This is a genomic window from Pedobacter sp. 01N310 (assembly GCF_056399805.1).
Genome location: NZ_JBFTSB010000002.1, coordinates 517,854 through 575,524 on the forward strand (window position 1 = coordinate 517,854; position 57,671 = coordinate 575,524).

The 57,671-nt window shown below is 37.1% G+C and carries 56 protein-coding genes (1 of these 56 only partly in view); 21 read left to right on the forward strand and 35 right to left on the reverse strand.

All coding sequences use genetic code 11. The features are described from left to right. Positions 1-44: 44 nt before the first annotated feature. On the reverse strand, positions 45-404 hold the full coding sequence (locus tag AC1DNH_RS07755; protein WP_477579152.1) for a DUF1304 domain-containing protein: 360 nt from the start codon (positions 402-404) through the stop codon (positions 45-47). 404 nt (positions 405-808) lie between these two features. Between AC1DNH_RS07755 and dnaK the strand changes: the two genes are divergently transcribed. Further along, positions 809-2,719, forward strand: coding sequence for a molecular chaperone DnaK (gene dnaK / locus AC1DNH_RS07760; RefSeq protein WP_477579153.1), 1,911 nt, complete (start codon positions 809-811; stop codon positions 2,717-2,719). A gap of 478 nt (positions 2,720-3,197) precedes the next feature. Here dnaK and AC1DNH_RS07765 read toward each other — a convergent pair whose 3' ends face one another. The 9 genes from AC1DNH_RS07765 to AC1DNH_RS07805 all read right to left on the reverse strand — a co-directional run bounded on the left by AC1DNH_RS07765 (position 3,198) and on the right by AC1DNH_RS07805 (position 13,018). Then, a complete protein-coding gene (locus tag AC1DNH_RS07765; RefSeq protein ID WP_477625289.1) occupies positions 3,198-3,890 on the reverse strand; it encodes a TMEM175 family protein in 693 nt (230 codons plus the stop codon). 5 nt (positions 3,891-3,895) lie between these two features. Continuing rightward, positions 3,896-4,972, reverse strand: a complete 1,077-nt coding sequence (locus AC1DNH_RS07770; protein WP_477579156.1) for a phosphotransferase enzyme family protein — start codon at positions 4,970-4,972, stop codon at positions 3,896-3,898. Then, the gene (locus AC1DNH_RS07775; RefSeq protein WP_477579158.1) at positions 4,963-5,862 is read right to left on the reverse strand and encodes a nucleotidyltransferase family protein; all 900 of its coding nucleotides are present in this window, start codon (positions 5,860-5,862) and stop codon (positions 4,963-4,965) included. Before AC1DNH_RS07775 ends, AC1DNH_RS07770 begins: the two co-directional genes overlap by 10 nt. Before the next feature lie 120 nt (positions 5,863-5,982). Beyond that, positions 5,983-6,645 (reverse strand): hypothetical protein, encoded by a 663-nt coding sequence (locus AC1DNH_RS07780; protein ID WP_477579160.1) that lies wholly within the window; start codon positions 6,643-6,645, stop codon positions 5,983-5,985. A 10-nt stretch (positions 6,646-6,655) separates the two neighbouring features. Further along, the gene (locus tag AC1DNH_RS07785) at positions 6,656-8,230 is read right to left on the reverse strand and encodes a helicase HerA-like domain-containing protein (protein WP_477579162.1); all 1,575 of its coding nucleotides are present in this window, start codon (positions 8,228-8,230) and stop codon (positions 6,656-6,658) included. 94 nt (positions 8,231-8,324) lie between these two features. After that, positions 8,325-8,630 carry a chaperone modulator CbpM gene (locus AC1DNH_RS07790; RefSeq protein WP_477579163.1) on the reverse strand — a complete coding sequence of 102 codons (306 nt, stop codon included), beginning with the start codon at positions 8,628-8,630 and terminating at the stop codon, positions 8,325-8,327. Positions 8,631-8,635: 5 nt separating this feature from the next. Further along, positions 8,636-9,532, reverse strand: a complete 897-nt coding sequence (locus AC1DNH_RS07795; protein ID WP_477579165.1) for a DnaJ C-terminal domain-containing protein — start codon at positions 9,530-9,532, stop codon at positions 8,636-8,638. 298 nt (positions 9,533-9,830) lie between these two features. After that, positions 9,831-12,248, reverse strand: a complete 2,418-nt coding sequence (locus tag AC1DNH_RS07800) for an alpha/beta hydrolase family protein (RefSeq protein WP_477579166.1) — start codon at positions 12,246-12,248, stop codon at positions 9,831-9,833. A 353-nt stretch (positions 12,249-12,601) separates the two neighbouring features. After that, complete coding sequence (locus AC1DNH_RS07805; protein WP_477609034.1) at positions 12,602-13,018, reverse strand: DUF1801 domain-containing protein; 417 nt, start codon at positions 13,016-13,018, stop codon at positions 12,602-12,604. Between the two features lie 273 nt (positions 13,019-13,291). Between AC1DNH_RS07805 and AC1DNH_RS07810 the strand changes: the two genes are divergently transcribed. The 7 genes from AC1DNH_RS07810 to xth all read left to right on the forward strand — a co-directional run bounded on the left by AC1DNH_RS07810 (position 13,292) and on the right by xth (position 19,315). Then, positions 13,292-13,717, forward strand: a complete 426-nt coding sequence (locus tag AC1DNH_RS07810) for a helix-turn-helix domain-containing protein (protein WP_477584034.1) — start codon at positions 13,292-13,294, stop codon at positions 13,715-13,717. 180 nt (positions 13,718-13,897) lie between these two features. Beyond that, positions 13,898-15,013 carry a Gfo/Idh/MocA family protein gene (locus AC1DNH_RS07815; RefSeq protein ID WP_477584032.1) on the forward strand — a complete coding sequence of 372 codons (1,116 nt, stop codon included), beginning with the start codon at positions 13,898-13,900 and terminating at the stop codon, positions 15,011-15,013. 351 nt (positions 15,014-15,364) lie between these two features. After that, positions 15,365-16,441 carry a PAS domain-containing sensor histidine kinase gene (locus AC1DNH_RS07820; RefSeq protein WP_477609032.1) on the forward strand — a complete coding sequence of 359 codons (1,077 nt, stop codon included), beginning with the start codon at positions 15,365-15,367 and terminating at the stop codon, positions 16,439-16,441. A 40-nt stretch (positions 16,442-16,481) separates the two neighbouring features. Beyond that, complete coding sequence (locus AC1DNH_RS07825; protein WP_477584030.1) at positions 16,482-17,132, forward strand: response regulator; 651 nt, start codon at positions 16,482-16,484, stop codon at positions 17,130-17,132. A 124-nt stretch (positions 17,133-17,256) separates the two neighbouring features. After that, entirely contained in the window at positions 17,257-17,775 is a 519-nt protein-coding gene (locus AC1DNH_RS07830) for an RNA polymerase sigma factor (protein WP_057932132.1), read from the forward strand. An 80-nt stretch (positions 17,776-17,855) separates the two neighbouring features. Continuing rightward, positions 17,856-18,218, forward strand: a complete 363-nt coding sequence (locus tag AC1DNH_RS07835; protein WP_477609030.1) for a response regulator — start codon at positions 17,856-17,858, stop codon at positions 18,216-18,218. Between the two features lie 320 nt (positions 18,219-18,538). Then, a complete protein-coding gene (xth, locus tag AC1DNH_RS07840) occupies positions 18,539-19,315 on the forward strand; it encodes an exodeoxyribonuclease III (RefSeq protein ID WP_426326033.1) in 777 nt (258 codons plus the stop codon). Positions 19,316-19,320: 5 nt separating this feature from the next. Here the strand turns inward: xth and AC1DNH_RS07845 are convergent, their stop codons facing one another. The 7 genes from AC1DNH_RS07845 to AC1DNH_RS07875 all read right to left on the reverse strand — a co-directional run bounded on the left by AC1DNH_RS07845 (position 19,321) and on the right by AC1DNH_RS07875 (position 25,230). Next, a complete protein-coding gene (locus tag AC1DNH_RS07845) occupies positions 19,321-19,728 on the reverse strand; it encodes a PAS domain-containing protein (protein WP_477609028.1) in 408 nt (135 codons plus the stop codon). Positions 19,729-19,916: 188 nt separating this feature from the next. Further along, entirely contained in the window at positions 19,917-20,183 is a 267-nt protein-coding gene (locus AC1DNH_RS07850; RefSeq protein WP_477586068.1) for a hypothetical protein, read from the reverse strand. Then, positions 20,183-21,298, reverse strand: a complete 1,116-nt coding sequence (locus AC1DNH_RS07855; RefSeq protein WP_057932128.1) for a M42 family metallopeptidase — start codon at positions 21,296-21,298, stop codon at positions 20,183-20,185. The genes AC1DNH_RS07850 and AC1DNH_RS07855 overlap by 1 nt, the downstream gene beginning before the upstream one ends. 106 nt (positions 21,299-21,404) lie before the next feature. Then, positions 21,405-21,812 carry a GNAT family N-acetyltransferase gene (locus AC1DNH_RS07860; protein ID WP_477583938.1) on the reverse strand — a complete coding sequence of 136 codons (408 nt, stop codon included), beginning with the start codon at positions 21,810-21,812 and terminating at the stop codon, positions 21,405-21,407. A 2-nt stretch (positions 21,813-21,814) separates the two neighbouring features. After that, positions 21,815-22,408 (reverse strand): hypothetical protein, encoded by a 594-nt coding sequence (locus AC1DNH_RS07865; protein WP_477583939.1) that lies wholly within the window; start codon positions 22,406-22,408, stop codon positions 21,815-21,817. 18 nt (positions 22,409-22,426) lie between these two features. After that, on the reverse strand, positions 22,427-23,599 hold the full coding sequence (locus AC1DNH_RS07870) for an MFS transporter (RefSeq protein WP_251030049.1): 1,173 nt from the start codon (positions 23,597-23,599) through the stop codon (positions 22,427-22,429). 89 nt (positions 23,600-23,688) lie between these two features. Then, the gene (locus AC1DNH_RS07875; protein ID WP_477583940.1) at positions 23,689-25,230 is read right to left on the reverse strand and encodes an acyl-CoA carboxylase subunit beta; all 1,542 of its coding nucleotides are present in this window, start codon (positions 25,228-25,230) and stop codon (positions 23,689-23,691) included. A gap of 952 nt (positions 25,231-26,182) precedes the next feature. On the opposite strand from AC1DNH_RS07875, the gene AC1DNH_RS07880 reads away from it, so the two are divergent. The 3 genes from AC1DNH_RS07880 (at position 26,183) to can (ending at position 28,824) form a co-directional block, all read left to right on the forward strand. Next, positions 26,183-26,413, forward strand: coding sequence for a hypothetical protein (locus AC1DNH_RS07880; protein ID WP_230146655.1), 231 nt, complete (start codon positions 26,183-26,185; stop codon positions 26,411-26,413). A 145-nt stretch (positions 26,414-26,558) separates the two neighbouring features. After that, positions 26,559-28,166, forward strand: coding sequence for a SulP family inorganic anion transporter (locus AC1DNH_RS07885; RefSeq protein WP_477583942.1), 1,608 nt, complete (start codon positions 26,559-26,561; stop codon positions 28,164-28,166). 1 nt (position 28,167) lies between these two features. Beyond that, positions 28,168-28,824, forward strand: a complete 657-nt coding sequence (can, locus tag AC1DNH_RS07890) for a carbonate dehydratase (protein ID WP_215124766.1) — start codon at positions 28,168-28,170, stop codon at positions 28,822-28,824. Between the two features lie 63 nt (positions 28,825-28,887). On the opposite strand, the gene AC1DNH_RS07895 is transcribed toward can, so the two are convergent. The 3 genes from AC1DNH_RS07895 to pruA form a co-directional block, all read right to left on the reverse strand. Beyond that, on the reverse strand, positions 28,888-29,148 hold the full coding sequence (locus AC1DNH_RS07895) for a hypothetical protein (protein WP_440827097.1): 261 nt from the start codon (positions 29,146-29,148) through the stop codon (positions 28,888-28,890). Between the two features lie 113 nt (positions 29,149-29,261). Then, entirely contained in the window at positions 29,262-30,770 is a 1,509-nt protein-coding gene (locus tag AC1DNH_RS07900; RefSeq protein ID WP_477610138.1) for a sulfatase family protein, read from the reverse strand. 199 nt (positions 30,771-30,969) lie between these two features. Then, complete coding sequence (gene pruA / locus AC1DNH_RS07905) at positions 30,970-32,604, reverse strand: L-glutamate gamma-semialdehyde dehydrogenase (protein WP_477625290.1); 1,635 nt, start codon at positions 32,602-32,604, stop codon at positions 30,970-30,972. 223 nt (positions 32,605-32,827) lie between these two features. On the opposite strand from pruA, the gene AC1DNH_RS07910 reads away from it, so the two are divergent. Then, positions 32,828-33,514, forward strand: coding sequence for a DUF6624 domain-containing protein (locus AC1DNH_RS07910; protein WP_477585026.1), 687 nt, complete (start codon positions 32,828-32,830; stop codon positions 33,512-33,514). A 98-nt stretch (positions 33,515-33,612) separates the two neighbouring features. Here the strand turns inward: AC1DNH_RS07910 and AC1DNH_RS07915 are convergent, their stop codons facing one another. From AC1DNH_RS07915 to AC1DNH_RS07940, 6 genes are all read right to left on the reverse strand, one after another. Beyond that, positions 33,613-34,338, reverse strand: coding sequence for a LytR/AlgR family response regulator transcription factor (locus AC1DNH_RS07915; protein ID WP_477610940.1), 726 nt, complete (start codon positions 34,336-34,338; stop codon positions 33,613-33,615). After that, positions 34,335-35,423: a sensor histidine kinase gene (locus tag AC1DNH_RS07920; protein ID WP_477625291.1), complete on the reverse strand. Its 1,089-nt coding sequence runs from the start codon at positions 35,421-35,423 to the stop codon at positions 34,335-34,337. Before AC1DNH_RS07920 ends, AC1DNH_RS07915 begins: the two co-directional genes overlap by 4 nt. Before the next feature lie 86 nt (positions 35,424-35,509). After that, the gene (locus tag AC1DNH_RS07925; protein ID WP_477578424.1) at positions 35,510-36,565 is read right to left on the reverse strand and encodes a sensor histidine kinase; all 1,056 of its coding nucleotides are present in this window, start codon (positions 36,563-36,565) and stop codon (positions 35,510-35,512) included. Between the two features lie 3 nt (positions 36,566-36,568). Beyond that, positions 36,569-37,966, reverse strand: a complete 1,398-nt coding sequence (locus AC1DNH_RS07930; RefSeq protein ID WP_477578422.1) for a S41 family peptidase — start codon at positions 37,964-37,966, stop codon at positions 36,569-36,571. A gap of 72 nt (positions 37,967-38,038) precedes the next feature. Beyond that, the gene (locus AC1DNH_RS07935; RefSeq protein ID WP_477578420.1) at positions 38,039-38,218 is read right to left on the reverse strand and encodes a hypothetical protein; all 180 of its coding nucleotides are present in this window, start codon (positions 38,216-38,218) and stop codon (positions 38,039-38,041) included. Between the two features lie 132 nt (positions 38,219-38,350). Beyond that, positions 38,351-39,766, reverse strand: coding sequence for a S41 family peptidase (locus AC1DNH_RS07940; RefSeq protein WP_477609527.1), 1,416 nt, complete (start codon positions 39,764-39,766; stop codon positions 38,351-38,353). Between the two features lie 292 nt (positions 39,767-40,058). On the opposite strand from AC1DNH_RS07940, the gene AC1DNH_RS07945 reads away from it, so the two are divergent. The 6 genes from AC1DNH_RS07945 (at position 40,059) to AC1DNH_RS07970 (ending at position 45,922) form a co-directional block, all read left to right on the forward strand. Continuing rightward, on the forward strand, positions 40,059-40,226 hold the full coding sequence (locus AC1DNH_RS07945; protein WP_477578417.1) for a ComC/BlpC family leader-containing pheromone/bacteriocin: 168 nt from the start codon (positions 40,059-40,061) through the stop codon (positions 40,224-40,226). Positions 40,227-40,238: 12 nt separating this feature from the next. Then, complete coding sequence (locus AC1DNH_RS07950; protein ID WP_477609529.1) at positions 40,239-40,430, forward strand: hypothetical protein; 192 nt, start codon at positions 40,239-40,241, stop codon at positions 40,428-40,430. A 601-nt stretch (positions 40,431-41,031) separates the two neighbouring features. After that, on the forward strand, positions 41,032-41,205 hold the full coding sequence (locus AC1DNH_RS07955; protein WP_477578413.1) for a class IIb bacteriocin, lactobin A/cerein 7B family: 174 nt from the start codon (positions 41,032-41,034) through the stop codon (positions 41,203-41,205). A gap of 5 nt (positions 41,206-41,210) precedes the next feature. Continuing rightward, the gene (locus AC1DNH_RS07960; protein ID WP_477578411.1) at positions 41,211-41,333 is read left to right on the forward strand and encodes a hypothetical protein; all 123 of its coding nucleotides are present in this window, start codon (positions 41,211-41,213) and stop codon (positions 41,331-41,333) included. A 1,174-nt stretch (positions 41,334-42,507) separates the two neighbouring features. Continuing rightward, positions 42,508-43,668: an HlyD family secretion protein gene (locus AC1DNH_RS07965; RefSeq protein ID WP_477625292.1), complete on the forward strand. Its 1,161-nt coding sequence runs from the start codon at positions 42,508-42,510 to the stop codon at positions 43,666-43,668. Positions 43,669-43,732: 64 nt separating this feature from the next. Continuing rightward, entirely contained in the window at positions 43,733-45,922 is a 2,190-nt protein-coding gene (locus AC1DNH_RS07970) for a peptidase domain-containing ABC transporter (protein WP_477578408.1), read from the forward strand. Positions 45,923-45,965: 43 nt separating this feature from the next. On the opposite strand, the gene AC1DNH_RS07975 is transcribed toward AC1DNH_RS07970, so the two are convergent. From AC1DNH_RS07975 to AC1DNH_RS08010, 8 genes are all read right to left on the reverse strand, one after another. Beyond that, positions 45,966-46,430 (reverse strand): 4'-phosphopantetheinyl transferase family protein, encoded by a 465-nt coding sequence (locus tag AC1DNH_RS07975; protein WP_477578406.1) that lies wholly within the window; start codon positions 46,428-46,430, stop codon positions 45,966-45,968. Beyond that, positions 46,420-46,680 (reverse strand): acyl carrier protein, encoded by a 261-nt coding sequence (locus AC1DNH_RS07980; protein WP_477578404.1) that lies wholly within the window; start codon positions 46,678-46,680, stop codon positions 46,420-46,422. The genes AC1DNH_RS07975 and AC1DNH_RS07980 overlap by 11 nt, the downstream gene beginning before the upstream one ends. Continuing rightward, on the reverse strand, positions 46,673-47,950 hold the full coding sequence (locus tag AC1DNH_RS07985; RefSeq protein ID WP_477578402.1) for a beta-ketoacyl-[acyl-carrier-protein] synthase family protein: 1,278 nt from the start codon (positions 47,948-47,950) through the stop codon (positions 46,673-46,675). The genes AC1DNH_RS07980 and AC1DNH_RS07985 overlap by 8 nt, the downstream gene beginning before the upstream one ends. Next, on the reverse strand, positions 47,943-48,380 hold the full coding sequence (locus AC1DNH_RS07990; protein ID WP_477578400.1) for a 3-hydroxyacyl-ACP dehydratase FabZ family protein: 438 nt from the start codon (positions 48,378-48,380) through the stop codon (positions 47,943-47,945). The genes AC1DNH_RS07985 and AC1DNH_RS07990 overlap by 8 nt, the downstream gene beginning before the upstream one ends. Positions 48,381-48,398: 18 nt before the next feature. Further along, on the reverse strand, positions 48,399-49,451 hold the full coding sequence (locus AC1DNH_RS07995; RefSeq protein WP_477578398.1) for a type III polyketide synthase: 1,053 nt from the start codon (positions 49,449-49,451) through the stop codon (positions 48,399-48,401). Beyond that, on the reverse strand, positions 49,448-50,161 hold the full coding sequence (locus AC1DNH_RS08000; protein ID WP_477578397.1) for a methyltransferase domain-containing protein: 714 nt from the start codon (positions 50,159-50,161) through the stop codon (positions 49,448-49,450). Before AC1DNH_RS08000 ends, AC1DNH_RS07995 begins: the two co-directional genes overlap by 4 nt. Before the next feature lie 3 nt (positions 50,162-50,164). Then, a complete protein-coding gene (locus tag AC1DNH_RS08005; protein ID WP_477578396.1) occupies positions 50,165-51,292 on the reverse strand; it encodes an NAD(P)/FAD-dependent oxidoreductase in 1,128 nt (375 codons plus the stop codon). Between the two features lie 361 nt (positions 51,293-51,653). Next, positions 51,654-52,793, reverse strand: a complete 1,140-nt coding sequence (locus tag AC1DNH_RS08010) for a sterol desaturase family protein (protein WP_215125443.1) — start codon at positions 52,791-52,793, stop codon at positions 51,654-51,656. A 440-nt stretch (positions 52,794-53,233) separates the two neighbouring features. Between AC1DNH_RS08010 and lpxK the strand changes: the two genes are divergently transcribed. Genes lpxK through AC1DNH_RS08025 form a run of 3 tightly spaced genes read left to right on the forward strand, consistent with a single transcriptional unit; the run spans position 53,234 to position 57,090 of the window. Continuing rightward, positions 53,234-54,295 carry a tetraacyldisaccharide 4'-kinase gene (gene lpxK, locus AC1DNH_RS08015; protein WP_477607662.1) on the forward strand — a complete coding sequence of 354 codons (1,062 nt, stop codon included), beginning with the start codon at positions 53,234-53,236 and terminating at the stop codon, positions 54,293-54,295. Continuing rightward, complete coding sequence (locus AC1DNH_RS08020; RefSeq protein WP_029275454.1) at positions 54,267-55,082, forward strand: purine-nucleoside phosphorylase; 816 nt, start codon at positions 54,267-54,269, stop codon at positions 55,080-55,082. The genes lpxK and AC1DNH_RS08020 overlap by 29 nt, the downstream gene beginning before the upstream one ends. Before the next feature lies 1 nt (position 55,083). Continuing rightward, on the forward strand, positions 55,084-57,090 hold the full coding sequence (locus AC1DNH_RS08025) for a putative porin (protein ID WP_477578393.1): 2,007 nt from the start codon (positions 55,084-55,086) through the stop codon (positions 57,088-57,090). Between the two features lie 66 nt (positions 57,091-57,156). Here the strand turns inward: AC1DNH_RS08025 and AC1DNH_RS08030 are convergent, their stop codons facing one another. Then, a protein-coding gene (locus AC1DNH_RS08030; RefSeq protein ID WP_477578391.1) for an outer membrane beta-barrel protein crosses the window boundary here: on the reverse strand, positions 57,157-57,671 show its 3' portion. The gene runs 226 nt beyond the window's last position; only the last 515 of its 741 coding nucleotides appear in the window; its start codon lies beyond the right edge, outside the window; it ends in the stop codon at positions 57,157-57,159.

The following is a 57,671-nucleotide window of genomic DNA, read 5'->3' on the forward strand; positions in this document are numbered from 1 at the left end:
ACTTACTATGTAGGTTGGTGCGACACCAACCAATAGAATGGAACTTACAGATGCAATAAAATCAGTGCTATTAAAGCTGGAATCGACTGTACGTAAAGAATTTTTTTACTTGCTGTGGCTGCACCATAAATACCAGCGATAATGACACAGGTTAAAAAGAATATGGCCACATAAAATTTCCAGTGATGATCGGTTATGCATAACGACCAAATTAAACCTGCTGCTAAAAAGCCATTGTATAATCCCTGGTTTGCTGCCAGTGTTTTTGTCGGCACAAATAAATCTTTTGGGATGGTTTTAAATACTTTCGGTGCCTTGGTGGTCCAGGCGAACATTTCTAACCAAAGGATATAGATGTGGATGAAGGCCACTAAGCCGATTAGGATTTGTGCTGCTAATTGCATTATAGATTGGATTATACAGATTTAAATGATTGCACCGATTGATTGTAATTTAAAGATATAAAACTTTGAGGGCATTTAGATGATCACTCATTATTTCTGCTTGTGTTTTATCACCGAAGCGCAAAAAATGCTGTTCAATAAACCCGATAATAGCGGGCACGAGTGAAACGAAGTAAAGCGATTAGCGGGACTGCTGCCTCCGAAGTACTGCTGACTTTCATTTTCAAATCATTTTAAGGAATTTGTCTTTCAGCTTATTCTGTCATGCTGTCAGTAAACTATAGTCTCTTTTTTTACATTTTATCAGTCTTTTACCAGTATTATCTGCCAAAACCCAATTGGCACAAGCATTGTTTAATAGGAGTAGAAATTATAATACTTTAAAAAGAGAAAATACAAATACAATGGGAAAAATTATTGGAATAGACTTAGGAACAACAAACTCTTGCGTGAGCGTAATGGAGGGCAACGAGCCTGTAGTTATCGCAAACAGTGAGGGTAAACGTACTACACCGTCTATTGTTGCTTTTGCAGAAAACGGTGAGCGTAAGGTTGGCGAGCCTGCTAAACGTCAGGCTATAACCAACCCAACAAAAACGATATATTCGATTAAACGCTTTATGGGTAACAGCTACGACGAAAGTGCGAAAGAAGCTGGACGTGTACCATATAAAGTAGTTAAAGGTGATAACAATACACCACGTGTTGAAATCGACGACAGAAAATATACTCCACAAGAGATTTCTGCAATGATTTTACAGAAGATGAAAAAAACTGCTGAAGATTTCTTGGGTCAGGAAGTAACTGAAGCGGTAATTACTGTACCAGCTTATTTTAACGATGCACAACGTCAGGCTACTAAAGAAGCAGGCGAGATTGCAGGTTTAACTGTAAAACGTATCATTAACGAACCTACTGCAGCTGCTTTAGCTTATGGTTTGGATAAAGCACACAAAGACATGAAAATTGTTGTTTTTGACTGTGGTGGTGGTACGCATGACGTTTCTGTTTTAGAATTAGGTGATGGTGTTTTCGAAGTAAAATCTACTGATGGTGATACACACTTAGGTGGTGATGACTTTGACCACATTATTATTGATTGGTTAACTAGCGAATTCAAAGCTGAAAACAGCATGGATTTAGCTAAAGACCCAATGGCTTTACAACGTTTAAAAGAAGCTGCTGAGAAAGCTAAAATTGAGTTATCGAGCACAACTTCTACTGAAATTAACTTACCATACATTACTGCTGATGCTAGCGGCCCTAAACACTTAGTACGTACCTTAACCCGTGCTAAATTTGAGCAATTGGCTGATAGTTTGATCAAACGTACTATCGATCCTTGTAAATCTGCTTTGAAAAATGCTGGTTTAAGCACAAGCGATATCGACGAAATTATCCTGGTAGGTGGATCTACACGTATCCCTGCTATTCAGGAAGCGGTTAAAGCTTTCTTCGGTAAAGAGCCAAGTAAAGGTGTTAACCCTGATGAGGTTGTGGCAATCGGTGCTGCTATTCAAGGTGGTGTGTTAACTGGTGATGTTAAAGATGTATTGTTATTAGACGTTACGCCTTTATCATTAGGTATCGAAACTATGGGTGGTGTAATGACTAAATTAATCGAGTCTAACACAACTATCCCAACTAAAAAATCGGAAACTTTCTCAACTGCAGCTGATAACCAACCTTCGGTAGAGATCCACATTTTACAAGGCGAGCGTCCAATGGCTGCTCAGAACCGTACAATTGGCCGTTTCATTTTAGATGGTATTCCACCAGCACCTCGTGGTGTGCCTCAGGTAGAAGTATCGTTTGATATTGATGCCAACGGTATCTTACACGTTAGTGCTAAAGATAAAGCTACCGGCAAAGAGCAAAAAATCCGTATCGAAGCATCTTCAGGTTTAACTGATGCTGAGATCAAAAAAATGAAAGAAGAAGCTGAAGCTAATGCAGCAGACGATGCTAAGCAGAAAGAAGAAGCTGATAAAATCAATGGAGCTGATGCTTTAATCTTCTCAACTGAGAAACAATTAAAAGAGTTTGGTGATAAATTATCTGCTGATAAAAAAGCACCGATCGAAGCTGGTTTAGAGAAATTAAAAGCAGCGCACGGTTCTCGTAACTTTGCAGATATCGATGCAGCACAAGCTGAATTGCAAAATGCATGGAACGCAGCATCTGAGGAAATGTACAAAGCTGGTGAGCAACCTCAGGGTGGCGAACAAGCACAAGCTGATGGTCAGCCTCAAGGTGGTGGCGATAACGTTACCGATGTTGATTTTGAAGAAGTAAAAGAAGACGATAAGAAATAATAGTCTTGAGTCTGAATTCCTGAGGCGTAAGTCTTAGGAGGATAAAATAAAAGCGTTTCTGATTGAGTTCAGGAGCGCTTTTTTGTTTTCTGTCATTCTGAGGAGAACGAAGAATCTGTTTCATAAGTTGCTTGATGCTTTTCAAAATAATGCCTTGTACTTTTTTGAAAACGATCGGTTCAGTGCTTTTCGGAAAAGCAGACCCGCCATTCGCTAATCCGATGCTAATTTAGTGCCGATTTATCGGTAAAGGATCGGAACCGCTGCTGTCGGGTTTAGGAACGGAGTTTAGTACTTTTGGATGGGTTTGAATAGTGATGAGGCTAGCTTATGCGTTCCTTAAATGCCTGGTATGGTTAAATATTGGCATATTGTTTAATTTCTTTTGCTTAACGCAGAAACCATCCTTTCTGTTATAAAACTGTAGAATAAAGAATTTATTCCTAGACCGAGAAAAAATGTTACAACTCCAATTAAATCACTTTCTGTGTCTTGCTTTTGGCTTTTCATGATATTCCAAGTCGTTTGCTTTGCCAAAAAATCTATTCAATAAAGCAATTGCCGGCCAAATTAACATCGGTGTAAATCTGCTTAACATATTCATACTGTTTGTGCTCGGCAAAAGTAGGTCGATTAGGATACCCAACAAAAATATGGCTGGTACAATCAATGTTCTCCAACGAGCCAACTGACGGGTTTTTAAATCGTCAAATCCATCAGAAATACGACCTTTATGCTTAATAATGTAAGTCAACATTCTATAATTGAGAAAGCCAGTTAGCGCTACATTTAAGGAATAAAACCAAAAAGGGAGGCTATATGTGGTATTGTCGCTATAATAAGCTGAACTAAAGGGCATAAGGATAATCGAAAATAGAAAGAAGAAATTCAGCCAGATTAATTTATCATCGTAATCTTTAATAAAAGAAAACATGCGGTGATGAGAGCGCCAGTAAATCGCAACAACAAAAAAGCTGATAATAAATCCAACAAATTTGGGAATTAAATTTAACAACTGATCGACCATTTCAGTAAAAACCATATTTTTGTGGATTTCTGGAGCCTTAATTTCTATAATTAAGAGCGTAATGGCGATTGCAAAAACAGCATCAGTAAAAAGAATCATTCGTTCAATCTGAAATTCTTTCTTTAATTCACCATGTTCTGACATAAAATCTAAATTAAATTCTGTTCAATAATATCCTGTAATTCTTTTTCGTTTGCAGCAATTTCTTGCAATAGTTTAAACTGATTCTTGGTCCGGTCTAAATTTTGTGTGGGGTAACTGATAGGATAGTACTTGTTACCACTCAAATAATCAGTTAAGAAGCGCAGGGCTTGCATATAAATCATGTATTTGCCTGAGAATAAGATGAGTTCTTTTTCTGTTTCTGTCAAAATACTTTTCATTTCGGATAAGTAACCCTTTATTGTGGCCTCAAAGTAAGGTAAGCGTATCTTAATCTTATCTAAATCAGTTTCATTTTCAGAGAAGGCACAAAGATAAGTGCGCATCATATCGCCTAAGTCGGAAATAAACTTGCCAGGCATAATGGTATCTAAATCGATTACGCAAATACCCTCGTAAGTCTTATTATCTAATAAAACATTGCTGATTTTGGTGTCGTGGTGCAATACACGATCAGGGAAATCAGTTCTGTGCGAGTATGAGGTATAATAATCTAAGATATATTTATGTGCTAAAGCATCTTCAATTTGTGCTTTTGCTTCATCTTTTAGCGTTTCTGTTGCCTGACTTAATGCCAAAGTAAACTGTTCATATCTTAAACCTAAATCGTGGAAACCCGGGATAGTAGGCTGAAGTGTTTTTGCATCAAAATCATCTAATAATCTACTCAGTTTGCCAAATTGTTTTGCAGCTTCATATGCTTGCTTAGGATCGGCTAAAACGTCTAACGAGACGGTATTTGGCACGAAAGGAAGCATCCGCCAATATTCATGATGAATGTGCGCCATTTCTTCACTGTTTGTGGTAGAAACAGGCTTAATAAAAAGATATTCAGGGCAAGTGAAGGTGAGGTAATCGGCAATAGACCTCAGGTTGCTGGCAATGGCCTGGGGCGATTTAAAAACCGAAGTGTTTATGTTTTGAAGAATGTATTTCTTCTTTTCGGATAGGGGCGAAAGCAAATAAGTACGGTTAATTAAACCCGTACCTATTTGTGTAATTTGTATATTTTCTTTAGCGTATCCGTAGGCTTTTAAAACTTCGGAATCTAAATTTAGTTCCATAGTTTTTCTGGATATGTTCCGTTTTTAACCAATTGGTCAATACAATCCTGAACATACGGTTTATCTTCTTTATAAGTTACACCAAACCATTTGTTCGAGGTTGGTACAACTTTAAAGCTTGCTATATTACTTTTTACCAGGTTTTCGCCTATTAATGGGATAAAAAACTCAGCTTTTGGTTTATCTTTGTTTGCTTCTGCAAATTCTCTGAACAGATCTTCCGTAATTTTGAAAACCGCTGGTGTAAATCCCCAGAAATTCATTGAAACCGGAGTCTCATAGCTTAATGGAAATTCTTCACCGTTTTCTTCGTAAAAAATATTACCATCTTTAGGGTAAACTTTTGTACGTTCTACAATTTCTTCCAGATCGCCAGCAGCATCTACTTTGCAAACACCTCGCGAAACAGCACCAAATTCTGATAAGGTTTTGCCAACCTCATAACCGATAATAGCATAGTTGCTGTCTGTTACTTCTGTAGTTAAGAAATCGACCATTTTCTTAAAAGCATCAAAACCGTAGTAATCATCAGCGTTAATTACACAAAATGGTTCTTTAATTGCGTTTCTGCCTGAAAGGATTGCATGTGCTGTACCCCAGGGTTTTTCTCTATAAATTTCCTCTTGGATGCCAAATTGTTTTAAATCGAAATTTTGAAAAACATATTCTGTTTCAATTCTTCCCTCAAGTTTAGGTTCGAAAATGGCTTTGAACTCTTTTACAAACTCTTCTTTTATAATAAATACAACTTTGCCAAAGCCAGCGTTAATGGCATCATAAATTGAATAATCAATAATGGTTTCGCCATTTGGGCCAAAGCCATCAATCTGTTTCATACTTCCGTAACGGCTAGCCATTCCTGCAGCCAATATTAATAGGGTGGGTTTCATCTATGTTTATTATTTTTATTTGTAGGAGCCATGATAGTTAAAATAATTATTTAATCATGCCTGCCTCGTATTGCGAAATAGTAATAGGCATATAAATTATATCAAAAATGGCCATGTCTTTTATATTTGGTTTAGGTATTCAAATAGCTTCTTTAAATCGCTATCGTTTTTTAAATCAATTTTTTCTTTTTTCAAATACTCGTTTAATTCTTGCACTTTGGAAGGGAATAAAGCTAAAATTGTTTTCTTCGTGGGTGTAATTTTTGCAAATTTACCATCTTTGAGTATGAAATAGCCATTTGTTGTATTAAAAGTTTTATTGGTAACCGCAGAGCCGTATTGTTTGCTTTCAACAATCCTTTTATTCGTCTTTTTAAATAATGAAGTCGGCCCTGAAAAGATAACTTCAAAATAAGACGCATTATTAAAATGATCTACTGCCGGCAATCCATTAATGTACTTATCTGATATATTTAAATCGGGATTTAAAAGTTCAAATGCTGTAACTGGTTCTGCGAAATACATCAAATTGCCGTTCTCATGTTTGAAAATTAGCTTATCATCCATTACATTATACTTTAAAGGCATATCTGCATAATGTTTCCCCGATTTAGTGGTTACTTTTCCTTTAACCCAGTAATCAAATAAATAAGGAGAGCCTGTTACATCTTCGTACTTTATTTCTCTTAATTGGGTGCCCTGGACTTCTGCAAATGGAGTAAGTGCATATTGACTATAAGCGTTTAATGAAATAAGTGAGAGAACTAAAAATAGATATTTCATAGTTAAGTTTTTAAAATCCAAAAAGTCCACCACCGGTTTTTGAGCGTGTTTTCTTTCCTGTAAGCATGCCAAAAATACCGCGAACAATTTCTTTACCAATCTGGCGTGTTATTGTTGCGCCCATTACCTGTTCAACAAGGCTCTTTTCGCCCGGTTTAGGCTTGCTTTCTTGCTCGGCCTGTTTCTGAGCCTCAACTTCCTGCTTTTCCTGTTCTGCTGCTGCAGTTTGCTCATTAATGCGTTTAGTTAAAATGTCATAAGCACTTTCAGGATCGATAGGGTCTTTATATTTAGTATACTTCGAACTGGCATGAACAAGCTGATCGAAATCAGCAGCGGTAAGTGGTCCCATTACAGCCCTTGGTGGGGTAAGCATGGTAGCAGATACCTCCGTTGGTATGCCTTTTTCATTTAATACCGTAACCAAAGCTTGTCCAGTACCCAGTGAGGTTAATATTTTATCGATCTCGTAGAAATCTGATTTTGGATAGGTATTAACTGTTTTTTTCAAAGCATCTACATCATTAGGCGTAAATGCTCTTAATGCATGTTGTACGCGGTTACCCAGTTGCCCTAAAACACTTTCAGGCACATCGGTAGGCGCCTGGGTACAGAAGAAAACGCCAATTCCTTTTGAACGGATTAACCTGATAATGGTTTCAATCTGCTCTAAAAATGCTTTCGAAGAATTTTTGAACAATAAATGTGCTTCATCAAAAAAGAAGATCAGTTTTGGTTTGTCTAAATCGCCAACTTCGGGCATGGTATTAAATAACTCAGCCAGTAAGCTTAATAAAAATGTAGAATATAATACGGGCTGATTTTGAACATCTGCAATATTTAACAAACTGATGGTTCCTTTGCCATCAACACGCTCGAAAAGATCTTCTATATCAAAAGATTTTTCGCCAAACATACCCGCTAATCCTTGCTGCTCTATGGCGACGATTTTTCTTAATATTGTACCGGAAGTAGCGGTAGAAATGGTGCCATAACTACTTTTTATTTCGGCGGCTCCCGCACCTTCTGATAAATAAGAAACTAGTTTCTTTAAATCATTTAAGTCGATAATCGGCATTTTGTTATCGTCGGCATATTTGAATATTACCGCCATAACGCCTGACTGGGTATCATTTAAATCTAATACTTTCGATAAAAGCGTTGGCCCAAATTCTAATACCGTTGCCCGCATCTGAGAACCCATTTTACCCGAAAGGGAGTAAATTTCAATGGGAAAGCCAGATGGAGAAAAAGGTTTGTTGAGCTGTTGTGTTCTTTCTTCTATTTTTGGATTAACGGAGCCGGGCTGGTTTAATCCTGATAAATCGCCTTTAACATCCAACATAAAAACAGGAACGCTGGCATCTGACAGTTGTTCTGCCAGTAACTGTAGGGTCCGTGTTTTACCTGTTCCGGTTGCTCCGGCAATTAAACCATGTCTATTCATCATTTTTAACGACAAATTAACCTCAGCTTCGCTGTAAACCTGACCGTCTAAAATTCCGGCGCCTAAATAAATGTACGAGCCCGTAGGGGCATAGGATGATTTTATTTTTTCGATGAATTTTGAAGAAAGATCGCTCATTTTTTTAAATTAGATTGCCAATTTAAGAAAGATATCTTAAAAAGATTGTGTTTTTGTTTCCACTTTTAATGCAAAATACTGCACAAACGGTTGTTTAATGGTGTTGGCTAAGCTGCTTATAATAATTTAGTTCGTTCTGAAGTGCGGTTATTTCTTCCTGCATATTTTGCAATTGATTAAGCAGATGCGAAACAGCATGAATGCCCTCTAAGTTGATTTCCAGATCATGCGCTAGACGAAGATACTGCTCCAATTTGGTCAATTCATCAACTGGCAAAAAGAGCGATTGCTTTTTAACAGTAGTGTGGATCAGGCCAAAATCTTCAAGCGATTGGATAAAGTTGATCTCTACGTGGTGGTAAGCACAGATGTCTTCTACAGGTATTAAATTGGTTCCCATAATGGTTAGAATTTGGAAAGTTTTTCGAATAGTTCTTTTTGTTCGACATTTAGATTGGTAGGTAATTTTACCTGCCACTTGATATATAAATCGCCAAACTGATTTTCTTTTTTATAAATGGGAAACCCTTTTCCTTTTAAACGCAAAGTAGCATCGGGCTGTGTTCCCTCTGGCACTTTAAGTTTGACCTTGCCGTTTAATGTTTCTACAATTTTTTCGCCACCTAAAATGGCGGTATATAGGTCTATTTCTTCCTGGAGGTAGATGTCGTTCCCCTTTCGTTTAAATTTAGGATGATCTGTGATGTTGAATTTGATATATAAATCTCCCGGAGGGCCATTGTTAACTCCTGGTGCACCGTAACCTGGTAGTTTAATTTTCTGCCCATTTTCTACACCCGCCGGAATGGTAATGCGTACTTGTTTACCGTTTACGGTTAAGGTCTGTTTGTGCGTTGCATACGCATCGAGTAGATTCAATTGCAAATCGGCATTGTAATCCTGGCCTTTAAAAGGGGAATTTCTACTGCTTCTGCCCCCGCCGCCGCCAAACATCGAAGAAAAGAAATCAGAAAAATCTTCGCCTCCAAAACCTCCTGAATAGCTATTACCGCCATATCCTCCACCTTGCGACTGGTATTGCCTTTGCTGCTGTTGCTGCGCATCTAGCTGATCGGCATGTTGCCAATCTTTACCATACTTGTCATATTTCTTACGCTTTTCCGGATCACTTAAAACTTCGTTTGCCTCGTTTATTTGCTGAAATTTTTTATTGGCTTCCTCATTGTTGGGATTAAGATCGGGGTGGTGCTTTCGGGCTAATTTTCTATAAGCTTTTTTTATATCCTCAGTTGTTGCATCTTTTTTTAAATCGAGGATTTTATAATAGTCTATGTAGTCCATAATGGCTTAACAAATAAGTAAAAGTAATGTTCAATTTTATTGTATAAATGTAGGTTTTATAATGGTGTATTTCAATGGGGGATTGTCTTAACCAGGGTAGTTTGTTAATCGTTTGAGATACTTTACCATTAAGAAATTAAGAACATTTAGATTTTTGGAAGTGCAGTCAGCTGTTGCCAGCTGACTTTAAAGGATGATTGATTGAGTGCCGAATAGAAATATCTGACACCACGAAAAAAACTAAACAAAAAAAGCGCCCCATATAGAGGCACTTTAATCGATAAAGGTAGAGAGAGATTTATTTTTTGTTTTTTACATATTTTTCTAACCATTGGTCTTGCTCCCAAAGCATGTGAAGCAAGTTTTCTTTGCCGCGGTAGCTGTGTGCTTCATAAGGTAAAAATACAAAACGGGTAGTACAGCCGGCACCTTTAATCGCATTGAACAAACGTTCGCTATTAATAGGGAAAGTACCTGGGTTATCGTCAGAATCACCGTGGATTAACAATATAGGAGTTTTAATTTTATCTGCATAACTGAACGGGCTCATTTCGTAATACAACTGCGGTACCTGCCAATAGGTACGCTCTTCGTTTTGAAAACCAAAGGGCGTAAGTGTCCGGTTATAAGCTCCGCTGCGGGCAATACCTGCAGCAAAGAGATTAGTGTGGGCCAATAAGTTTGCGGTCATAAATGCGCCATAACTATGTCCTCCAACGGCCATCCGTTTTTTATCACCAACGCCTAAGTCGGCCAGTTTATTAATAGCAGCTTCGGCATTGAGCTGTAATTGATCTACAAAGGTATCGTTAGGTTTTTTACCATCTTTGGCAACAATTGGCATTTCTGCGTTATCTAATACTGCATAACCATGGGTTACCCAGAAAATGGGGGAGGCCCAGCTAATTGTAGTAAATTTGTCTTTCGATCCACGGATCTGTGCCGCATCTGCTGCGGAGTTAAACTCGCGTGGGTAAGCCCAGATTAATGAAGGTAATGGACCATCTTTGTCTTTGTTGTAACCTTTAGGTAAATACAGATCGCCTGTTAAATCTACACCATCGGCACGTTTGTAAGAAATTTTCTGTTTGGTAATGCCTTCTAAAGATGGATATGGATTAGTGAAATTAGTAATTGGTTGATCGGCGATGCGAAGCATCAGGTTTTTAATAAAGTAGTTAGGTACTAATTTTTGACTCTCTTTACGGGTAAGCAAAACCAGTTTGTCAGGATTAATTACATCGCTTACATATTCGAAGGTTCCTTCGGCGCTGCGCCAGATAATCTCATTCTTTTTAGTGGTTAAATCGAATTTGGCTAAGAAAGGTAAGTCTCCTTTTTCTGATGAACCTACTATATTGTTCATTAGCAGTTTAGTGCCATTGTCAACCGTTTTAATTACCTGTCGGCCATATTTGTTTTTCGTAGTAACCGGAGAACCTGGGTTGCCATAAGCATCTGTTTGGTTACGGCTGTACAATTCTTCTACTTCGCCTGTTGTAGGGTTGTAACGGGTCACTTTATTGGTTTGTTTGCTACGTAAACCTTCCATAATCAGGGCAAGGTTGGCATCACCCCATTGTACGCCACGGTAACGGGCCTGCGTTTTAAATAATTCTTTTTCTGTGCCGGTAAAAGGTGCGCTTAGCGCATAAACTGCATCATGAAAGGGAACATCTTTTTTAATTAAACCGCTATCCAATGGCTTGCTCCAAACCAGTGTAGCAGGTTCATCATCCCTCCAATCGAAACCACGCGGTACGTTTTGCGTATTGTCGTAACCAGATGGTGTACCCTCGGATGAAGGCAGTTCAGCAATAACCTTAATGGTTTTACCGGTTAAATCGGTAATGGTTACTGTTGATGGAAAACCGTTTGCAGTAACCAAATAAGAAAAAGGTTTGCGTATAGTTTCGATCATCAGGTAATTTTTATCAGGCGATAAACTTGTCGAACCATAAATAGCTGGTTTTCCAATGGCCGTTTCTACACCTGCTGTATTTTTTACCAATTGCGAGGTTGCAAAAAACTCGAACAATTGTTCGTCAAAAGGTGATTTAATTAAATCCTGAAAAGTGGCGCTAGGTGCAGCTTTACCTAAATTTTGCTGAATGGTTGGCCCTTTTGGTATCAATGGTTTTGTAGGTGCAGCACTTGCTGGTTTAGTTACCGTACGGTAGATAATGGTCTTATCATTTAACCAGGTAAGGCCACTCCCTAAAACCACATTTAAAAAAGCCTTATTGGTTTTGACTGCTTTTTTTGTAGCCAGATCAATAATATAAAGATCTACGCCTTTTTGAGTGGTATGGGTAAAGGCAATTTTGTTTTCTGATGGGTTCCAGCTAATGTTGCTGGCATATAATGGCGTTGGCAATCCTGAAACCTGAAACGTTTGGTTGGATTTGATGTTTTTTAAACTGAAGTTGTTAATGTAGGTTTGTCTGCTCGGCGAGTAATTATTTGGGTTTAATCTTAAGCCCGCAATTCTATATTCGGGCAAGGCCAGTTCTTCGACCGAAGGATAGGAGTTGCGCTCACTAAACAAGATCCATTCTGCTTTGCCATCAATACTTACACCAGGTGTTGGTTTGGCAAGTAATAAATCGGCAATTTCTTTTGGAGGTGTTTGGTAGCTTACTGCATCTTGTGCGGCTGAATTAAGCGAAACACAAGCGCCCGCTATCAATAAATAGAGGTGTAGTTTTTTAATCATTTCCAGTTTTTTGTTCGAAATAAGGAATAATCAAATATTGTAAAATTTAACTTATTATCGCGTAACTTCTTATTTACATCATGATGTGAATGCTTTCTTTCATTCTCAAGGCACTGAATCTTTTTAATAAATGACCTTCTTAATGTCTTTAAGTTCTCACTAATAATAATGTTTTAACCATTGAGGAGTTAAGGTTATGCGTGCGGGAATCTTTTAGCCGCAAAAACAAACACCTGGTAATATAGGAATAAAGATCCTTCGCTGCGCTCAGGATGACAAATAGATATACCTTTGGCAAAAGAAAAGCGCTCTTATTCAACGGTAGCTCCAGCTCCATCATACATTTTCCATCTTTAAGGATATAAACTTTTTACCCGTTCTACAGAATTGGTAATCATTTCTTTTAAAACCGCAATATCGATGTCGCTCATTTTTTTTAGGTAAATACAAGCTTTCGCTGTTTTGTGTTTGCCAAATTTAGCCAGTAGTTCTTCACGGTCTTTAAATTGCGATGATAGGTATAAAGCTATGGCATCTTTGCGTGGCGAAAAACCAACCAATGGTGCATCGCCTTCCCGGCCGCTTTCATATTTGTAATGATAACTTCCAAAACCAACAATGGCATTTCCCCACATTTTAGCTTTAAAACCTGTGGTTAAACTTAAGATATCTGACAGGTTAAAACAATCTGCTCTTTTATTTTCATCTGGAATGGTATTTAAAAAGTCTGGAACGCTTAAATCGTTTTCGGTAGTTTTATTCTGTGCCATGTCTTTTTTATGATGAATATAAGGATTTGATCAAATAATTTCAATTTCTGCGGTAATTGTATTTAAAGTAATACGTTATTTCTTGAAAAAAGGAGGTTGAAAACTGCTCATTTCAGGCGTATTTCACAGTAATTCGCTGATGGAGTTTGACATATGTCAAAAAATCAACACCTTTTATACAACCTTATACACTTATTCTTACATTTGAATTGTCAATCGTCCCCGATAACTGATTTAATTATTTTTTCATTTTTTTTAAAATTAATTATCTCAATGACAACACAACAACTAAAACAAGGAGAAATTCTTGAACGCTTAGTGCGCAGAGATCGCATGGGCATCAGTGAGCTTTCAAGGAAACTTAATGTAAGCCGCAGAACAATTTACAACTGGTTTGGTCAAGACAGAATCGGGCATGAAGTAATTTGGCAGGTAGGCAAGTTATTAGGTCAGGATCTTTCTTCGGCATTTCCAGAAGCTTTCCCCAAGTACAACCCCGAATCCATCAATCAAACGGCAGATCCCGGTAAACAAATCGGTTCGGATAATAATTCTGTGTATTTCTGGATGAATAAATATATTCATCTGCTAGAAAAATACAACGACCTGTTAATTACAGAAGAGCAGCAAGAGCTAGATCCAATTAATAAGGAATTCCCACTTAGAAATAAAAGACCTGATACATTTTTATATCAATAAAACTAAGGTTTTAACTAATAGAATAAGCTAAGTCATCCCGTTAGATTTTTCTTTTTATTTATATCTTAATCCTGGCCACTTCGTTTTCCTATCTTCAACATTGTAATATTTTTAGGTATTAGCATCAAGAGCTTTTTTAAATTTCTAATTTGGTAACCATCAAATTTTAGAAATAAGCGTATGATGACTACTTATCTGATTAGGTGTTTTTTTAGAGCCAATGGCTTTATTCTTTGCTTTTTACTTATTTCTTGCGCTGTTAAAGCACAGCAAAAATTAAATGTGGCAATAGCAGGGCTAACTCACGATCACGTTTATCTCATCATGAGCAGCTACCAAAAAGCTGAAGTGAATATTATTGGTATTGCCGAAAGTAATCCTGAGCTGGTTAAAAGGTTTAAAAACCGTTATAAAATTTCCGATAGCCTATTTTATAATAACCTTCCTGATTTATTAAAGAAAAAGAAACCTGATGTTGTTTTGGCATACAATGCCATAAGCGGACATTTGGCTGTAGTAGAAGCTGCCGCTCCCCTCGGCATATCGGTAATGGTAGAAAAACCGTTGGCGATAACAGTTAAGCAGGCAGAAAGAATGGCTGAACTAGCAGCACAGTATAAAGTACATGTACTCACCAATTACGAAACTACCTGGTATCCGAGTAATCAGGAGCTATACAAGGAAGTAAAGGAAGCCAATACTATTGGTGCCTTACGCAAAATAATCGTGCACGATGGCCATCAGGGACCAAAAGAAATTGGAGTGAGTGCTGAGTTTTTAAGCTGGTTAACCGATCCCAATCAGAACGGGGCAGGCGCATTGGTAGATTTTGGCTGTTATGGTGCTAATTTAATGACCTGGTTAATGGATGGAAAAGCCCCAATTTCGGTTAGCGCAATTACCCATCAGATTAAAAAAGATGTTTATCCGAATGTTGATGACGATGCAACAATTTTATTGGAGTACCCATCGGCCACGGGAATTATCGAAGCATCGTGGAATTGGCCCTTTAGCATAAAAGATATGGAAGTATTTGGTGCAAATGGATACATGCAGGCCGTTAATGATAAAACGTTAAGGCTAAAGAACAATGGGAAGGGTGATTATAAAATTTATCAGGCTAAGACATCGAAGCCAATTTATTCAAACCATTTAAGTTATCTGTCTGCAGTTTTAAAAGGAGAAATTAATCCAGCAAATGATTTATCATCGCTACCGAATAATTTAATTGTGGTCAAAATTTTAGCGGCTGCGAAAAAATCAGCTCAAACAGGTAAAAGGGTGATTTTAAAATAGTTCCTACATAATAAAAATAGCCACCTGTGCGATGGCTATTGGTAAGGAGAACAGTGTCTTCTCTATGGTGTGCCTGCCCTCCGCGGATCTCCCGCTCACAGGACTTTTTTATCTTTCTTTTATGCTTAACAATTTAGGCAATAGTTGGTTTTGATCCGCAAAATAATTTTGCACATCGTGTGGAAAATGTTAATATCTCTAAAAACGGATCAAGAGTAATCTACATGTTTCCATATGAAGTATTATACGCATTTATTGATTAAAACTTTTTAGGGCGTGCGATGTTTGTGATGTGGTTGCTGCCGATGATATAATTACATCGTTTAGTGGCAAATTATCAAACATTAAATCATGGTCGAATTAAATAAAGAGCTTTTTTGTAACCTGGGCGACTGCTCTGTTGATGGGTATTTTATTTTCGATTATACGGCACAAAATTTTTCATACCTCAATAAATCGATAAGTAAAATTTGGGAACTTGGCCTTGATGAAATTGCGGCTAATCCTCAGCTACTTTTAGCACGGGTACATCCTGAAGATGTTGCACATGTAATGTCTTGTTACAAAGAATGCCTGGAAGAAGGTACGGAGAAAAAATATGAATTCCGGTTAATATTTGCCGATAGAGAAAAATATGTGCGGGTAATTGTGTTTGCCGTTGCCGATGAGGAAGTAAAGCATTTAGTAGGCACAGTAGAAGATACCACGATAATGCGCCACAATAAAATCCATATTGAACAAATAAACGCCCGAAAAAATATAACCTTAGAAGTATTGGCGCACGATTTAAAAGAACCGCTCGCCATGATGAAATTAACTGCTTCATCTATGAAAAATGGTATTGCTCAAACAGGCGATGAGCAGATGATAAACTCACTAGCTTTTATTCTGGATATGTGTGAGCGTAATCTGCTTTTGGTACGCAGCATGATTAACAGGGAGTTCTTAAAATCATCGGTAATAGAAATCGGCAAGGAGCGGGCAGATTTGGTCTGGGAACTTAGGGATGTGGTTCGTTTTTACAAACGATCGAAACTAGGCAAAATGAAGAATATTAAATTTACAAGTTCTGCCGAACAGATCTACCTGCTCCTGGATAGCATGAAATTTATGCAGGTAATCAATAATCTAATCTCAAATTCAATAAAATTTACTGCCGATTATGGGAATATTACTCTACATGCCGAGGAATATGAAAGTACCGTTTTAATTACTGTAGCCGATAATGGGGTTGGAATTCCAGATGAGTTGCAGGCCGGCCTTTTTGATCATTTGCCCGAAACTTTAAGACCAGGTTTGAAAGGCGAAGAATCGGGAGGATTTGGCATGGGAATAATCAAAGCAATTGTTGAGTTGCACCAGGGAAAAATCTGGTTTAAAAGCAAAATTGGTATTGGAACTACCTTCTATATTGAGCTGCCTAAGTAGCCTTTTTTAATTTTAAAACAGTGTAAGTTATATTTGAGTTATGATTAACATTATTCTTGCGGATGATCACCATATTATCCGAACCTCACTTAAAGCACTTATAGAAAAACACGAAGGCATCAAGGTTGTTGCAGAAGTATCAGACGGTTTAGCGGTTTTGGAACTTTTGGAAAAGGGAATAAAAGCTGATATCATTTTATCAGATATTGTAATGCCCAGGCTCGATGGAATAGCTTTAGCCAGTACCATTAAGGAGCGGGGGTATGGCACAAAAGTAGTTGTGTTGTCTATTTTAGATGACGAAAAATATGCGTCAAATGCCTTTACCTCAGGTGCTTTTGCTTACCTATCGAAAGATATTGAGGAAGATGAATTGCTGTTTTGCCTAAAGCATGTAATGAAAGGAAAACGGTATCTTTCTTCTAATCTATGCATCTCCATTTTAGAGCGTTTTAATACCCAGTTAAATATGCTTTCGCAAAAAATGAATACTGAAATCAACTTTTCTGAACGCGAAATTAATGTATTAAAACTCATCGCAGATGGGTTGACCAATCAGGAAATAGCGGACAAATTGTACTTAAGCAGGCGGACAGTAGAGAGCCAGAGAGAGGCTTTAATCAGTAAAACGGGTACAAAAAACTCTGCTTCTTTAGTTCGTTTTGCTATGCGAAATGGTTATGTAGCCTAGTATTTTTGATCGTTTTAGGGCAATTTTTTAGTGTTTTAAATAAACCGTAAAAAATCGGGTATTTCTACAAATAACATTGCATGGTACTGTTTGTTGAATATCTACATCATACCTAAAGCGAATCATGGAAACATTAAATTTCAATTGTGACATATACCAATACAGACAACCACTTTTTGACCGCGCATTAGCGTATACGCGTGATGAAGACGATGCTGCTGATTTAGTTCAGGACACCTTTATGAAGGCGTTTAGGTTTTCTGCTAAGTTTGAAATGGGAAGTAATGTACGCGCTTGGCTTTTTACAATTCTAAAAAATACCTTTCTTAATCATTATTATAAGGTAAAAAGGAAAAATGAAATGATCCAGCAGGAAGAGGATTTAACTTCCATCCAATTGGTTCCAAGCGCATCATTTAATGGTGGTGCGGCAAAGTTTATGATGGAGGACATCCAAAAATCATTAAATGCATTGCCAGAAGATTGCCGTTTTTGTTTTTGCCGTTATTTTGAAGGTTATAAATATCATGAAATTGCTGCTGAGCTCGATATCCCATTAGGCACGGTAAAAACCAAAATACATGTAGCGAGAGGGCTTCTTAAAAAGATGCTTAAAAATTATAAATCTGGTTTGGCTGCCTAATGTTCTCATCACATTTATTCGGTAAATTCAGGTATAAATACGTCATGTGAGCTAATTAACTTAAACTAGATTTGTTGCATATGAGCAACGTGTTAGTTAAGAAAATCTTCATAGTTGATGATGATGAGAACATCCACGACATTATAAATTTAATTTTTGAAGAAGAGCATTACCTTATTAAAGGTGTTTTAAGCGCCGATGATCTGGAAGAAGCAATCGCTGATTTCCTGCCAGATATTATTTTGTTGGATATCCGTATCGGTAAACATGATGGTCGGGATATTTGCAATAAATTAAAGCACAATCCTAAAACAGCTCATTTGCCCATTATATTGCTTTCGGCTTTAAATATGGACAATTTAGGTTGCTCACCAACTGCCATCATTGAAAAACCTTTTGATATCATGGATCTCCAACAGAAAGTGAAAAACATTGTTGGATAAAAACTAAAGATCATTTAAGCATAAAAAAGGGATAGACTAACAGCCTATCCCTATATCTAAACTCAAACATGCGCTCAAACATGAATGAATCTCCAAAATTAAACATTTTAGTTTATTATTAGTTTTAAAAAGCAGTGTAAATAGTTAAAGATTACATATTAGAAGGTGTTAAGCCACGCTTAGTTTTACTATCTGAAATACTTAGTTTCATTTTTGAGTTTTATTGCTGAGATTTATAAAATGAAATTATCATGATTTTCAAAAACTGTACTCCAGGTCAATCACGATTGCTTCATTACCATTAAAACATATTGATACAGATGAAAATAGCAACTTATAATGTAAACGGAATAAATGGGCGCTTACCTGTTCTGTTACGTTGGCTGGAAGAAACCCAACCTGATGTGGTTTGTTTGCAGGAATTAAAGGCACCGCAAGAAAAATTTCCGGAGCAGGCTATTAAAGATGCTGGTTATAATGCCATTTGGCATGGTCAAAAAAGTTGGAATGGCGTTGCTATATTGGCTCGAAACCTGGAAATAAAAGAGCTGAAACGAAATTTGGATGGTGATCCTGAAGATTTGCACAGCCGATATATCGAAGCAATGGTGAATAATGTTATAATTGGTTGTCTTTACCTTCCGAACGGAAATCCGGCACCAGGACCAAAATTCGAATACAAGTTACGATGGTTTGAGCGTTTTACGGCCCACGCGGCAAAACTGTTAGAATATAATTTACCAGTAGTTTTATGTGGCGATTATAACGTAATACCTACAGAGCTTGATGCTTATAAACCAGAGCGTTGGGTTGAAGATGCTTTATTCCGTCCTGAAACCCGTTTGGCATTTCAAAATTTAATGGCACAAGGCTGGACAGATGCGATCAGAAAATTATACCCTACCGAAACGATATATACCTTTTGGGATTATTTCAGGAATGCATATGGTAGAGATGCGGGATTAAGAATTGATCATTTTTTACTTAGTCCTCAGGTTAGTGATCGCTTAAAATCTGCAGGAGTAGATAAACAAGTGAGGGGCTGGGAAAAAACAAGCGATCACGGTCCGGTATGGATTGAACTAAACGAGGCTTAATATTATTAGGACTTATTCTTTAAATCGGTTACATCTAAAATTGTTCCTATTAATTTTAAGCATTCGCCGTCCTGTTGGGATAGTATTCCGTCGGCTTTAATCCATCTAATTTCTCCGTCAGGCCGGCAAATTCTGTGTACTGTGTGGTAACTGGTTTTTTCTCTCGAAACCGTGAGTTCAATTTCATCCTGAACGTGGTCAAGGTCTTCTGGTAGAATTAAACCTAAAACCTTTTCATAACTTAAAACCTCATCTGGCGGGCAACCTAGGTTTTTCTTAAATGACCGGGTTGAACGGAGTATGCCCGTTGCTATACTTAATTCCCAAAAACCAAGGCCAAGGTGATCGAACACCACATCCCAATGATCATCGCAAATAATGGATAGATCAATATTTTTCTTATTTGTACTCATAAATAAAGGATAAACTATTTGGGGAAATTACATAAACAATGTAAAAGTATTTTGAGTATTAATAAAAATAAACGTAGTGCTCAGGGGTTTAAATAAAATGGGGAGCAAAAGGTAGGATGGTTTAATGTAGTTGCCTGAGCAGGCAAAAAATAAGTCAAGCTTTAAAACTTGACTTATTTGGGAATTAATTAATGCTGATTGCTGTTTTTTGACTTTTCTATCAGTTCTTTTTGATCGCTCAAATCTTTATAGTAGAAATAACCACCAAACCCTAAGATGAGAATGATATTACTTATTTTGAAACTATGATCTAACCAATAACTAAATGCTGGCACATTACCACTAAAACTCTGTTTAATGTTTGGCCAGGAGTTAAGAATGAAAATAATAACAATCATTAGCAAAACCTTTAGCAAGGTGCTGATGATGATCTTTTGGTGATTTACTTTTTCCATTATTTAAACTCTCTGAAATCCTGACCGTCGGTAATGTTCAACAAGCTTTCATAAATCAAGCTGATTACATTATCAACATCTTCTTTATGTACCATTTCTACGGTAGTATGCATATAGCGTAACGGCAGCGAAATTAATGCTGATGGTACACCACCATTTGAATAGGCAAAAGCATCGGTATCGGTTCCGGTAGAACGCGAAGATGCCTGACGCTGGAAAGGAATATGGTTTTTCTCAGCGGTTTTAATTAATAATTTATTTAAATTGGTTTGAACAGCTGGCGCATACGAAACCACGGGGCCTTTACCGGCTGATAAATCGCCTTGAATGTTTTTGTTAATCATTGGCGTAGTGGTATCGTGTGTTACATCGGTAATAATGGCCACATTGGGTTTGATGCGCTGGGCAATCATCTCGGCACCGCGTAAACCGATTTCTTCCTGTACAGAGTTTACAATATATAAGCCGAAAGGAAGTTTTTTCTTGTTCTCTTTTAATAAACGTGCTACTTCGGCAATCATAAAACCGCCCACACGGTTATCTAAGGCACGGCCAACATAATAGCGATCGTTCAAAACCATAAACTCATCTTCGTAGGTAATTACACAACCTACGTGGATGCCCAATTTTTCTACTTCTTCTTTTGTAGTACAACCACAGTCTAAAAAGATATTTTTTAATTCTGGTGCCTGTTCTTTTTCGCCATGTCGGGTGTGGATCGCTGGCCAACCGAATACTGCTTTAACCAATCCCTTTTCAGTATGAATATTCACCCGTTTTGATGGCGCAATCTGATGATCTGAACCACCATTTCGGATTACATAAATTAAACCATCTGCGGTGATGTAATTTACATACCAGGAAATTTCATCGGCATGTGCTTCTATAACTACTTTAAAAGCAGCTTTAGGATTAATAACACCTACAGCGGTACCGTAGTTATCGATAAAGTGTTCATCGATATATGGTTTTAAATAGTTTAACCAAAGTTTTTGCCCTTCCCATTCGTAGCCGGTAGGAGCAGGATTATTGATGTATTCTTCAAGAAACTGCAGCGATTTTTTAGTTACCACAGCAACATGTTTTTTCTTTTCGTCGTCTTTTTTCTTAGCCATAATATTATTCTATAATTATTCGTCATCCTGAACTTGATTCAGAATCTGATTAATGAGATGCTGAACTAAATCCGATAGCTATCGGATCAGCATGACGGTTGGTAATTTAAAGTTCTTTTTCCATTACTACAAAATCGTAACCATCTTTAAAAAAGGTTTTATCGGTTTCGTGGAAGCCAAATTTAAAATAAAATTCCTTAGCATTTACACGTGCGTTGCACCATAGTTTTGTCGCTTTTTGAATTTTACAAAAATCAAGGATATAGGCCATTAGTTGTGAGCCATAACCTGCTTTTTGAGTATCGGGCAGAACGGCAAGTTTACGGAATTGGTAAACATCCCCATCATGAAACAAAGAAACTACTCCTGTTAACTTATGATCGAGGTATAATCCAAAATGGATGCCTTCAAAATCATCCGGAAGCTTTACGCTATCAAAAGGTAATTCTGGATACATGGCCTCATGCCTGATCCGCCAGGTTAGAGAAGGGAATATTTGCTCAATTTGAACCATAGTTATAATAAAAAGCTAAAGCCGATTTTTCCGCCAATTCCGTAATAAGTATCGGTTTTGTTAATTGCAGCTAAAGGGCCTAAAGCCAACTCGAAGTTAACTTTTCTACGAACAGCAGTTTGAAATCCCCATTGCGGCATAATATTAATCTGATAACCATATACGGTATCACTTTGTGTTGGGATAATGGCTAATACATCAAGCCCGACATAACCAGCACTGTTATTTAAGGTTCTTTTACCTTTTTTAATCCTTCTGTTAAAATTGTAATAGTGCCTAAATCCTGCATTAAGAGCCGGGTAAACTTTGAAATCTGTGTCTGTGTTAAAGCTAAAATTATAATTGTTATCAATGGAGATCTCAGTTCGATAAATAAAAACGCCTTGCGCCCCCGCACCAAAATAAACTGAAGTTGTTTTACCCACTTTTTGCTCCCTTTCGTAGCCAAGTCCCAATATGGTCAACCTGATTTTATTTAATGATTTTACTTCGGTTGGCTGTTCTACTTTTGTGCTGTCTTGAGCTTTTGCCTTACCAAAAATGGCCAGGAAAATAAGTAAGGCCGAAAATGTTTTGATCGCGTTTTTAGATTTCATGAAATTTTTATTGATTAGTTATTTGTTTTTTCTTCCATAGAACTGATAAATTAAGATATTAAGGACAATTATTCCCGTCATTCCATAACAGAATAATGCCCATCCGCCTTGGTCCCACAGCCACAAACCCAAAGCTGAGCCACAGCTGGCACCAATAAAACTAACCGACATAAAAATGGTGTTCAGTCTGTTTCTGGCCTCTGGTATTAAGGTGTAAATTCGGGTCTGGTTGGTTACATGTATAGCTTGCTGACCGATGTCTATAAGCACAATGCCAATTACAAATAGGTACAAATGGCTGCCAGTAAAATAAAACAAGGCGATACTAACGATTTGTAATATAAAACCAATCATTAAGTTTTTGCGCGGATTGTTACCATCACTTAACTTTCCAACCAATGGCGCTGCCAATGCGCCTGCTGCGCCAGCAATTCCAAATAACCCAATCTGCAGGGTTTGGAAATTAAAGGGTGGGTTAGCCAGAAACAATACCATTGTAGTCCAAAATGCGCTAATAATGGCGAAAGCCAGAAAGTTAATAATCGAAGTCTCCCTTAAGGCAGGTTGGGTTTTAATGTAACTGAACATCGAACGCATGAGTTCTTTGTAGGTGCCTTTAAAGGCAGGATAACTTTGTGGAAAACGCTTGGCCATTAAAAGAATAAGCAGGCCACAAATTCCGGCCGCAATATAATAAACGGCTCTCCAACCTAGCCAAAAGCCAATACTGCCACTTACCGCCCGCGAAGCTAAAATTCCGACCAGCAAACCACTCATAATCATTCCAATATTGGCCCCGCGATTTTCATCGGTGCTTAAATTAGCCGCTAAGGGCAATATCAACTGGGGTACAATAGAGCAGGTACCAATTAAAATTGAGGCAACTTCCAGTACAAAAAAGGTATGTGAAACCGCGGCAACCAGTAAGGCGAAGATTGCAAGTCCGGTAATTACAAGGATCTGTTTTTTGCGCTCAAACATATCACCCAGCGGCACTAAAAGGAAAAGACCTAAAGCATAACCGATCTGTGTGAGGTAGGTAATCCGTCCGGCATCGGTTTCGGTGAGGTTAAAATCTTTTGCAATTAAGATTACCAAAGGTTGGCAGTAGTAAATATTTGCAACAATCAGGCCTGTGCAAAAAGCCATGAGGAGGATATCGGCGCGTGATAATTTCTGAGTAATCTGCATTTAGTATTAAGTCGGAAGTCCTCAGTCATGAGTCTCAATAGTCTGGATTGATACAAACCTTACTATGGACCAATGGCTGAGATTATTTTCTACAAAGGTATATTTCCATGTTTCTTTCTTGGATTATTCACCACCTTATTTTCCAACATCTTAAAGGCTTTTATCAACTTTGTACGGGTTTGGGCTGGTTCAATCACCTCATCAACAAAGCCGCGTTCGGCCGCGCGATAAGGATTTGCGAAGATATCTGAATATAATTTTTCTTTCTCTAACCATTTCTCTTCAGGGTTTTCTGCTGAAGTAATTTCTCTTTTAAAAATAATTTCTGCAGCACCTTTAGCACCCATTACAGCAATTTCTGCACTTGGCCATGCGTAGTTCATATCTGCACCAATATGTTTGCTGTTCATCACATCATAAGCGCCACCATAAGCCTTTCTGGTAATTACAGTAATGCGTGGTACAGTAGCCTCGCTAAAAGCGTATAATAATTTTGCCCCATTGGTGATAATGCCATTCCACTCCTGATCTGTACCTGGCAAAAATCCTGGAACATCTTCAAATACCAATAATGGAATATTAAAGCAATCGCAAAAGCGGACAAAACGTGCTGCCTTGGTAGAAGAATTGCTATCTAAAACGCCTGCCAAATAAGCGGGCTGATTGGCTACAATACCAATACTTCTCCCTGCAAGGCGGGCAAAGCCTACCACAATATTTTCAGCATAAGCTGCATGTACTTCTAAAAAGCTGTCCGTATCGGCCACGGCAGAAATCACTTCACGTATATCGTAAGGTTGCGAAGCATTTTCTGGCATAAAAGTGTTTAATTCTGGTCGGCTTTCATCAGCTGTGTCGTAAGGTAAATGATCGGCTGTTTCCTCGCAGTTTTGCGGCATATAGCGCAGTAGTTTCTTTACATGGTTAATAGCCTCAATTTCGTTGGCACAGGCAAAATGGGTAACGCCCGATTTTGTAGCATGTGTGCTGGCACCTCCTAATTCTTCTGAGGTTACTTCTTCGTGTGTTACCGTTTTAACCACATTTGGGCCTGTAACAAACATATAAGAAGTATTTTCTACCATTAAAATAAAATCGGTAATGGCTGGCGAATAAACAGCTCCACCTGCACATGGTCCCATAATGGCCGATAGCTGCGGAATTACGCCCGAAGCCTGTACGTTTTTATAAAAGATATCGGCATAGCCGCCCAAAGAAACAACTCCTTCCTGAATACGGGCACCGCCACTATCATTTAAACCGATCAGTGGTGCACCATTTTTCATGGCCATATCCATAAGCTTGCAAATTTTCTCTGCATGGGTTTCGGAGAGTGAACCTCCAAACACGGTGAAATCCTGAGAGAATACATAAGTTAACCTGCCATTAATTGTTCCATAGCCCGTTACTACACCATCACCAAGATATTTTTCGCGTTCCATTCCAAAGTCAGTACTTCGGTGCATAACCATCATGCCAATTTCTTCAAAGCTCCCTTCATCCATTAAAAAATGAATGCGCTCGCGGGCGGTAAGTTTACCTTTTTTATGCTGACTATCGATTCGGGTCTGTCCACCGCCAAGGTTTGCCTGGTTAATCTTATCTTTAAGTAATGCTATTTTTTTGTCCATTGCAACGCTATGAGATTTTAAAATTAAAAATTACTAGCGGTAATGCAAGGTAAACGAGGTGTTATTTTATCCTAGTCCAGCATGCGATGTTGAGTAAAGCAGATGGCTGGCTAGAGTCGCGATCGTCATGCTGAATTTATTTCAGCATCTTTCTGCCCATTAAGACCCTGAAATAAATTCAGGGTGACGATAAAATACAAAAATGTCTAAAGATTATACAGGTTAGGTCCCGTTTTTTGTTACAAGTTCCGATTAAGGCTCGGAAGCGCTTCCGGGCAATCGGGTTTATTTAACTTAGGCCTGTGCTTGGAAAACAAACCGCTGTTCACTAAACCCGACAGCAGCGGTTCCGATTCTTCATCGGAATTAGCGAATGGCGGGGCTACAGCACCTATGAAATACTAACCCTTCATTTCCTAAAAAGAAAAAACATTTTATAATTATTGGAAATGAGCGGTTCTGGGCTTTTGGCAGGTTAGGTCCCGCTTTTTGGTACGAGTTCCGATGAAGGATCGGAAGCTCTTCCCGACAATCGGGTTTATTTAACTTAGGTTGGTGCAAGAAACCAAGCCTTTCATCCGTCTATGGCCAAAATTATGCTATTTGGATCAGGCTTTGTTCACTAAACCTAACTGGAGCAATATCCGTTTTGGTCTTGGTTAATTTAATTTTATAACGGGACCATTGTTTCCAAAAATCTTTAAACAGTAATTTTTTTTGTGTCGAAAGCAATCGCCTATCTGTTATATTACATTTTTTTTACAGCTTAAAGCATTGAAAAACCAATTATCCGTTTATTTTTGTAACCGTTAGTATTAAAACAACATTAGGATTTTAGATGTTTTTAAGGAAATACAAGTATTTAATCGTTGCCTCATTCATGTTCATCTTCATGGCGAAGATGGGTATATCTGGTGCGCCGGTATTTTGTACGAGTATTGACAAGGAAATCATGAACGCTGTAATCATGCAAATCGAGTTAGAGCATGAAGGCGGAAAAGATACCGCCAAAGACACTGCAAAATTTACCGATTTCAAACTCGTTGAACTTAATCATCCTATCTTTTCTTACGAGTTCTCTTCAAGCCATTTCTTTCTGAAGAGCAGTTTTATCGAACATTTCAAAAGATATGTAGATCCATATCACCCTACGGTACCAACACCGCCGCCTAACTTTATTTAGTCATTTTTATTGGGGTAACTTATTGCAATCAGTAATTTGAGCGGGTATGTTGTGTTAAATATTTATACGATATGCTTGTTCCTTGATCGCTTTTAAGATTCCTCCGCGATTTATTCGTTAAAATTTACTAGATAATTATATCGTTATGCAAAAGTTTAACCCGGCCTTTTCAGGTTCGGACGTGAAGAAATATATTCTTAAAAAGAATTTAAAGAAAGATTTACCTGCAAGTATTGTAGTGTTTTTAGTGGCTTTGCCATTGTGTTTAGGTATTGCACTAGCCTCAGGTGCACCGTTATTTGCTGGTTTAATCACTGGTATTATTGGAGGGGTAGTGGTTGCCTCTTTCAGTGGATCGCAATTGAGCGTTAGTGGCCCTGCAGCGGGTTTAACCGTTATTGTTTTGGGTGCCATAACATCTTTGGGGAGTTATCAAACCTTTTTACTTGCAGTTGTATTGGCAGGGGTATTCCAAATGATTTTAGGCCTGGTAAAAGCCGGAACTATTGGTAATTACTTCCCTTCGAGTGTAATTGAGGGGATGCTTGCAGCAATCGGATTGATTTTGATTTTAAAACAGTTACCACATGCGTTGGGTGTTGATACCGATTTTAGTGGCGACGAAGGATTCTTTCAGCAAGATCACGAAAATACTTTTTCTGCGATTACAGCAGCGGTAAGTCATTTTAGTTTGGCTGCTGTGGTTATCAGTTTATTATCGATAGCTATTCTGATTATTTGGCCTAAATTTCCAAAATTAGCGGTTGTACCTGCACCATTGTTGGTGGTAATGCTTGGGGTTCTTGGAACTATACTTTTTGCTGGTACCGATCATCCGCTACGTGCCGATCAGATGGTGAAAATTCCAGTGGTAAGCGGTTTTGGCGAATTTTTAGGCCTGTTTACCATGCCCGATTTCTCTCAGTTGGCTAATAAAAATGTTTATATAACAGCTGCAACTATTGCTGTTGTGGCAAGTTTAGAAACTTTATTAAGCATAGAGGCAGTAGATAAAATAGATCCAATTAAACGTGTATCGCCAACAAATAGAGAATTAATCGCCCAAGGTTTAGGCAACATTACCAGTGGTATGGTTGGTGGCTTGCCTATGACATCGGTAATTGTTCGTAGTTCGGCAAATGTTAATGCAGGCGGTAGAACCAAAATGTCGGCTATTTTTCACGGCACCTGGCTATTGTTATCATTACTGTTTATCCCAGGTTTAATTAACATGATTCCATTGTCGTGTTTGGCTGCCATTCTTTTGGTAACGGGTTATAAATTAACGCGCATCAGTTTATTTAAACACATGTACCATAAAGGATGGGACCAGTTTGTTCCATTTGTGGTTACGGTTGTAGCAGTTTTATTTACCGATCTGTTAAAAGGTGTGGCAGTTGGTATGTTGGTTTCTATTTTCTATTTACTCCGTACCAATATGCGTAACCCATTCTTTTACAGAATTACAAATGAAGGTGATAAAAAGCACATCAGGATTAAACTGGCAGAAGAGGTTTCTTTTCTGAACAAAGCAGCAATACAAGTAGTTTTAACGAATATTCCGAAAGAAACAGATGTAATTATTGACGGTTCGAATGCCAGGTATATCGATCCAGATGTATTGGAAACGATTTATAATTACAAACATAATGCCTATACCAAAGGTATTATCGTCACATTGGAGAATATCCAAAAACATTATGCAGTACCAAAATTAAATATAAAAGTAGAAGAAGATATTAATAAGTTATAATATGTGCGCAAAAACAATAGATACGAAAGATATAACATACGATAGCCTGTTACAAGGCAATAAGGACTGGGTTAAAGATACAATCGACAGTGATCCTACCTTTTTTGATAAACTTTCTGAAGGCCAGAGCCCACCGGTATTGTGGATTGGTTGCTCTGATAGCCGTGTACCCGCAAACCAGATTACCAACACCAGACCAGGCGATATTTTTGTACATAGAAACATCGCCAATGTGGTGGTGCATACTGATATGAATTTACTTTCAGTACTCGATTATTCTATTAATGTATTAAAGGTAAAACACGTTATTGTTTGTGGCCATTATGGCTGCGGTGGCGTGAAAGCTGCATTAGGCAATAAACAGGTTGGAATTATTGATAACTGGTTGAGAAATATCCGCGATGTATACCGTACGCACGAACGTGAAATGGCTACAATCAAAGATCCTGATCAGCGTTTTGACCGCTTAGTTGAATTAAATGCCATTGAGGGCGCTGCAAATGTAACCAATACATCAATTGTACAAAGTGCATGGGCCAATGGCCAGGAGTTAGCCGTACATGCCTGGGTTTACAGTTTAAAAACAGGAATCATTAAAGACTTAAAAGTAACCTGTACTTGTCTTGATGATGTTGCCCCTGCATTTAAAGTAGGATAAAAGCACCAATAAGTGCTATTTTTTAGTTGTTAGGAAAAGCTCCCGATTTTACATCGGGGGCTTTTATTTTTCTGTGGTATTGGGCATATTTCCTGCTTCTCCCTTATTACCTTTTTCGGCATCTGTTCTTGCTTCTTCCGAACCAAAATCGCCCATTCCGAAATCTCTGCCTAGGTTACCCGCTTCAGTTTCAACACTATTTTTTTTTTCGTTATCGTTGCTCCGGTGGCGCGGCACCTGCTGATCGGGCATATTGGTTTTATCGGCGCCGTTATCAGCATTTTTATTGCCCAGATTTTTGTTGTTATCTTTTGTGTTTTCCATGATCTTCTTTTAAGCTATTATATAAAACAGCATAAAAGAAGATTGGTTTTACGTCTTTAAAATGGTATTGCATAAATCGAGTTGGTCAGGGGAAATCGACCAACAGATCTGTTTTATTTGGTTTTCGCTTCTTCGGTACTTAATAAAGTTTCCAATTCTTTCACCTTTTCCGGATATTTTAGTGCAAGGTTGTTCTTTTCACCCAAATCATCATTTAAGTTATACAGTTGCGCCGTAGGCAGGTTTCCACTATCGGTATGGGTAAGTTTATAAAAAGCTTCTCCCTTTGATGGCCTGATATATTTCCAGTTATCTTTAACAATTGCCAGTTGGTTACTTTGTTCAACGAAGAAATCACGGCCTTTTTGGTCTTTTCCGGTAAAAGCATCCCACACATTTTTACTGTCAATTGCATTTTTGCCTTCTACGTTGAAAAAGCTGGCAAATGAGGCCAAAAAATCAATCTGTGAAACTAAGGCTCCAGAAACACCCGGTTTGATTTTTGCTGGCCACGAAATAATAAAAGGTTCACGTGTACCACCTTCTAAAATGCTGTATTTGCCTCCGCGTAAACTACCTGCAGGTGTATGGCCGTTTAATTTTTCGAAACCCTGATCTTCATAACCGTCCATAATTACAGGACCGTTGTCGCTACTGAAAATGATCATCGTATTTTTATCAAGGCCCAGGTATTTTAGTTGTTTTGTTATTTCGCCAACTGCCCAATCGAGTTGTAAAATTACATCACCACGATTGCCCAGTTCACTTTTCCCTTTAAACATGGTGGAAGATAAACGCGGTACATGCGGTTCTGTTAACGCATAATAAAGGAAAAACGGCTCTTGTTTATGATCTTCGATAAAATTTTTTGCTTTGGTTAAAAAGGTAAATGGAATTTCCTCATCAGTCCAGCGGGCAAGTTTGCCTCCCTGCATATAACCAATACGGCCAATGCCGTTTACAATGGTTTGGTTGTGCCCATGATTAGCTTCAGCAGGCATTTTTAACAGTTCTGGATGGTCTTTTCCTGTTGGATCAGTACCAACCGGACTTTTATAATCAACTGTAATCGGATCTTTAGGATCTAAACCTACCACCAATTGATTTTCCATAAAAACAGTAGGTACCCTATCGGCCGTAGCCGGGAAAATAAAGGAATAATCAAAACCGACTTCTTTTGGCCCGGGCTTTACTTCTTTGTTCCAGTCTTTTTCTACTGCATTGCCCAAGCCTAAGTGCCATTTGCCAACAAGACCTGTTTTATAACCAGCTTGCTGAAAAATTGATGGTAGAGAACTATTATCTGTTGGGATAATCAATGCAGCATCGCCTGGCAATATATCTGTTCCTTTTTTACGCCATGCATATCTTCCGGTCATTAAGGAATAACGCGAAGGTGTACAGGTAGATGCGGTTGCGTGACCATTGGTAAATCGCAGCCCTTGTTTTGCCAATGCGTCAATATTTGGGGTTTTTATTTTTGTTGCGCCGTAACAGCTGAGGTCGCCATAACCTAAATCGTCGGCATAGATGATAATTACATTGGGTTTCTTTTGCGCGGTAGCATAAAAATTAAAGCTTGCAACACAGACAATAAGGGAAAGTAAAAATTTGTGGTTCATGGTTAGAAAAGGTGTTTATGTTTTTTAAAATTAATACAATCGTCCTCGTTTATAACGAGGATGCACGAGAGCCACATTTTTAATGTGGCGTATAAGTTAGGCGATACAATCACTTTTCTTCATAATCCTCGTTGCAAACGAGGACTATATGTGCATAAAAAAGGCCAAACAGTATAATGCTTGGCCTTATATATTAATATTAATCTTCAGCTAAAAACGGATAACGGTAATCAGTTGGCGGATTAAAAGTTTCCTTAATAGTCCGTGGAGAAACCCAGCGTAACAAATTAATCATTGCACCAGCTTTATCGTTTGTGCCTGATCCTCTGGCGCCGCCAAATGGCTGTTGCCCAACTACTGCACCCGTACATTTATCGTTAATGTAAAAATTACCAGCTGAGTTGCGTAATGCGTAGCTGGCTTTTTCTATAGCATACCTATCTTGTGATAAAATAGCCCCTGTTAAAGCATAAGGTGAAGTGGTATCAATTACTTCTAAAATCTGGTCGAATTCTTGATCTTGGTATACGTATACAGATAATACCGGGCCAAAAAGTTCTTCACACATAGTGGTATATTTCGGATCGTCAACCACTAAAACAGTTGGTTCTATGAAATAACCTTTACTCTTATCATAATTACCACCGGCAATAACTTCAACTCCTTTATCTTTTTTAGCCTGATCAATATATTTAGCCAGTTTATCGAAAGAACGTTCATCAATTACAGCATTAATGAAATTGCTGAAATCTTCAGTTCCACCCATTTTAAATGAAGCTAAATCTCTGATCATTAATTTCTTAATCTCAGGCCAAAGGCTTTGTGGGATATAAGTACGGCTGGCAGCAGAACATTTTTGTCCCTGGTATTCGAAAGCACCACGTACAATTGCAGTAGCCGAAGCTGCAACATCTGCACTTGGGTGAACCAAAATAAAATCTTTACCACCAGTTTCACCAACTATACGTGGGTATGATTTGTACTTATGGATATTTGTGCCGATTGTTTTCCATATCTCCTGAAAAACTTTGGTAGAACCGGTAAAGTGAATACCTGCAAAATCAGCGTGATTAAAAACTACATCGCCTACTTCAGGGCCATCGGCAAAAATAAGATTAATTACACCATCAGGTAAGCCAGCTTCGCGAAAAATTTGCATAATTACATTAGCCGCATAAACTTGCGTATCAGCAGGTTTCCAAACCACCACATTACCCATCATGGCTACACAAGCAGGTAGATTGCCCGCAATTGCTGTAAAGTTGAAAGGAGTTAAAGCAAATATAAAACCTTCTAAGGGGCGTTGTTCGGTTCTGTTCCACATGCCATTTGGAGATACTGGAGGCTGTTGGCCATAAATATCCTGCATATAACTTACGTTAAAACGTAAGAAATCTACCAATTCGCAAGCGGCATCTATTTCTGCCTGATAGGCATTTTTACTTTGCCCAAGCATGGTTGCAGCATTAATTTGGTAACGGTATTTTGTAGCAATCAAATCTGCAGCTTTCATAAAGATGGCCGCTCTGTGTTCCCAAGCTAAAGCTTCCCAATCAGCTTTGGCAGCTAAGGCAGCATCTATAGCTTGTTTTACATGACTTTTGTCGCCATAACTAAATGTGGCCAGTACATGCTGATGATCATGTGGAGCTACTACTTTCTTTTTGTTTTTTGTATGTATTTCTTCTCCGCCAATAAACATTGGAATATCCAATTGTTTAGAACGTGCCTCTGCGATAGCCTCTTTTAAAAGCAAACGTTCTTTTGTGCCTGGCGCATAGCTATTAATAGGCTCGTTAACCGGGGTAGGTACGTTAAAAAATCCTTTAAGCATATTTTATTTTTTATGATTTGGACAAAGATAATGCTTTTTGGGGTAGGCAATTCTATTATTCTGTAAAGAAAATAGGGCAAACGTTTGACTATGTAATTGAATGATAAGAGAGGTTAATTAAAGGATTATTATGGTTAAAATTTGACTAGTGTCACGTCGATTGAATTTGCCAGGGCTAAAGATTATCATGATATTAGTGGTAACGCTTTTTACCTCGATTACTATGAGACTTATATATTTATCGATTATCTTCCTGTTATTTACCAGCTCGTCCTTTTGTCAAATAAATGATAATAGTATCCTGATAAAGCAACTTGATTCTATTGGGCGATTAGATCAGATTTACAGAGGCCAGCTCAGCGATATCAGGAATCACTTTGCAGATGATAGTCTTAAATTAAAAGATACTCTACGTAAACATTTTGAGTTAATCAATAAAGTAGATTCTTTGAACCTGATTAGGGTATCGGCAATTATTGATAAATACGGTTGGTTAAGTATTGATGAAATAGGGGAGGCTGCCAACTCAGCTTTATTCATGGTGATCCAGCATGCAGATTTGAAAACGCAGGAAAAATACTTGCCTATTATGCGAATTGCTGCAAAGAACAAAAAACTAAAAGCCACCAGTTTGGCGCTGCTCGAAGATAGGATTGCGATGTTTCAGGGTAGGAAACAGATTTATGGAAGTCAGGTAGCCTGGAATATGCTGACCAATAAATATACCATTATGCCCATGATCGATCCTGATCATGTTGATACCCGAAGGGCAGATATAGGTCTTGGATCTTATGCTGCTTATCTGATTGATATGGGTATTGTATGGAATGTTGAACAATATAAAAAAGATCTGCCTCAGATAGAAGGATGGCATAAAAAGACGATGAGCATAAATAAAGCTAAAAACTGATTTTGTTTCCTGCTGATTTACAAGGTGCAGTTAGAAAAAGAAACATATCTACTTAATGGCAACGCTGTACGCTCTGCTCTCTGCTTTTCGCTCAATGCTCAAGAGATCAGCTTTTGCTTCATCATATCTAAAAAATCTTTGCGGTAAGTTTCTCCTATCAATATTTCTGCAGAAATGCCTTTTAAAATAATCCTGTTTCCATCAATGGAGGTGATTTTATTAAGCGCCACTATAAACGATTTCTGCACACGGATAAATTGTGCTTTGGGCAATCTTTCCTCTACATCTTTCATGGTTAGAAGCGCAAGCGTTCTAATGCCATTATGGTGAAAAGCAATATAATTTTTCATGCCTTCAACAAAATCAATTTCGGCAATATTAATTTTTAGCATTTTACCTTTAGCCTCTGTTTTAACCATGAAATAATCATCATCCTGCTGGTTCACAGGTGCGCTGTTTTTTTTAGTGTTAATAATCTTTTGAGCCTTGTTTATGGCTTGTAAAAAACGGGGCAAAGGAATAGGTTTAACTAAATAATCAACCACATCAAGATCAAAACCGGCAGTGGCAAACTCTTTGTAGGCAGTGGTAAGTATCACCTGCACATCTTTGTTGTTCATCGTTTGGATGAAATCAATGCCCGATATCTCTGGCATATGAATATCTAAAAAAATGAGATCTACCGGGTTACTGCTTAAAAAACTCAGGGCATCAATCGGATTGGTGAATGTTGCGGCGATCTGTATTGCGGCAACAGATTTCAGGTAATGTTGTATTACTTCAATGGCATGATCTTCGTCATCAACAATAATGCAATTAATCATGAGGCGTATGGTTGAGGTTTAATTTGTGGTATCTTGAAATGTTCCAAAAAGCCTAAATTGTCAGATGATGATGGTTTTTCTTGGTGATCGGTAACCTTATTGTAAGGCAAAGTTAATTCAAGGCTGTAATCAATCTCGGTTTCATTAATGTTTAACTCAACCCCTTTTTTGTAATGATTTGCGAGTCTTTTTTTTATGTTTTCCATACCTATACCACTCGAGAGTTCTTTAGGCCCTTTTTTCTTTTTGTTCCAGGTGCTTAAACGAATATGATGGTCGGTTTCGTTAATGCTTAAGGCTATTTTAACAGGATGCAAATTATCTGTACAATTGCCATGTTTTAAGATATTCTCTACAACAGTAATTAGAATTAATGGAATCAATCTTACATTATCGGTATTTCCATTCACACTAAAATCGATCTGTAACTTGTTATTGAAACGAAGCTGATTAATTTTAATTACATTTTTAATATGCTCAATTTCCTCTTCTATTAATGTCATGCGGTCATCTTTGTCCATTTCCAGCGAATAGCGCATGATTTTACTGAGTGTCATAATGCCATCGGCAAGCTCTTGAGATAAGGGTAAAGACTTTGCAAAAAAGAAATTCAGCGTATTATTTAAAAAGTGAGGATTAATCTGTGCACGGAGAAAGGAATTTTCGGTATCAAACTTTTCTTTTTCTATTATTTTTAACTCTTTTTCACGTTTAATGGATTGGCGGAAATAAAATAAACTAAAGGATAAAAGGGCATATTTAATAAACTTGTATAGATTTAAAGTGATAAAATCGAAGAATTGAAATGCCCTTGGTGTAGGCCCATCTGGCCAAACAAAAGGCCTGATGTAATAGCCAGTAATGTACCAAAAAATAGCATAAGAAGCATGTACCAAAATTAAACCAATAATTAATCGCCACGCTTTTAAAGGATAGGTATAGAGGGAATAAATATACCAACATAAATAAAAGGCATATATATCGGGCAAGTAAGTAAAGAAGAAATAAAGGATGCCTGTTGAATAAGCTTTAGGTGACTTGAAAAGACCCGCTAGAATAGTCAGCACAATATATCCTAACCACAAGCTTATATGATAGATGATTAATCGATGCTTTTTGAGAAATTCTAACTTGCTTATCATTTTACAATTAATTGGGATAATTAAATTATTTATCGCGTTTTATATTTATTGGGTAGGGTTAAGCTAAGTGCATAGAAATCATCCTGATCATTTATACTTAATTTAAAATAAGCCCCATAATAACTTTTAAGTCTTTTTTGTAAATTTTCGAGACTTGTTCCATTAGAGGATTTATTTTGTTTACTATATTTTTTATTAAAAGTTTTTATTATAAGGGTTCTATCTTCCTCAATTTTCAAACTAATCAGAGCGCCAGCGCCTTGATTAATGCAATCTCCATGTTTCAAAATGTTCTCAAGTAGGGTAACCAAGGTTAGGGGGACAATTGTAGCATTTTGTGCATCCCCTTCAATTTTTAGATCTATACACAAACGATTGTTAAGACGTAATTTATTGATATTGATGATGTTTCTTGCATGTTCTATTTCGTCCATTAGGGGCATCAACTGATTATTTTGATCTATTTGTAGTGAATAGCGCATAATCTCTGATAATGTCATTATTCCGTTTGACAATTCTTCGGACAGTGGCAATGATTTAGCGTAAAAAAAGTTCAAAGTATTGTTTAAAAAGTGTGGATTTATCTGAGCCCTTAAAAAAGCATATTCAATTTCTAATTTTTCGTTTTGTATTTGCCTTAAGCGCTTTTGATGCCTGAGCGTTTTTTTGAAATATTGAAATCCGAATGCCACAATGTTACACTCAATAAAAATATAAAATATAACTGCAATAAATTGCCAGAATATAAATTCTGATGTTGGCGTGTAATCTTTGCCAAGCTGCGGCAGTATCCAGTAATCTACCACATACCAAACTATTGTATAGGTAATAAATATTAAAATTATAGATACAATTAGTTTGGTTACTTTAATTGGTTCTAAAAATTTGGAATAAGCATACCAACTTATATAGAATCCGTATAATGTTGGAATGTTTAATATTAAAATATCGGTAAGTAAGTTTTCCCATACATTAGCCACATAATTTGGATTCCTTGAAAAGCGCAAAATTATGTTTAAAGCTGTAAAAGCTATCCAAAAGTAGATATGGTATAACAGTACTGTATGTTTTTTGAGTAAAAGCAAAATTTACAATTTATAATCTTTAACAAATTTTATCCAGTCCTTAACATTTGCAGGTATTTCTACATCGGGTTTAATACCGATATTGGCTTTTTCTTTGTTCGCGATAAGTAATCTTGCCGGTGGATAAACTAGTGTAAAAAAAATACAAGGCATTTGGGTTTCTACGCGTTCGAGGTAGTTAATGGAACCTGAACTATTGGTGCCATAAAGTTTAACTTTTGTACTCTGTTTAGCTTGTAAAATAAAGAGTTCTGCACTACTAACCGATTTTTTGTTCATTAAAATGGATACACGCTGAGGATTTTTTAATATAGAGTTGTACTTGATAGTATCAGCACGGTAAAGCAGATACATTTCGCCACGATGTGCTTTTAGGTTAGCTACTTTTTTTATATAACTTTCCTTTATATCGCCAGAAGTTAAGTTTATAATTCGTTCATATCCATCTTTAATATTATCATCTGTGGCTAACACCTGTGCTTCCTCTGTTAAAATTGGATTGGTATACAGGTAAGGTAGTATTTCTCCGAAAGCACTTGCAGCTCCGCCAGCATTATTTCTTACATCGATAATTAAATGCTCGGTATTTTGTAGTACTGAAGCATTTTTAATCATCAAACTATCTGTCTCCTTTTTAAGCTCAATGGAAAAACTAGGGATAGTTAAAAGACTTGTTTTGTCATCGAGATTTTTAAATTTAGGATTGTTTATTCCCAGCTGAGATCTTTGCTCAAGCGGTGTATTTTTGTAGAATTTACCAAGCTCATTTAGATTAATGGTATCTTTTAGTAAGTCCATTTTGGCTAGGTAATCTGAGTGATCTCTGGCGAGAAAATAGGTGAAATTATAAGCTTGATTTATTTTTTTTACCTTGAATTTAATTTGTTGTGGAGACCAAAATATTCCATCAGCTTTAATCACGAACCCAATAAACTCATTATGGATTAAACTATCGCGAACTATACCAAGTTTGAAAATATTAGATTCATGATTCCAAATGCCTTCTATATTATCTACAGATCTTTTAGGATTATTTAAATAAGATTTTAGTTTATCTTCAGTCCAATTCGTTTTCGCTTCTTTTGAGAAAAAATGAATAATAGAATCTTTTGGTTGATTCGTGTTAAATAAAACAGTCATATGCTTGTCTTTAAAAAAGTCAAGCCACTCTCTGCAAAGAGAAATACATTTATTACTTTCAGTTTTATTCGCTATTTTTTGAAGGCTATCCGTAAAATGCTCAAATTGTTTTTGATTCAATTTATTAACCTTGTCATTATAGCCAACATAGTTTTTCTTAATTCTTTGCACCATAAATTCAAAATTATCCGAACAATTACAAACCTGTGCCCCACAATTAATCGAGAGAAATAGACAAAGTAATAAATATATAATTTTCATAATTTTTTTATCAACTTAATAAAGTTAGTAGAAAGTAGTTGATTGGTTTCCTGAAGAATAAATTGAATTAAGTTAAAGAGAAATAGTTTGGTTAAGAGTCTCATTGCAAATATTGGTGCCTGTTGAAACAGGGTTTTCAGTAGTTGGATTACTCCCTCCGTTAATTTTTCTCATCTGCTCTTTACTCAAATTGGCAATTGATTTTTTCTTAAAAAGAAACACGGTCTTTTTTTCTAATTTTTTGTTTTTCATAATTGTAATGATAGATAGTTAAATAAATGTGCTTAAAAGTGTTGTTTCTGAATGTAATAGTGAAAAATTATACACCAAACAGCCGTTTGTCTGTACCAAACCAATAGATTGTATAGTTTAAATAGTGAATCGTTATTTAGTTTTATACTTCTTTACAAAATCAATCCAATCGGCGGTATCGGCAGGTATTTCTACATCGGGTTTAATCCCAATGTTATCTAAAGGATAATCTGGTAATCTTAAAGATTTACAGGTAGGGTAATAAAGCGTGTAGAATTTACATGGCATTTCTACTTTTACAAATTCAGTATAATCTACAGCACCAGACGAATGTTCACCATATAATTTTACCTTTTTACTTTGTTTGGCTTCTAGTAAAAACAATTCGGCAGCACTTCCTGTACCGGCATTAAAGAGAAATGAAACGCGCTCTGGATTTTTATAAACTGTTTTGAATTTGATGGTATCAATAGGATATAACTTATAAAGTTCTCCCTCATGAGCCTTTAACTCGATCAGATATTTCTTGAAAACATTCTTTATGCTGTCAGGGGTTTCGGGATATTCCTTAGCATAACCACTATCTTTAATGTTGTCTGGCGTTGCTAAAACATATCCTCCTTCTTTTAGTATAGGGTTGGTATAGAGGTATGGCATTAACTTTTCGTATACCAAAACAGAGCCACCACTGTTATTTCTTAAATCGACAATTAAATGTTTGGTGTTTTTTAATATGTTTTCATTCTTCTTAATAAGTGTAGCTGTGGGGGCCACATAATCTAATTTGCCGAAAGATGGCATTTCAAAGATGGCCGTTTCATTGTCCAAAACCCGGAATTTTGGTGAGAGATCAATTTCTTTTACAGGCAAAGCAGCTAGAAAAGGTTTGGGCGCTTTAACCCACTTACCGAATATCCCAAAATTTAATATATCGCCATGTTTTGATAATACCGGGTGTTGTTCCGAATGGTCTCCACCAGCGAAGAAAATAGTTTGATACTGATTGTCCTTTTTTGCCAATCTAAATTTGACCTGTTGTGGCATCCATCTTATGGAATCGGCCTTTAATATAAACCCCATAAACTCATTGGGTTTGGTATCTTTAATGATTCCAACTTCATATATGCCAACGCTCCAAATTCCTTCAATGCTATCGAGAATTTCTTTGTTCTGTACGAGGTAAGATTTAAATGCGTTTTCCGTCCAATTGGTTTTTTCTTCCATAGCAAAAAACTTTCTTACGGAATCTGGATTCAATTTATCAAAATCCATCCCAAATGATATGTGTTTATCTTTGAAAAAACTTAACCATTCGCGGCATAAGCTTAAACATTTATAAGGTGTGGATTGATTGGCTACCTGTTGCAGACTATCAGTAAATTTTTTAAACTGCTGGCTATTTGCAGGTGTTACTTTATCGGAATAACCTACATAATTTTTAGAAATCCTTTCTGTTAAGTAATTGAAATTATCACCGCAATTACAGTTCTGTGCTTGTAAATTATAAAATGGAAATAAGAGCAATAAATAGAAGATAATTTTTTTCATAGTTTTCAGTTACAATTATAGTCGATATTTATACTTAAAGGATAAACTATTTTAAAATACATATTTGTCTTATATTTTGTGTAGGAAATGTAAGATTTGGGGTAGCGTCAGTTTCATTCAATATTGGCTATTTCAGCTGTTATAACCTCTTTTCGTCCTTATGAAATACCCTTTGGTGTATCTTTTTTTTTGATTGAAATTTAATATCCAATACTTGTTTCATGTTAGACCAACATAGGCGGAACCTGAAAAGCCTGAAAAGAGTAGGAAACAAAAATTTAAATTAAACGAAATGAAAAAATTAGAATTAGAAAGCTTTGATGTTCAGGAGTTAGATGCTAAAGAAGTCAATAAGATTGATGGTGGAAATTGGTGGTTAGTTGGATACGGAATTTATTTATATGATAATAGGGAAAGATTTATTGAAGGGGTAAAAAAAGGATTACAGGATTTTAATTAGAAGATAAAAGAAATGAAAAATTTACAAAATAATCAAATCGACTCTATGGGACTGTCTATTTTGGAAAACCATGAGCTAACAAATATTAATGGTGGAGATAAAGGCGACGCTGCAGAGTTAATTGGTAGATCATATGTATGGACAATGGCACATTTCCTAACTGGAGGAGCTAGTACAATTTATTTAATTGCACATAATTTATAATTTATTAAACCGAGTTGTAAATTTAAAATGAATTTACAACTCGGTTTTTAATAGAATGATAAAATAGAAAAATATAGAAAATTCGTTAACGAAGAGAAATGAAAATTTAATCAATACCATTTTTATACTCTTGCTCTTATTTATATTTCTTTATGATATAGAGTCGAATTTTTAAATGGGATGTTTGCAGAAATAAACGATTTTGTTAAATAATCAGTTACTTCATAACAGATAAGACATATTATCTCTGTTCAAAAGGATCTGAATTGTACGAAGGTATTTAACCTATGAAATATTTAGTACTGATGTGTGCTGATATTTTATAGGTTTTTTTGCAAATTCTTCGGCGCTCAATTCCAAAGCCCTTATAGCTATCGAACTAAATCCATCGCTAGTTCTTTTAGTATAACTTTTCGATTAAGGATTTTTTTATATCGTTAATTGTATTAACGTGCTGTTTTTTCGTCCTTAAGAAATACCATTTGGTGTATCTTTTTTTCTTAATGAATTCTAAAACTAGATACTTGTTTCATGTTAGACCAACATAGGCAAAACCTGAAAAGCCTTTAACGAGTAAGGAATAAAATTTAAATTAAACGAAATGAAAAATTTAGCATTAGAAAATTTTGGCGTTCAGGAATTGGGCGCTAAGGAAATGAAAAAAATTAATGGCGGCATTATTCCTGCAATTATAGCAGCGGGAGTAGCAGTTTGTGGAGGAGCATGGTTCCTTGGAGAGAAAATGGGTAGAACGTTGTATAATCAATTACATTAATAATCATGATAGTAGAACTAACAACAGAAGAGCAATCCGAAATCAATGGTGGATTTGGATTAGTACCTTTAATATTTATTGCAGCTGTAGCTTATGGGTACTGGGATGAATCTACAAAGCACAAATAATCGTTTACTGAAGCAAGTTTTCACTTAATTCTGTATATTTACGAGTAAACTATCTATAATATAAGATGCATTTGTATGGATAGTATTTGAAAGAGAATTGTTTTTAAAAATTTTATCAAATATTTATGAATAAATACAATAATAAGTCAGAATATAAGATTTTGTTGGTAGTTGCAATAATTACATTTATTTGTTTCGCAACATGGCAAAAAGGTGAAGATTATGGTAGAAAAATGTATTATTCTTTTTTACATAATAAGTAAATTGAACAATAATAGATTTTTGAGTACCAGATAACTTTTATACCTACTGTAAAGGTTAATTAATCAATGGGTAATTTATATAGTTACCCATTGATTTTTGGGTATAAATCTATAACTGATATAATTTAATACTATGGATTACTGGATTGCTCAATAAAAAAAGAAGACAGACTTTATTTGTTTGTACTATTTCTTATCGCTCTGTCTTAATTTTTGCTGGTTATTTTTCGGTAAAGAGCTAGGCAGTTTTATGTTATGAAAATGATCTTTAACTAGTCTTATGAATAAAATCTGAGGGAAGAACCTATAAAAAAGATTCTTACAATTAACTTTCGTTAAAGCAATATGAATAACAATTCAGAAAAAAAATAAAAACACTATCTACAATATGGGGTATTATTTTATCTGTTCTAGTCTTAGGTGAAATAATAGAATCTTTTGGACTTAGTGTTGCTAAAGATTCAAATCTCCATAAGAAGGAAATAAGTAATGCTCAGACCACAATATCACTATGAAAATACTTGAAAATAATTGGGTTAAGTTCATCTTGTTTTTACTATTATTTAGTACCATGGTGGTTGCATATAAAATTGGCAGAAATGATGGAAACCCTGATGGTAAAAATGTAGGTGTTGATTTGTCTAAATAACGTTAATCACCTTAAATTAATCTAAACTGCAATTTGAGCAAAAACAAGTTGTGTTTAATTAAATATGAAATAAATTAATTCCTAGAAAGCAAGGTACGCTTGAAATATCGAGAACCGATAATGCATATTGATGTATCTATCGGTTTTTTTATTTTCTAAAGATTAAAAACAGTTTCATCCCTACAATCCCCCTTTTCGTGTATCTTTTTTCTTGTATAATTTAATAATTACAAACTTGGCCTTAACCAGCCAATTGATGATTATGCCTTTTATAGAAGACGCCAATTTTGAAGATAATTCCATCATTTTTTTACACCATACCAAGGTACGGACACAAATTATTTATTCTGCCACCATACTATTCATTATTGCGGCTTTAGCTGCCCTACCTTTTATTTATACAACAGTAAGCGTTAAGGGGAATGGTTCTTTGCAGAGTAATATCGAAAGAACAGAACTGCTGGCACCTGTGGCTGGGAAAATTACCCTGATTAATTTAACCGATAACAAAAAAATAAAAAAAGGACAACTCCTTTTAAATATAGACCCTACTATACCTGAAACACAAAATTTGATTTTGAATAATCGTTCTGGTGAATTAAAAAATTTATTAAATGATGCGCTCCTCGTTTTAAAACTGGTCGACTTAAGCAATGCAGGGACACCTGCATTGCAAACCGGCCTGTATGCGGCAAGCTGGCAACAATATGCGGAGCAGATTCAGAATGCACTAAATGCACGCGAACAGGCCTACAAAATTTATAAAAGGTATGAAACATTGTATACCAAAAAGGTTGTTACCGAAGCAGAGTATGAGCAATATAAGTTTAATTACGATCAGGCACTTTCTGATTTTAATCTGGTGGCTAAAAAGTACAAAACACAATGGCAAACAGAATCTAATCAATATAGAAAAGAATTAAAAGATCTTGATGGTCAGAAAATCCAGCTAACCGAGCAGGAGAAATTATATCATTTAACCGCAGGGGTATCCGGAACGGTGCAAAATCTATCAGGTTTACAATTGGGTTCGTTTATTACCGCCAATCAGAAAATTGGCGAGATATCGCCAGATAGTGCTTTGCTGGCCATCTGTTATATTAAACCTGCTGATATCGGTTTAATTAAAGCTGGCCAAGCCGTCAGGTTTCAGATCGATGCTTTTAACTATAACCAATGGGGTTTGCTTGCCGGTTTAGTAGCCGATATTTCTGACGATATTATATTGATTAACCAAAGCCCTTATTTTAAAGTGAAGTGTAAATTAGACAAGGATTATTTAAAGTTAAAAAACGGTTATAAAGGGCAGGTAAAAAAGGGGATGACCTTTAACGCGCACTTTACTATTGCAAAACGAAACTTGTATCAATTGCTTTATGATAAAGTTGACGATTGGTTAAATCCAAATGGAGTTAAAAGCTAAAAGACCAAAGCAGAAAATTTTCAAATCTCACATCACCAGTCTCAAATCTCACATCTTCCTTCTAATGTCTACACTAATAAAACAACGCGATATTACCGATTGTGGCGCCGCTTGTTTGGCATCTATAGCTGCATTTTATAAATTAAAGATGCCCGTTGCGCGCATCCGCCAATTGGCCAGCACCGATCAAAAAGGAACCAATGTTTTAGGTTTGATAGAAGCGGCCAACAAACTGGGTTTTGAAGCAAAAGGGGTAAAGGGTAATTTAGATAGTCTTTCTAAAATTCCATTGCCAGCCATTGCGCATGTGGTGGTAAAGAAGCAATTGCAGCATTATGTAGTTATTTATAAAGTAACCGATAAATACATTGAAGTAATGGACCCGGGTGACGGGAAAATACACCGCAAAACTATTGACGAATTTACAAGTGAATGGACAGGTGTACTGGTTCTGTTGTTACCTGATGAGGGTTTTAAGCAAGGCAATGAAAAGGTTGATACCAGAAGCCGTTTTTGGAACCTGATTAAACCGCATAAAAGTATTGTAACGCAGGCACTTTTTGGTGCTTTAATTTATACCATTCTTGGACTATCTACCTCAGTTTTTGTTCAAAAAATAACCGACCATGTTCTGGTAGAAGGTAATCGGAACCTGCTTAATTTAATGAGCTTAATGATGGTGGCCATTTTAGCGCTACAATTATTTATTGGAACGGCTAAAACTATTTTTACAATCCGCACCGGCCAGCAGATAGATGTCCGATTGATATTGGGCTACTACAAACACCTCTTAAAACTGCCTCAGCAGTTTTTCGATACCATGCGGGTGGGCGAAATTATCTCGAGGGTAAACGATGCCGTTAAAATAAGGGCTTTTATAAACGATGTTTCCATTAACCTGGTTGTAAACGGCTTTATTGTTGTATTCTCTTTTATTTTAATGTTCAGTTACTATTGGAAACTCGCCTTAATGATGTTGGCTGTAATTCCATTGTATTTATTGATTTATTTCATCAGCAATAAACTGAACAAGAAAATGCAGCGCAAGTTGATGGAGGAATCGGCCAAGTTGGAATCGCAATTGGTTGAGGGCTTAAATAATGTAGCCACAATTAAAAGATTTGGCCTTGAAAGGTTTACCAACGAAAAAACAGAAACTCATTTTATTGGCCTGCTCAGAACAATTTATAAATCAGGATTAAACTCAGTTTTTTCTGGAACATCAACCGAGGTTATTGCCCGTATGCTCACTATCATCTTGCTTTGGGTGGGTGCAGGTTATGTTTTAGATGGCGAAATTACCCCTGGGGAATTATTTTCTTTCTATACGCTTATTGGTTACTTTACTGGCCCGGCTACTTCCTTAATTGGAGCAAATAAATCTATCCAGGATGCCATAATCGCCTCTGATCGTTTATTCGAAATTATGGACCTGGAGATTGAACAAAATTCATCGAGTATTTTCCTTACGAAAGAATTAATGGGCGATATCAGGTTTGAACATGTAGCCTTTAGATATGGCAGTCGTGTAAATGTGTTTGAAGATCTAAACCTAAAAATTAAGGCTGGAAGTTTTACTGCAATTGTAGGGGAGAGCGGATCTGGGAAGTCTACCTTAATGTCGTTACTTCAAAATATTTATCCCATACAATCGGGCAATATTTTTATTGGTAATCATGCGCTTAAGTATTTGAACAATGCCTCTTTAAGAAATTTATTAAGCGTTGTGCCGCAAAAAATTGACCTTTTTGCAGGAAATGTAATCGAAAATATTGCCATTGGCGATTATGAACCAAATATGCAACAGATTATTAGTATTTGTACACAACTGGGGATTATCAATTTTATTGAAGCTTTGCCAGAAGGTTTTCAGACATATTTAGGTGAAAACGGAGCCTCTTTATCAGGCGGGCAAAAACAAAGGATCGCCATAGCAAGGGCACTGTACCGCAATCCTGAAATTTTAATTCTGGATGAAGCCACTTCTTCTCTGGATTCGGCTTCGGAGCAGTATGTGCAGCGAACAATAGACTTGTTGAGGATGCAAAAGAAAACAATCATCATCATTGCGCATCGGTTACCTACGATTAGAAAAGCTGATCAGATTATTGTATTAGATAAAGGAAAGGTTGTAGAAGAGGGAAGCCATACAGAAATGATGATGGCAAATGGCCATTACGCCAATTTATGGAAACAGCAATTTGGTGATGATGACTTAACGAGCTTAATGATACCCTCTTTCTATAAGAGTTGACAACTTTTCTTGCCTCCTTGCTAGTAAGTTGTCAACTCTGGAATTAATACACCAAAGCCAAATATTGTCCATGGTGACTCACACAACCTGGTTTAGTGCATTTATAATCACCTGGATGATTTGGTGATTCGTAAATGGTTACTTTAATTTCTTCTAGCTCACTAGAAACAGGGGCAGCAATGGTATGGATGTATTGTAGCTGTATATCGCTTTTAGTGAAATATGTATCGTTATCTATACTTACTGTGCCTTTTACCTGATCGGCGTTTGGATAAATAATGCAGTTTAAACTTTTAGGGGCGAAATTTCTGATTCCGGTTTTACGGTTATAAATTTTATAAGCCGATTCTTTCATACTCCATAACAGCCATACCATTTCATCAGGTCTTTTTGCTGATGAAATCAGTAACTGTTCTTCGGCGGTGAAAATTTTATCGAGATAATTTTTACGCCTCCAGTTACTTTGGATTTTAGCCAGATCCAGATCAACGATATCGTTACCCAGCATGCGCTTCCAGTTTTTGAGCTATAATTTCGGTGGTCGCTTTTACTGTAAGCATTTTAGCCATCGAATCGTTGTCTATTTCGATATTGAATTTCTCTTCAATATCTAAAACAATATCAACCAGGTTGGCCGAATTTATTTTTAAATCGTTTATAAAATCGGTGTTTTCGTCAATATGTGCCAAGGCTGATACCTCCTCGCTGTAAGGTTCAACAATTGTTTTTAAGGCTTCGATGATCTCTTCTTTATTCATGGGTATATTTTTTAAAAATAATGCAGGCGTTAATATCACCAAAACCAAAACTGGCTTTAGCTAAGATATTAATTGGTTGTTGAATTAAAGTTTGTGGAATGCATTTCGCATCAATTAAAGCGGTAATCTCGGGACTTAGGTCTTCGCAATTAATATTGGGAAAAATAAATCCTTCTGAAAGCTCAAGCATTGAGGCCACGCATTCTATGCTCCCAGATGCTACAATACAGTGGCCAATCATACCTTTTACAGAATTGATATACGGAAAATCATCGGCAGGTAGTTGTAGTGCTGCTTTCCAGTTTTCTATTTCCAGGGCATCTTTGGTTGTTGCGGTAAGATGGCCATTAATCACATCGATTTCCTGAGCTTCAATACCCGCATTTTTTAATGCTGTTTGGATACATCGCTGTACAGCGGTAGGATTTGGCGCAGTCATAGTACCTGAGCCCCGCTGACCGCCAGAATTGACATGGCCGCCGAGCACTTCGCCATATATCTTGGCTTTTCTAGCCATTGCACTTTCGAGCGATTCTAATACCAAAGCACCTGCGCCGCTTCCAGGTACAAAGCCACTTGCCGTTTCGCTCATAGGGCGGCTACCTTTTTCCGGTTCATCATTGTGTTTAAAGGTGCAAACTTTCATGGCATCAAAACCGCCCCAGATATAAGGGCCGCTATCGCTTGTACTTCCTGCTAACATTCTTGTAGCCTGACCTGTCTTAATTCTTTCGTAAGCTAGCAATATACTTTCTGCTCCTGTTGCACAGGCAGATGAGTTGGTGCTTACCTGATTACCTAAGCCGAGCTTGCCGCTGATAAATGCACTTACGCCGCTGGCCATGGTTTGTATCACTACAGAACTTCCCAGTTTTTTGATTTCAAGCGCATCTATTTTATTAATTGCCCATCTGAATTTATCTATACCCGAAGTGCCTGCTCCGAAAATAGTACCGCTATCCCAGTCGGGCTCTTCATTGTTTTCGATGGTTAAGCCCGCATCTTTCCAGGCATCCAAACCAGCAATAACACCATATATAATTCCTGAACTGTTTAGGTTTCGTAATTCAAGAGGCGTAAAATATTGGCTGATCCGCTCTTCGCTAAGTACTGGCTTGCCTGCTATCTGACAAGAGAAGTTTAAGGCTTCCAGATCGGGCTGATGGCGGATGCCAGAAAGCCCTTTTTTTATGGCATCCGAAAACTCATCAATGGTAGTGCCATTGGGTGCGCATACGCCTAAACCGGTAATTACGACTCTGTTACCCATTTTTTTTTGATATTAACATGCCCGAAATGCTGCCTTTGCAAATCATTTCGCCTGCTGCATTTTCCATTTTTACTTTGCAACTCAGTTTATTAAACCTAAAATAAATTTTCTCACTCGTTACCGTAACCTGCTCACCAGGGTAAACCGGTTTTAGAAAGTCAATAGTGTTTGACGTCATGGCGATGGATATATTTTGATCAATTTCTTTTAAAAGGTAAATGCCTAAACAGACCAATCCAATCTGCGCCATGGTTTCGGTGAGGATCACTGCCGGCGTTACCGGATGGTCTTTAAAATGCCCCTCATAAAATGGAAGGTTTTCAGGATAGGTATATGTCCCGATTACGCCGTTTTCGTCAACATGCAGCAACTCATCAACAAATAGAAAAGATTTGCCGTAAGGGAGTTTAGCTAGGATCTCTTTTTTCATTAGTGATTAGTTGAAGGATTACCATTGTAAAAGTATGCGCTGTGCCGAAAATCCAGGACCAAAACTTAACATCAGTCCTTTTTCCCCAGGCATTGGCTTTTTATCCATAATCCGTTCTAAAACATAGAGAACTGTTGCGCTGCTCATGTTTCCATAAAGCCTTAAAACTTCTTTCGTTTCGTCTATATTTTTGCCAAGCCGGCCAAATAATTCTTCAACAATCTGGATAATCTTTTTTCCACCCGGATGAAAGATTAAATGGTTTATATTATTAATATCGAGGCCATTTTTGGAAAGAAAAGGATGAATAATATCTGGGAAATGATTGGCAATGGTTTCTGGAACTGCTACATCCAGTACCATTTGGAGTCCGGTATTGGTAAGTTTAAATCCCATCATCTCCTCTGCATCATAAAAATGGTACATTTCTTCAGCTAAAATTTCTGGGCCACTATCTTCTTCATTCGAACTTAACAGTACACAGGCGGCACCATCGCCAAATATTGCTGCACTTACAATGTTGGCCATCGAAAAATCATTTAATTGAAAAGTTGCCGTTGGTGATTCTACCGCAACAACTGCGGCCCGTTTACCGGGATTTGCTTTCAGGAAATTCTTAGCATAAATCATGCCTGATACACCAGCGGCACAGCCCATTTCAGTAACCGGCAGGCGCACGATATCCTGGCGGAGTTTAAGTAAGTTGATCAGATAAGCATCTAAAGAAGGGATCATGATACCGGTGCAGCTCACCGTAATGATGTAGTCTAAATCCTGAGCCTGCCAGTTGGCTTTTTCGAGTGCGGTTTCCAAACATTTGGCACCCAGCTTTATCCCTTCTCTTACATAAATGTTGTTTCGCTCCTCAAAACTTAAATCACTAAAAACCGCTTCGGGCGACATGATCGAGTATCTTTTATCTACCGCGGCGCTTTCAAAAATCTTTTTTACCTTTCGGATAAAGCGATCATCCTGATCTTTTAGCCAAATATCTAAAAATGTTAAAATTTCAGCGGTTGACCTCCAAAATTCGGGTAAGGCTTTACTTACAGCTTTTACGGTTACGCTCATATTGTTTTAATTATCCATTGATAGCGGAAAGCCCATTTCCATTTTATTGAACTCGATTTTAGCTTTAATTGTTTGGTGTATTGAAGCAAATCTGCTCTTTTAAACCCGCGCAGAATTGATACCAGTCCATCTTCTCTCGACATATCATTTAAACGGAACACATAACACAAAGCCTTAAACAGGTAATATGCTAGTGCACTTCTTTGCAGGTCGTTGATCACAATGCCCATTTTGGCCGATCTTTTAAAATTTTCCAATAAATCAATAATCTCTTCATCTTTAAAATGATGTAGTGTTAGGGTGCAGAGCATAATATCGCAAGGCTCTGTTTTACTTAAATCATCAAAAATATCGCAGCAGGTGTAGGTGATATTCGGGTAGTTTTTAGATAAACTTTGCGCATGATTTATAGTGTATCTATTGCCATCTATCCCTTTTAAAATAAAATGTAAACCTTGTTTATTTGCATAATCTGCCAAAGTGCGCAACATATCTCCATTTCCACAACCAATATCAGTAATACGAATAACCTCGTCCTTTGGTTTGCTGGTGATTAAGCTCTTAACTCCTTCTAGTGTAACTTTATTACCACCAAGGAGCTGATTGATGCTGGCTATTTTATCCAGTGCATCGCGTAATATCTCACCTTCCATAGCAAAGTCATCCATAATCTCCGGTGCTGTGCTTCTATATGTGGTATCTACTGGCATTTATTATAAAATCTTGATCGGTTTACCATGTGTCTGTTTAATTATTTTATGGAGAAGAAAGGGCATTTTAGTCAACGCACTCATGGCCAAACTTTCGAATTTATTGTTCCTAAGCAAAGACGATAATACGCTGCCCACTTTTAAGCGGCTTTTGAATTCCTTGTTCCAGTGTAAAGTATAAGTTTTTTCCAATGCTGCACGCGAATTAATTTTTCCCTCCATTCTTTGATGCAAAAGTTCTGAAACAATTTTGGCACTGTGGATGGCCATGGCCATGCCATTGCCACAAAGTGGATGAATTAATCCGGCAGTATCGCCAATCATTAAAATATGGTTATACACAGGTTCTTTAGTTTCGAAAGAAATCTGACTGATGGTTAATGGTGCATCGAATAAACAGGTAGCATTTTCGAAAATAGTTTTCAAATGTCTATTTTTATAGAGTGCGTTTTCCTGGAAGGCAAGCAGGTTTTTGTGTTTTTTGAAACGCTCATAGTTAGCTAGGTAACAGATATTCAATCGGTCATTTTCAACCTTCGAAACGCCACAATAGCCACCTTCAAAATTATGAAGGCTTACCAGGTTATTGGGAAAATCGGCTTTGTAATGGGCTTTAACTGCCAGGTATGGTGATTGTTTATTGATGAAATTCCGGTTTAGCTTAACATCAATTGCTGACCTTTTTCCATAAGCGCCAATAACGTAAGCTGCAACAAAAGCGTGGTTTGTGGTTGTTACTGTAAACTGATTATTGGCAAAGTTAATCTGTAAAACGCGATCATGAATTACGTTTATTTTTCTCCTGATCAGTTCGGTATAGAGATAATGATCGATGGTGTATCTGCTTAAACCAAAGCCGCCAAGGGGTAATTTAGTTTTTATGCTTTTGCCAGAAAGGGAAGTGAAAAGCAGTTCGCTTATTAATGTGGGTGCCAGATTTTCAATATCCAGACCGAGCCATTCAAAATAAGGGAGCACCTCATTCGAAATATATTCGCCGCAAACTTTATGGTGAGGATAGGTGTCTTTTTCGATCAACGTAACATTTAAACCCGCCTTATTCAAGTGAAGTGCAGCTGTTAAACCTGCCAATCCACCACCAATAATTAAAATTTCTGTTTCGGCCCGCATATGATAAGATGGAAATCTAAGATAACATTTAAAATTCGGGTTTGTTCCATTTAAGCTTCTTTAACCACTGAGATCATGGAGAGAAAAACAAAGAGGGCACCGAGTTGGGGGGCAATGTGCTGTCCGAACAAGGTGCTGTCAGATGTTACCATCTGACAGTTTCGTTTGCGCTCGTTTCCAAACGAGCACAGAAATAGTTATACGATTCCATCGTTTAAAACGACAAAATGAGGTTGTATCATAAATATAGAATTGTCATCCTGAGCCTGTCGAAGGACCTATTTAAATGCCCTTCAAAGCATTTCGACAAGCTCAACGTGACAAGGTCGAATGGAATCAGAACTTATGGATACAGCCTCATTTATCTATCGCTTCTTTCTTCCATATTTAAATCGGTATCAAAAGGGCTTTTTGTAAATGGATAAATGGATTGTTTAACAAAACCTTTCGGATATGAAGCTTCATGTACACCTGTTCCGGCGGGCCATTCTTTGCCAGGTAAATAATAGGTGCCAAACATCATATCAATAAAGGGAAATATAGAGGCGAAGTTATGGCCATAATATTTAGGGTCTTCGCAATGGTGCCAATGGTGATATTGGGGCGTAGTAAAAATGTATTTTAACGGACCAAAATTAATCCTGGTGTTGGCATGGATGAGTACCGCATGTATCGCAATAAATATAATGTACACATTGAAAACGGTAGATGAAAAGCCCAAAACATAAAGTGGGATAAAAGTCATTGCCCTGGTGAAAAATATATCAATAAAATGGGTACGGCTTCCAGCCAGCCAATCCATATTTTGTGTTGAATGGTGTATGGAATGGAAACGCCATAAGGATACCCGGGTATGGAAAAAACGATGTGCCCAGTATTGAAACAAATCGGTACTGAAAAAAGCCAAAAACAAGGCCACTATAAATGGGAGACCCTGTACCCAGGTGTGCAATTTATCTAAACCTATCCAACCGAAAAATAATACGGCAGGTTTTTGGGTTACAATGCCAAAAAACTGAATAAATAGGTGACTGATTACAAAATAGGTTAAATCGGTACGCCATTCTTCATGGAATTTGGTTTGCTCATTATTTTTTGGAAAAAACAATTCTAAAGGGACAAAAATGGCAACCATTAATAGAAGATCTAAAATCATCCAATCAAGGCCAAAATGCCAGCCCGATTTGGCTACATCTCTACCTTCTACACTCAAAGCACCCAATATTACAGCTAAAGCACCGAGTGCAAAGCCTGGCCAGGCCCATTTTAGTTTTTTACTGAGGATTAAACTTAACAGTGAAAAGAAGAATGCTGCAATAACGCCTCCAAGCATTAGGGCTTCCATACTGTTTTTTGTGTAAATTTCGCGGAATTCGGGCGTGGTTAACTTTTCTGGATAATGAAAACAGAGAATGCCAAATAAGGCCAATACGGCTAAAAAAATAGAAATATATCCACTAATCTGGCCTTGGCCCACTACTAATCTTTTGTTCGGAGACATTAAAATATGTTTTGGTAGATAACAATGATAATAAAAAAAGATAAAATATGGTCGAATAACTTTTGCTAATTGGTTAACTGACTATAAATGCTCTTGTCCAAACAAGTGTTGAAATAGTTATGCGATTTATCCTTTGTAAACGATGATTGTTTCTTTTAGAAGGTTCAAAACCTTTAATAGTAGCACGGTTGCTTCTAATTAAACGGGATTGCAGTGATACACTTTTGTTTTTCTTCAAACCAAAAGGTTTAGCGGAAAGCCCGACTATCATTAATTATAGTACTGACACTGCTTTTCTAAAAAATCTTTAAAAATTTAGCTTTCTAGTTTGCAATTATGCTCATTAACATAAATTCTGACAAACCATTCATCTAGTTAACGGTTGCTTAACTGGGCCATGCCTTTCTTTTTTAAATAATCAGTATTTTTGAAACCACGATATGCTACTGAACTATCTACGCCTTTTACTGCTTCCTTTTTCGATCATTTATGGAATGGCTATTCTTCTCCGTAAAAAACTTTATGATTGGGGATTGATGCGATCTGTAAAGTTCGATTTGCCGGTAATCTGTGTAGGCAATTTAGCCGTTGGCGGATCAGGCAAAACACCAACAACAGAATATTTAGTGAAGTTGCTGGCTGGTTATAAAATCGCCATACTAAGTAGGGGATATGGCCGGAAAACGAAAGGTTTTATTGTTGCCGATGGCGCTGCGACGGCCGAAACGATAGGAGATGAGCCATTACAGTACCATCAAAAATTTACAGGTATTACCGTTGCTGTTTGCGAAGACCGTGTAAATGGGATTAAGCAATTAAAAGAGAATCATGATTTAGTAATCCTTGATGATGCCTTTCAGCACCGCGCGGTAAGGGCAGGTTTTAATATTGTGCTTTTCGAGTTTAGAAAGTTGGGTACTTTACAGTTTTTGTTGCCGGCGGGAAATTTAAGAGATGTTTTCTCCTCGCGTAAAAGGGCCGATATATTATTGGTCACAAAATCACCGGTTCCTTTGTTACATGTTGCCCAGCAAGCCGCTATAAATGAACTGCAGCCAAATGCCAATCAACCAGTATTACATTCTTATCTCAAGTATGGCCATCTTATCCATTTATACCGTAACGAAAATCGCACGCTCGAGTCGATTAGAGATTTCGAAATTTTCCTACTCACCGGAATTGCAAATCCAGCTCCATTAATAGAAGAGCTTGAAAAATATACTAAAACCATTAAACACGAAGAATTTCGGGATCATTATGCTTTTAAAAATGATGATATTAAGAAGTTTAAATCGTTTTTTTTGGCAGGGACTAAAAAAGATAAAATCATTATCACAACAGAAAAGGATAGCAAGCGTTTAAGAGCTACCGGATTTGAAGATTTACTGGTAGATTTACCTGTATATTATTTACCCATAGAGGTTGAATTATTTGAAGAAGATAAGATTACCTTTGACGAACTCATTTTAAACTATGTTAAGAGCAATAGAAGAAACCGTTGAATATATAAAACGTAAAACAGAGAACTTTAAGCCAGAAATAGGGATTATTTTAGGTACTGGCTTGGGTGGCTTGGTAAAAGAAATCGAAGTTGAGCATCAATTGATGTATTCTAATATTCCAAATTTTCCAATTTCTACTTTAGAATTTCATAGTGGGAAACTGATTTTTGGAACATTGAACGGAAAGAAAATTATTGCCATGCAAGGGCGCCTACATTATTATGAAGGTTACAGCATGCAACAGATCACCTTCCCGGTTAGGGTAATGAAAGGTTTGGGTATAGAAAACTTAATTGTATCTAATGCTGCGGGCTCGTTAAATCCTGAGTTTAAAAAGGGCGATTTAATGATTATAGACGATCATATTAATCTGCAGCCTGATAACCCATTGCGTGGTTTAATCGAAAGTGAATTAGGGCCCCGTTTCCCGGATATGAGCCAGCCCTATAAACGCGATATCATAGCTAAAGCGCTGGAAATAGCTAAAGATGTAGATATTAACTGTCATAAAGGGGTATACGTTGCCGTTTCCGGACCGAATTTAGAAACCAAAGCTGAGTATAAATATCTGCGTTTAATTGGCGCTGATGCCGTTGGTATGAGTACCGTGCCTGAGGTTATTGTGGCCAATCACGCTGGTTTACCTGTTTTTGCCATCTCCGTGTTAACGGATGAGGGTTTTCCGGAAGATCTGCAACCTTTTAATTTAGAAGAAATTTTAGCAGCAGCCGCCAAAGCCGAGCCTAAAATGACGGAGATTTTAACCCGCTTAATTTCTGAACTATAAGATGCATAAAGTCGTTAAAATCTGTTTTTTTCTCTTACTGCTGTTAGGCATTAACAAAACCTTTGCACAAGATTTAAAAACAAGTGTTGGTACCAACAAAGAATTGGATTCTGTTCGGAAGAAACTAGACTCGGGGAAGGATTCTGTCGTTTTTACCGCAAAATATATCAGGTTTACCAAGCTGTCATTAACTAAAGACAGTATTGTGTTGCTGCCTTTAGATACCTCAACTACCAATATCCAGAATTACAGCCCGCTTTTACAGCCCTTGCACCCAACCATAAACAATGGTAATATGGGCTTGGCAGCAAGGCCATTATTATACGAGCCAAGTAAAAGGATTGGCTTTGACGCAGGATTTCATTCACTTGATTATTACGCTTTAACGCCTGAAGATATTATTTACTATCAGGCCAGAACCCCTTTTACCAGCTTGTATTTTGTTAGTGCCGGACAAAAAGAGCAGCTTTTTAGAGCCATCCACACACAGAATATAAAAAAAAACTGGAATGTTGGGGTTAATTTTAACCGTGGAGATTCCAGAGGCTTTTACGCCAGACAACGTGGCGATAATTTGAATGTTGCCGTATTTTCATGGTATCAATCGCCAAGCAAACGTTACAATATGTGGGCATCGGCAATTTTTAATACCATGCGTGCCTACGAGAATGGCTCTACCGTAGCTACAGGTTTATTCGACCCTGATTATGCCAAAATTGCAAGAGAGGCAGAACCGGTAAATTTATCAGACTCAAGAAATTTGTACCGTAAAAACACCGTTTTCTTAAAGCAAACTTATTATGTAGGAAGGATAGATACCTCTGCAAATGTTAACAATGCTGTTTTACCAACCAACAAGGTTTCGTATACGTTTGAGTATAATAACGACAGCTTCGATTTTTACAAAAATGGAACGGATGTTAATCATGTACTGCCTCCTGGAATTGCGAGCACAATATTTACGAATGATTCGACCCATGTAAAACATATCAAAAATGAATTTATTTATAGTTTCTTTTTAAGACCAAAAAATAGTTCGGTTATAAAAAATGAACTGAAGGTTGATGCGGGGATTAAACACGATTATTATAAACACGAATATCTTGGTATAAAACAAGATGCAACCAATTACGAGCGCAGTAGGTTTGCTTATCAAAACATTACCATTTTAGGTGCAGCGGGCTACCGGTTCTCTAATAATATCGATTTCAATTTAGATGTACAGCAAATTTTGCAAGGTGAAAATGCAGGCGATTACTTATATGAGGCAAAAAGTAAAATACTTTTAGGTAAAACTATAGGAAGGATCGAGTTGGGTGCTTATGTACAAAACCAATCGCCAGCGGCTATTTTTAATTACTATCATGGCAACCATTACCAATGGACAAACAGCGATTTTAAGAACACTAAAATTGCCAATATATCATTTAACTATATCAATGATAAGTATGGTTTTACTGCCGGAGCCAAATATTTCTTAACCAGTAACTATGTTTATTTTGCCGCCGACCATACCGATGGTACAACTGCCATTTTACCAAAACAGGCTTCTGCCGATATTAGCTTAATCAGGTTGGATGTATCAAAGAAATCGAGGTTTGGTAAGTTTGTGATGGAAAATTATATCGCTTATCAAAAAACAGATAAAAATGCAGTGTTAAGAACACCTGAACTTTATACTTATAACAGTATTTATTTTGATAATACTTTTTTTAAAGTATTAAAGGCTAATGTGGGATTTGATGTAAGGTACAATTCTGAATATGCAAACTACTTATATTCACCTGCAACAGCGCAGTTTTATATTGATGAGCGCAATCCAACAAACCTGGCTTCAAAACCAGTAATTGATGTCTTTTTTAAAGCAAATTTAAAAAGGGCCAATATTTTTGTTAAATATGATTTTGTAAATCAGGGTTTATTCCAGCCGGGTTATTACACTGTAAACAGGTACCCCATGCAAGATGCCCTATTAAAATTTGGGGTAAGCTGGAACTTTTACGACTAAATAATAAAGCATAAAAAAGCCTCCCGATTTAATAATCCGGGAGGCTTTTGCTTTAAGGCCTTTCGCTTAGAAAGAATAACCAACTGAGAAACCTAACACGCGGTTAGTTAATTTATTGGTATTAGCCTGTCTGTCTTTCGGAGTCAAATCTGTTAAACCTAAGCCATAGTTAGCACCTACTAAAAATCCTGAATTTGTGCGGTACGCTAAACCAAAGTTTGCACCAAATTCGGTACTGTTATAATTTTTATCGCTGGCACTACCAAACGATAGGTCTCTATCATTAGAAGTCGTAACAGTAGCACTGGTATTGTTGGAGTTGTTCACTGTTGTAACCGTGTTTTCTCCTTTGTCTTTACCTGAAATGTTAAAACCGATATACGGACCAGCACTGATCTGAACCGCGCCGGCATCACCAGTAGGAATTCTGAATACTGCATTTACGGGTACCTCAATCGCCATTAAATTGGTTTTAATAGAAGAGGTGGTCGTAATGGTATTGTTTCCTGCGGTTGCTGTATTTACGGATTCAAATTTATTACCCTTGTTCTGTAATGATACGCCTGGTTGAATGAAGAAAT

What these genes read in the sequence shown, in the direction of transcription:
- AC1DNH_RS07955 (WP_477578413.1), top strand. Translation starts at nt 41,032, where the DNA reads ATGAAAAATTTAGCATTAGAAAATTTTGGCGTTCAGGAATTGGGCGCT.
- dnaK (WP_477579153.1), top strand. Translation starts at nt 809, where the DNA reads ATGGGAAAAATTATTGGAATAGACTTAGGAACAACAAACTCTTGCGTG.
- AC1DNH_RS07880 (WP_230146655.1), top strand. Translation starts at nt 26,183, where the DNA reads ATGAACGCTGTAATCATGCAAATCGAGTTAGAGCATGAAGGCGGAAAA.
- AC1DNH_RS07910 (WP_477585026.1), top strand. Translation starts at nt 32,828, where the DNA reads ATGAGACTTATATATTTATCGATTATCTTCCTGTTATTTACCAGCTCG.
- AC1DNH_RS07975 (WP_477578406.1), bottom strand. Translation starts at nt 46,430, where the DNA reads ATGCTGGGTAACGATATCGTTGATCTGGATCTGGCTAAAATCCAAAGT.
- AC1DNH_RS07850 (WP_477586068.1), bottom strand. Translation starts at nt 20,183, where the DNA reads ATGGAAAAAGTAAATCACCAAAAGATCATCATCAGCACCTTGCTAAAG.
- AC1DNH_RS07915 (WP_477610940.1), bottom strand. Translation starts at nt 34,338, where the DNA reads ATGATTAATTGCATTATTGTTGATGACGAAGATCATGCCATTGAAGTA.
- xth (WP_426326033.1), top strand. Translation starts at nt 18,539, where the DNA reads ATGAAAATAGCAACTTATAATGTAAACGGAATAAATGGGCGCTTACCT.
- AC1DNH_RS07795 (WP_477579165.1), bottom strand. Translation starts at nt 9,532, where the DNA reads ATGGACTACATAGACTATTATAAAATCCTCGATTTAAAAAAAGATGCA.
- can (WP_215124766.1), top strand. Translation starts at nt 28,168, where the DNA reads ATGTGCGCAAAAACAATAGATACGAAAGATATAACATACGATAGCCTG.
- AC1DNH_RS07770 (WP_477579156.1), bottom strand. Translation starts at nt 4,972, where the DNA reads ATGGAACTAAATTTAGATTCCGAAGTTTTAAAAGCCTACGGATACGCT.
- AC1DNH_RS07930 (WP_477578422.1), bottom strand. Translation starts at nt 37,966, where the DNA reads ATGAAAATTATATATTTATTACTTTGTCTATTTCTCTCGATTAATTGT.
- pruA (WP_477625290.1), bottom strand. Translation starts at nt 32,604, where the DNA reads ATGCTTAAAGGATTTTTTAACGTACCTACCCCGGTTAACGAGCCTATT.
- AC1DNH_RS08000 (WP_477578397.1), bottom strand. Translation starts at nt 50,161, where the DNA reads ATGCCAGTAGATACCACATATAGAAGCACAGCACCGGAGATTATGGAT.
- AC1DNH_RS08010 (WP_215125443.1), bottom strand. Translation starts at nt 52,793, where the DNA reads ATGTCTCCGAACAAAAGATTAGTAGTGGGCCAAGGCCAGATTAGTGGA.
- AC1DNH_RS08020 (WP_029275454.1), top strand. Translation starts at nt 54,267, where the DNA reads ATGTTAAGAGCAATAGAAGAAACCGTTGAATATATAAAACGTAAAACA.
- AC1DNH_RS07860 (WP_477583938.1), bottom strand. Translation starts at nt 21,812, where the DNA reads ATGGTTCAAATTGAGCAAATATTCCCTTCTCTAACCTGGCGGATCAGG.
- AC1DNH_RS07825 (WP_477584030.1), top strand. Translation starts at nt 16,482, where the DNA reads ATGATTAACATTATTCTTGCGGATGATCACCATATTATCCGAACCTCA.
- AC1DNH_RS07800 (WP_477579166.1), bottom strand. Translation starts at nt 12,248, where the DNA reads ATGATTAAAAAACTACACCTCTATTTATTGATAGCGGGCGCTTGTGTT.
- AC1DNH_RS07820 (WP_477609032.1), top strand. Translation starts at nt 15,365, where the DNA reads ATGGTCGAATTAAATAAAGAGCTTTTTTGTAACCTGGGCGACTGCTCT.
- AC1DNH_RS07945 (WP_477578417.1), top strand. Translation starts at nt 40,059, where the DNA reads ATGAAAAAATTAGAATTAGAAAGCTTTGATGTTCAGGAGTTAGATGCT.
- AC1DNH_RS07900 (WP_477610138.1), bottom strand. Translation starts at nt 30,770, where the DNA reads ATGAACCACAAATTTTTACTTTCCCTTATTGTCTGTGTTGCAAGCTTT.
- AC1DNH_RS07935 (WP_477578420.1), bottom strand. Translation starts at nt 38,218, where the DNA reads ATGAAAAACAAAAAATTAGAAAAAAAGACCGTGTTTCTTTTTAAGAAA.
- AC1DNH_RS07950 (WP_477609529.1), top strand. Translation starts at nt 40,239, where the DNA reads ATGAAAAATTTACAAAATAATCAAATCGACTCTATGGGACTGTCTATT.
- AC1DNH_RS07810 (WP_477584034.1), top strand. Translation starts at nt 13,292, where the DNA reads ATGACAACACAACAACTAAAACAAGGAGAAATTCTTGAACGCTTAGTG.
- AC1DNH_RS07980 (WP_477578404.1), bottom strand. Translation starts at nt 46,680, where the DNA reads ATGAATAAAGAAGAGATCATCGAAGCCTTAAAAACAATTGTTGAACCT.
- AC1DNH_RS07830 (WP_057932132.1), top strand. Translation starts at nt 17,257, where the DNA reads ATGGAAACATTAAATTTCAATTGTGACATATACCAATACAGACAACCA.
- lpxK (WP_477607662.1), top strand. Translation starts at nt 53,234, where the DNA reads ATGCTACTGAACTATCTACGCCTTTTACTGCTTCCTTTTTCGATCATT.
- AC1DNH_RS07845 (WP_477609028.1), bottom strand. Translation starts at nt 19,728, where the DNA reads ATGAGTACAAATAAGAAAAATATTGATCTATCCATTATTTGCGATGAT.
- AC1DNH_RS07785 (WP_477579162.1), bottom strand. Translation starts at nt 8,230, where the DNA reads ATGAGCGATCTTTCTTCAAAATTCATCGAAAAAATAAAATCATCCTAT.
- AC1DNH_RS07875 (WP_477583940.1), bottom strand. Translation starts at nt 25,230, where the DNA reads ATGGACAAAAAAATAGCATTACTTAAAGATAAGATTAACCAGGCAAAC.
- AC1DNH_RS07865 (WP_477583939.1), bottom strand. Translation starts at nt 22,408, where the DNA reads ATGAAATCTAAAAACGCGATCAAAACATTTTCGGCCTTACTTATTTTC.
- AC1DNH_RS07960 (WP_477578411.1), top strand. Translation starts at nt 41,211, where the DNA reads ATGATAGTAGAACTAACAACAGAAGAGCAATCCGAAATCAATGGTGGA.
- AC1DNH_RS08025 (WP_477578393.1), top strand. Translation starts at nt 55,084, where the DNA reads ATGCATAAAGTCGTTAAAATCTGTTTTTTTCTCTTACTGCTGTTAGGC.
- AC1DNH_RS07805 (WP_477609034.1), bottom strand. Translation starts at nt 13,018, where the DNA reads ATGGCACAGAATAAAACTACCGAAAACGATTTAAGCGTTCCAGACTTT.
- AC1DNH_RS07965 (WP_477625292.1), top strand. Translation starts at nt 42,508, where the DNA reads ATGCCTTTTATAGAAGACGCCAATTTTGAAGATAATTCCATCATTTTT.
- AC1DNH_RS07755 (WP_477579152.1), bottom strand. Translation starts at nt 404, where the DNA reads ATGCAATTAGCAGCACAAATCCTAATCGGCTTAGTGGCCTTCATCCAC.
- AC1DNH_RS07995 (WP_477578398.1), bottom strand. Translation starts at nt 49,451, where the DNA reads ATGAGCGTAACCGTAAAAGCTGTAAGTAAAGCCTTACCCGAATTTTGG.
- AC1DNH_RS07895 (WP_440827097.1), bottom strand. Translation starts at nt 29,148, where the DNA reads ATGGAAAACACAAAAGATAACAACAAAAATCTGGGCAATAAAAATGCT.
- AC1DNH_RS07775 (WP_477579158.1), bottom strand. Translation starts at nt 5,862, where the DNA reads ATGAAACCCACCCTATTAATATTGGCTGCAGGAATGGCTAGCCGTTAC.
- AC1DNH_RS08005 (WP_477578396.1), bottom strand. Translation starts at nt 51,292, where the DNA reads ATGCGGGCCGAAACAGAAATTTTAATTATTGGTGGTGGATTGGCAGGT.
- AC1DNH_RS07790 (WP_477579163.1), bottom strand. Translation starts at nt 8,630, where the DNA reads ATGGGAACCAATTTAATACCTGTAGAAGACATCTGTGCTTACCACCAC.
- AC1DNH_RS07835 (WP_477609030.1), top strand. Translation starts at nt 17,856, where the DNA reads ATGAGCAACGTGTTAGTTAAGAAAATCTTCATAGTTGATGATGATGAG.
- AC1DNH_RS07780 (WP_477579160.1), bottom strand. Translation starts at nt 6,645, where the DNA reads ATGAAATATCTATTTTTAGTTCTCTCACTTATTTCATTAAACGCTTAT.
- AC1DNH_RS07940 (WP_477609527.1), bottom strand. Translation starts at nt 39,766, where the DNA reads ATGAAAAAAATTATCTTCTATTTATTGCTCTTATTTCCATTTTATAAT.
- AC1DNH_RS07855 (WP_057932128.1), bottom strand. Translation starts at nt 21,298, where the DNA reads ATGGCTAAGAAAAAAGACGACGAAAAGAAAAAACATGTTGCTGTGGTA.
- AC1DNH_RS07985 (WP_477578402.1), bottom strand. Translation starts at nt 47,950, where the DNA reads ATGGGTAACAGAGTCGTAATTACCGGTTTAGGCGTATGCGCACCCAAT.
- AC1DNH_RS07815 (WP_477584032.1), top strand. Translation starts at nt 13,898, where the DNA reads ATGATGACTACTTATCTGATTAGGTGTTTTTTTAGAGCCAATGGCTTT.
- AC1DNH_RS07990 (WP_477578400.1), bottom strand. Translation starts at nt 48,380, where the DNA reads ATGAAAAAAGAGATCCTAGCTAAACTCCCTTACGGCAAATCTTTTCTA.
- AC1DNH_RS07970 (WP_477578408.1), top strand. Translation starts at nt 43,733, where the DNA reads ATGTCTACACTAATAAAACAACGCGATATTACCGATTGTGGCGCCGCT.
- AC1DNH_RS07885 (WP_477583942.1), top strand. Translation starts at nt 26,559, where the DNA reads ATGCAAAAGTTTAACCCGGCCTTTTCAGGTTCGGACGTGAAGAAATAT.
- AC1DNH_RS07765 (WP_477625289.1), bottom strand. Translation starts at nt 3,890, where the DNA reads ATGTCAGAACATGGTGAATTAAAGAAAGAATTTCAGATTGAACGAATG.
- AC1DNH_RS07870 (WP_251030049.1), bottom strand. Translation starts at nt 23,599, where the DNA reads ATGCAGATTACTCAGAAATTATCACGCGCCGATATCCTCCTCATGGCT.